A 57250-nucleotide genomic window follows, 5' to 3' on the forward strand; every position below is an offset into this window, starting at 1 on the left:
CGGTGAAGTCGAGGTCCGGCGGCAGCTGCAGCGGCGCGAAACCGAAGCAGCGAATTCCCAAGCGCGCGAATGCTTTCGCGTCGGTGCCGCCGGAGAGCATGTAGGGCACGGTTCGCCCGTTGGGGTCGTTGGCCAGCACCGCGTCGTTCATGGCGTCGACGAGGTGCCCGTCGAAGGTGGTTTCGTAGGAGTCGAGTTTGGTGATCCACTCGCGTTCCACGTCGGGGCCGATCAGTTCGTCGACCTCGCGTTCGAACGCGGCCTGACGTCCCGGCACCACCCGGCAGTCGACCACGGCCTCGGCGGTCTGCGGGATCACGTTGGCCTTGTAGCCGGCCGAGAGCATGGTCGGGTTGGCGGTGTCGCGCAGCGTGGCACCGATGATGCGGGAGATGGTGCCGAGCTTGGCGAGCTGACCTTCGATGTCGGGACTGCTCGGGTCGAACTGCAGGCCGGTTTCCTCGGTGACGGCGGCCAGGAATTCGGCCACCGAGTCCGAGAGCACCACGGGGAAGGTGTGTTTCCCGAGCCGGGCCACCGCGTCGGCCAGGATGGTGACCGCGTTGTCCTCGTGCAGGAACGACCCGTGCCCGGCACGGGCCTTGGCCCGCAACCGCATCCAGCCCAGGCCCTTCTCGGCGGTCTCCACCAGGTACAGCCTGCGTTCGGTACCGTCCGGGCGCGGGACGGTCAGCGAGAACCCGCCGACCTCACCCACGGCTTCGGTGACGCCTTCGAACAGGTCGGGCCGGTTGTCGACCAGCCACTGCGAGCCCCATTTGCCGCCGTTCTCCTCGTCGGCGAGGAACGCGAACACCAGGTCTCGCGGCGGCACGGTGCCCTCGGCCTTGAACTGACGCGCCAGCGCCAGGGTCATCCCGACCATGTCCTTCATGTCGATCGCGCCGCGCCCCCACACGTATCCGTCCTGCACGGCCCCCGAGAACGGGTGCACACTCCAGTCGGCCGCTTCGGCGGGAACCACGTCGAGGTGCCCGTGGATCATCAGCGCACCCCGGCTCTGGTCCGCCCCGCGCAGGCGGGCGAACACATTGCCGCGCCCCGGCGCCCCCGATTCGACGTACTCGGTCTCGTACCCCACCTCCTGCAGTTGCGCCGCGACCCAGTCGGCACACTCTCGTTCGCCCTTGGTGGTCGCGAGCTCACCGGTATTGGAGGTGTCGAACCGGATCAGCGTACTGACCAGCCCCACCACCTCGTCTTCCGCGCGAGACCGTCGATCGACTCCAGAACTTTCGCCAGATGCCACCACGCCCCTTTCCTACCACTGTTCGTCGTCTCGACGCGCCCCGCGTAGGCATCACCCCCATGTTTAGATGCTGACTTAATTAAATCTGTGCTTAAATAAGGGGTGCACGCTTTGGACATCCTCGGGGATCCGGTTCGTCGCCGGATTCTGGAACTGCTCGCCGCCGGTGAATGCGGTGCGGGCGCGATCAGTGACGCTGTGCGACAGGAATACCCGATCTCCCACCCCGCCGTGTCACATCACCTGCGGGTACTGCGGGAGAACGGGTTCGCGACAGTCCGCGCGGAAGGTACGCGGCGCCTCTACGCGGTCGACAGCGCCGGTATGCGTCAGGCCGACGAATGGCTCGACCGGTTCCGCCACCTGTGGCAGACCCGGCTCGACGCCCTCGACACCGAGATCGCCCGCGGCAAACGCGAGCGACGCAGCTGAAGGAGACGGCAATGCTCGACCTCATCGCTCAGATCAACCGCACCATGACCGACCTCGGGCCGTCGAAACAGGTGAGACTCGCACGAACCTACGACACGACCACCGAGGACCTGTGGAACGCGTGCACCGACCCGCAGCGGCTGTCACGGTGGTTCGAGCCGGTCAGTGGTGAGCTGCGGGAGGGTGGCCGCTACCGGCTCGACGGCAGCGGAACGACCGGCATCATCGAAGAGTGCGTCGCGCCGACACGGCTGCGCATCACTTGGGAGTACGGCGACGACACGAGCGTGGTCGAGGTGACGATCACCGGCGCCGAGGGTGGGGCGACGCTCGAACTCACCCATACCGTGCCGGACAACGAACACTGGCGAACCTACGGCCCCGGCGCTACCGGCGTCGGCTGGGAAACCTCGTTCCTCGCGGTGGGTTTGTTCCTGTCCGGCGACCACAGGGCAACCCCGGCGGAGCTGGAAAAGCTGCTGTCCACACCGGAAGGCGCCGAGTACATCCGGCGCGCCGCCAGCACCTGGGGCGACGCGCACGCCACTGCCGGGACCGATCCGGCGACTGCCCGCACGGTCGCCGACCGCGTGGCCGGCTTCTACACCAGCGCCGAGTAGCGACGAGCCGGAAATAGCCCTCAGGAGTCTCGCACAGCCACGGCCAGCGCCTCGTCTGCGAGCGCTTTCGCCGCCTCTCGCGGTGCGTGGTGGGCGAGGGCGATGACGAGATCGCGGATTCCTTGCCGCATGCCCGGTGCGAGGCGGGCGTGCCGTGCCACGTCGAGCTCGTTGGCGATCGTGAGGACGGCGAAGGCATGCAGGTCGGTGCCGGTGATCGTGAGCGATCCACCGGTGAAGCGGTCGGTGACCCGCAGTGACGGTTTCCCGAGTTCACGGTAGGTCGGCGTGCGCGCGCAGGCGCTGTAGAGGTAGACCAATTCCTCGGCAGGACAACCGATCACCTCGGCCGATCGGTGTCGCTGTGTGGTCGGCAAGAGTGCGGTGGCGAACCCGTCCGTGCCGTAGGTGGCGTGACAGATCGCGGCGAGCCGGGTGCGTCGTGGGGCGTTCCACTCGGCGGTGATGGCATGCACGCGCCGCAGATGATCGAGCAGGTTCCCGCCCGGGTGCTCGATGCGTTCGGCGCCGAGTGCTCGCTGGAACTCGAATGCCTCGCGCACGGTGTCTTCGTCCAGACTGGTATCGACGTGCACCGCGATGAGATCCGCGAGTTCTTCCGGTGTGTCACGGGCAACCAGGTGGCCCGCTTCGGCGATCACGGCGGTGGTGACGCGCCGGTTCGCCCGGCGCAGACGGTGCACGTCGTCGTCTGCGAGGAAGGAGCGGCCGCCGCGCACGAGCAGGATCGGCAGGTCAACTGTGCTGATGGTGGTGAGCAATGCGGGCCCGGATCCGAGGATGTCGTCGGTGAGGTCCTCGAGGCTCGCACCGAACCCCTGGTCGCGCAACCAGGTTCGTGTCGGCTCCGGGTCCGGATCGGGAACGACGTCCACGAGGATCAGCCCGGCGACCCTGGACCGGACGGCAGGTTCGGCCAGCGCCGCCATGGCGGCGAAGCCGCCGAGGGAGGCTCCGGCGACCACCACGGGTCCGGACTCACGGCCGATCAGCGCGGCCACGTCGTCGGCGAGCGGCCGAAGCGTGGTGACCTGCCCGGAACTCTCGCCGTGGCCGCGCAGGTCGACCGCAACGGTGCGGTAGCCACGCGCCCCGAGCAGTGCCGCGATCGGCGACCACACGCCGCGGCGCTCTCCCCCGGCGTGCAGCAGCAGGACCGTGGGTCCGTGGCCGCTGATCGTGGCGCGCAGTGTGGCGTCGCCGAGGACGATATCGGTGTGGATCATCGCAGGCCCCAAACCTTGACGTGTCCAGGTAACGGTATGCCGTGCCACCTTGGCCAGTCAAGGTAGGGTGACGAGGTGAGCATGCCGCGAGTGCGAAGGCGCCCCGAGGAGGCGCGTCAGGCGATCCTCGACGCCGCAGCGACACTCCTGGCCGAGGGCGGACCCGCGGCCGTGCAGGTCCGTGCGGTCGCCGCCCGCGTCGGCATGACCGACGCCGGCGTCACCCATCACTTCCGGAACCGGCAGACCCTGCTCACCGAGCTCCTGCGGCACGGCGGCCGCCGGCTCCGGGCGGGCCTCGCGAACATCGTCGCGACCTGGCTGGACGACAACGCCGACCTGCCCGCACTCATCACCGCACTCCACGACTTCTATCGCGGTGGCTACGCCGATCTCGCCGTCGCCCTGCACGCCGCGGGTTGGCGCGACCGGGGCAGCGGCATGCTCGACCCCGTCGTCGAGGCCCTGCACCGTGCCCGCCCACCGGGCAGTTGCCTCGACGACACCCGCCACGCCGTCGCGGCTCTGCATCAGGCCGTGGCGCTGGATGTCCGCTACGGCAACGCTTTCCGGCGCAGCGCCGGGCTCACCGACGCCGCCGCGACCTTCGACGCGCACGCACAGTGGTGGGCCCGCCATCTCGAAACCACCCTCGGCCTGTCCGCGCCCGGCCGGGTTCAGGGTTCGAGCACGTAACGACCGCGCGCCCCACTTTCGGCCATGGCCCGGTGGGCGTCGGCGGCCCGGTCCAGCGGCAGGACCGCGTGCACCCGCGTGGGCAGTCGTCCTGCTGCGGCGAGGGCGAGCAGCTGGCTCAGGCGTGATGCGTCCGATCGCACCATCAAGACGTTCACGGTGATCCCCCGTTCCACCGCGGGCACGATATTGGGCCGGACCCCGACGAATATCCCACCGTCACGGACCGGTTTCAGGCCCCACGTCTGCTGCGGGGTGGCGTCGACGACCGCGTCCCACCCGGGCTCGACCGCGGTGACGAAGTCGGCGCCGAGTCCACGCACGAACTGTTCGTCGGCCGCTCTGGCCAGACCGGTGACCCGCCACCCCCGGTCGGGTGCGAGCGCGGCGACACCGGCCCCGATGGCGCCGGCGGCGCCGATCACCAGCAGCCGGTCGCCATCGGCGGGTGCGTCGCCGAGCATGTCGACGATCTGTGCGGCGCTCAGACCGCTGAGCGGCACCGTGGCCGCCGGGACCAGGTCGAGCCCGTCGGGTACGACCGCGAGGTCGGTGGCGGGCACGACGAGTTGTTCGGCGTAGGTGCCGAAGTCGCGGTCGAAGCCGAGCACGACACCTGCGACGCGGGTCCCGATGGCCAGGTCGACGCCGGGTCCGGTGGCCAGGACGGTGCCGGCGAAGTCCCAGCCCAGTCCGGTGTGTTCGGGTTGGTCGATCATCCCGAGATCATGGAAGAACCCGCTGACGACACCGAGGTCGGTGGGGTTGACGGGTGCGGCCGCGACGGCCACCCGCACCTCACCCGGTCCGGGCTCGACGACGGGGACGTCGATGATCTCGATCGAGTCGGGCCCTGCGGGTGTGCGGACGACGGCGGCCCGGAAAGTGCCGGCTGTGTTCATGATTCGCTCCTCCATCAGTGCTGATGGGTTCCAGCCTGCTCGCCCGACTTGGAGGGGAGTTGGAGCCGAATTGGAGGTCGCCGTGCCCTGGTCGGTCAGCTGCGGATCGCCGCGGCGGCGCGCGCCCTGGCTACGGTGGACCAGTGCGGGGCGTTCCACCGGTCGGCGATGTCGGCCGCCTGAGCGAAATGCGCGGCCGCTTCCTCGCCACGACCGAGGAACACGGCGAGTTCGCCCAGTACGTGCGCGACCGGGCGCACGGCGAGCGACACACTCTCCGCGCCCGCGGGAGGACCGTCGCGGTGCGGCAGCAGGTCCGTGTAGACCCGCTCGGCACCGTCGCGGTCGTTCACGGCGATCAGGGCCAGCGCCCGCAGGCTCGTCAGAAAGGTGAAGAAGAAATCGGCCCGGATCGGGGCCGGTGGTGTTGACTCCACTTCGTTGCCACGACCCGCCGCGTGCAGGGCCAGTGTCAGCAGGTCGGCGACCATCGGGCCGAGCGCTTCGTGGAAGGCGCGGACCTCGTCCAGGTGGGCGCCGAGGGTACCGTCGTTGATCCAGATCGCCGCGCGTGCGATGCGCAGGAACCCGGCGGCGTGCACGGACCCGGCGCGTTCCATGCGCTGGGTGGCTGTGATGTAGCGGCGTTCGGCGTCGGCGAACCGTCCCTCGATCAGTACCAGTGTCGCCAGGGCGATCTCGGCTGCGCCGACCGCTTCGGGCATCCGGTAGGCGCGGGCCAGGTCGCGCGCCTGTTCGCTGACGCGACGCATGGTCGTCGGATCGTTGGCGGCCGCGGCACCGGCGGCCAGGTTGAGCAGGGCGGTGATGCGGTACACGGGCAGGTCGTGTTCGGTGCCGATCGCCAGGAGTTCCCGCGAGTACTCCTGGCGGCCCGAGGCGCGCGCCAGAACCAGCAGGGCGGCGGCGCGCAAACCCGGGGAGGTCGCCGACTCGAGTGCCTCCAGGGCGGCGGGCATGATCGTCGGATCGTCCTCGCCGACCAATTCGTGGGTGTAGGCGATGAGCAGATGGGCGCGCACCTCGCGGTCGAGATCGGTGCGGGTGAGCAACCGGGCGAGCCGTTCGACGATCGGGCGGTCGACCGTGCCGTACATCCGGGACTGCCACGGTGTCGGTTCGGTCCAGGCGGTGAACGCGGCGATCATCAGATCCTCACGTCCCAGCGACTCGGCGAACTCCACGGCCACCTCGCGGGTGCGCCTGGCCCCCGCGATGGACCCGGCCCTGACCTGTGCTCGCAGCAGTCTGCCGAGCAGCTCCACCCGTTCGTCCGGTTCACGGGCAGCGGCGACGGCGTCGGTGAGGAGCACGACCGCCACATCGTGGGCGTAGCGCGCCTCGGCCAGTTCCGCGGCTTGCACGCAGTACCCGACAGCTTTCGGCGATCCGGCCCGCGCCCAGTGGTGTGCCAGGGCGACGATGTCGCCGGAGCCTTCGAGGGCCGCCGCAATCCGCGCATGCATCCTCGTTGTGCGTGCCCGGCTGACACCGGTGACCAGGGTGTCCCTGACCAGGGCGTGCACGAACCGGACACGACCCGGCCCCGGTTCGTCGAGCAGCCCGGCGATGACGCCCGCGTCCACGGCGTCGAGCACGCCGTCCTCATCGGTGTCGGCGGCGCGCACGAGCACGTCGACCGGGCATTCCCGCCCGGCCACCGCCGCCAATCGCAGCACGGACACACCGCTGTCGGGTAACCGTGCGAGCCGTCGCCGCAGCACGTCGCGGACGCCTTCGGGGACCTCGGAGAGCGCGACCAGTGCACCTTCACCGTTGAGCAGGCGGGCGGTCTCGCGCACGTAGAAGGGGTTGCCGCCGGTTCTTTCGGCGATTCCGGCCACGGTCGAGTCGTCGGTGTCGCATTCGGCACGCACGAGTTCGGCGACGGCGTCGCGGTCGAGTCCGGGCAGATCGAGCCGCAGCGGGGCGGTGCGGGCCAGGGTGGCGAGTGTTTCGGTGAGGCGCTCGCTTTCGTCCGAACGGTAGGCGGCCACGATCAGAATCGGGGCCTTGGTGTCGATGCCGCCGGTGAGCAGTTCCAGGGTGGCGGCGTCGGCCCAGTGCAGGTCGTCCAGGACGACGGCGACCGGGCGGTCGGTGGCGGCCGCGGCGAGCCATGCCCACACGGCTCGGCGGAGCCGGAATCGTCCGGCAGCCGCGTCGCCGTGCGCGGGCGCGGAGTCGCCCAGCAGTGGAGCCAGATCGTCGGAGAACGGTTGTGGCGCCGCGCTTTCGGTGATGGATCGCAGCACTTCGACCCAGGCCCAGGCCGGTGGCGCGCTGTCGACGTCGGGGCAGCGCCCGACGGCAACGAGCCATCCGTCGCGGGTGAGTGTCGTGCCGAGGTGCTCGAGCAGGGTCGACTTGCCCTGTCCCGCTTCGCCGGTGATCAGGGCGGTTCTCGCGCCGTCGGTGATCGCTTGCTCGGCGGCTCTGGTCAGGGCTGCGAGTTCGTGGTCGCGTCCGACAAACGGGGTGGGCGACCGGCCGTTATCGAATGCCGTTGCCGCTGAGTGTGATCCGACGCTCCCGGAGTAATCCTCCCCCGGGCCGACCGCACCTGATCCGGCCGCGCCGGGGCGGACTTCGCCGGAGTCAACCGCGCCGGGGCCGACTTTGCCCACCTCTACCTCACGGCCGCCGCCCGCAGGATCTTCGCGCGCATTCCGGCTCCTGGGCAACGCTGTCCGCTGCGAGGACGCCACCGGAACCGCCGCACGCAGGAAGTCCGTGCGCTGAGCCAGGATCGCCTCTTCCAGTTCCACCAGGTCCGGGCCCGGGTCGAGGCCGAGTTCGTCGGCGAACAGCGTGCGGGCACGCCGCAGCGCGGTCAGCGCATCGGCCTGACGCCCACTACCCCACAGCGCGAGCGCATGCAGCCGCCACCCTTCCTCACGCAGGGGTTCGTCGCGGGTGAGGGTCTCGGTGTCGGGAACGACCGTCGCGGCTCGGCCCAGGCGCAGACCTGCCCCGATGTGCAGTTCGCGCGCGACCAGACGCAACTCGTGCAGCCGTGCTGTTTCGGCGGCCACCCACGGCTCGTCGGCGACCTCGGCGAACGCGGGACCGCGCCACAGCGCCAATGCCTCGTCCAGCCGGGCGCGCGTGCCCTCGGGATCGGTGAGTGTGCGGGCTTGTTCGAGTAGCTCCTCGAAACGCCAGGCGTCCACCGCGTGCTTGGGCAGGTGTAGCGCGTAACCGGGTGCGGCGCTCACCAGCAGACGGGCCGGTGCCCGTGGTGGCCGGTCCGGTTCCAGCAGGCGGCGCAGGTTCGACACGTACGCCTGCAACGACGCCAACGCCCGCGACGGTGCTTCCCCACGCCAGAGGTCTTCGACCAGGCGGTCCACCGGCACTACCTGCCCGCGCGCGGCCACCAGCAGCGCGAGCACACCGCGTTGACGCGGCCCACCGAGGGGAAGCGGTTCGCCGCCGACCTCGGCCGCGAACGAGCCCAACACCCGGATCAAGACCATGACCAGCCACATCGTACGCGCGCGGGCCCGCACGGTTCCAAGTCGGCTCCAACTGCCTTCCAAACCTCGGCGAGCAGTCTCGTTCACATCGAAACCCGTTGAAAGGCAGGACAGTATGAGCATCACCACCCAGGGCATGCGGATCGGCACAGTGGGACGAAAGGTGGTCGCGAGGTATCGGGTCACCACCGTGATGGCCGTGATCTGCGCGGCGGCGCCGTTGTATTTCGGGCTGAGTTTCCTGCTCGCTCCCGAGAGTTCGCCCGCCGGTTTCGGTATCGCGCCGTGGCCCACCGGCAATGCCGACGGCTATTTCGTCGTCAAGGGCGTGCGCGACATCTCGACCGCCGCGGTGGCGTTCCTCGTGCTCGCCCTCGGCCACCGTCGCGTCCTCGGCTGGATCGTGCTGATCAATGCGGCGATCCCGTTCGGCGACGCACTGGCCGTGGTGACACACGGCGGAACGGTGACGACAGCGCTGACCGTGCATATCTCGGCCATGCTGTTCGTCGTGCTGACGGCCGCTCTGCTGCTCACCGAGCGACCTGCGCGCCCCTGACGGCAACCGGAGCAGGTCGGTGTGGTCGTCTCGATCACACCGGCCTGTCAGCCATTTTGCGCCCCCACGGAACGAACCGGGCCACCAGCGCCCGCGCCGCCAGACCGAAGACGGTCCGGCCCCCGTCGGCGGGCGCGTCCTTGTGTGACGCGCACCAGATCTGAAAGGTCTTGGGACTCATCGGAATCGAAATGTGCTCGTGCGTGATCACCCATCGGCCTTCCACTCGCCGAAGGCAGACGGTCTCGCGCACCCAGATCGACAATTCGATGCCGCCCTTGTGCTTCCCGGAATCCAGATGGAGCATATTGGCGAAGGCCACGTCCCCGTCGACGGCGATCGACAGCTCATGCGTTTCCAGATCGATCGGGCCGTCATACCCGTCGAACCACCGCAGAAAGTTCGCCCGCACCTCTTCGGTTCCTGAAAACCGCAGCGGCGCAACAGCATCGTAGTAGACGATGTCCTCCGAGTAGAACGACATCGCCGCGTCGATATCCTTCGATTCGTGCGCCCGGGTACGACTTTCCAAGAACTCCCTGATCTCGCTCTCACCTGACATCCCGCGTCTCCTTCCGCAACCTTCGGACCTTTTCGGTAGTCCGACGAGACAGCGACAACGAATGTGAGGTCCCCGCCGAGCGCACCCCGGAGTTCGGAAAGTCTCGTTGCACGTGTTTGGCTGGCGTGGTGAGCGCGCGGATTGTTCGGATCGGGGTCGGGGTGGTTGCCGGGGTGGCGACGCTGGCCGGAATCGCCGGTGTGGCGTTGCATTTTTCGCGGTGGGATGTGGAGCCGGTCGTGTTGGCGGCGTCGGCGGCACCGTATCTGATGTGCGGTGCGGTGGTGGGGGCCGCTGGTTTCGTGGGCATCAAGCAGTGGGTGGTTGCCGGGGTGGCAGGGATCGTGGTCGCCGCCGGTCTGGCGACCCAGGCACCGCTCTACTTCGCCGATGGTGGTGGCGAGGGGCCGGCGATCATGGCGATGCAGGCCAATCTGCTGTTCGACGGCGCCGATCCGGTGGTGCTCGTGAACGAGGTGCGTGCGCGGGATATCGCCGTGCTCACCGTCAACGAGCTCACCCGCCCTGCGGTCGACGACCTGGGTCGTGCGGGTCTGGATGCCCTTCTTCCGTACCGCTACCTGGCCCCCGGCCAGACGGCGAGCGGGACCGGGATCTGGAGTCGGTACCCGTTGTCCGACACCGTCGAATACGACGGGTACGTCCTCAACCAGATCTCGGCGACCGCCACCGTTCCCGAGGTCGGGCCGGTCTCGGTGTATGCCTTCCACCCGGTGCCCCCGATCTACGACACGCGTGTCTGGGCCGATGAACTGTCCCGGCTCCGGCAGGTGCTGGACGGTGCGCCCGCCGATCGTCCGGTGCTCGTCGGCGGCGATTTCAATGCCACCCACGACCATGCCCGGTTCCGCGCTATGGCCTCGGGTCGTTACGCCGATGCGGGCGCCCAGGCGGGCGCGGGCCATCTGGTCACCTATCCGACGGACAAATCGATACCCCCGTTGGTCGGCATCGACCATTTCCTGCTCGCCGACGCACACGCAACGAAGGTGGAAACCGTCGATCTGCCCGGCGCCGACCATCGGGCCCTGGTGGCGCGCATCGTTTTTCCGTTGCGGTAAGAACTACGACTCGGCCCGAGCCAGCACCGACTCGACCCGTGCCCGCATCGCATTCCCGGCCGCCAGCAGCGGTTCGGCCGAGCGCAATGTCCGCCCGAGCACGAACGCCCCTTCCAATGCGGACAGAACCGCCAGCACAAGATCGCGCGCCTCGTCCTCGACCAGTCCACGACGCACGAAGTATGTGGTGCCCTGGGTGATCCAGTCGGTGACGACCTCGGCCACCACCTGGCGCAGTTCCGGTTCGGAGTCGGCGATCTCGCCCGCCACGGTGCCGACGGGACACATATTGATCCACCCGGATTCCTCGAGCGTGCGGGCGGCATCGGCGAACGCGGACGACATCGCGTCCACGAGATCCTCGTGCGGGTCCATCAACAGCGGCAGCAACTGGATGTAGGCGGCACCGGAATCGCGCAGGGCCACGGCGGCGATCTGCGGTTTGCCCTGCGGGAAGTGGTGGTAGAGCGAGCCCATCGGCGCGTCGGCGACGGCGGTGATCTGCTTGACCGTGATCGCGCTGTACCCGTGCGTGCGCATCAGTTCGGCGACAGCGGTGACCAGGCGTTCCCGAGTAGGCGTTGACATCTTCTCCCTCACGACTCCAGACTAGAGCAAACGCGCTAGAGTGTTCGCTCTAACTGGAGGTTCTCATGCCGTCCGTCGAACTGCCCGTCGGCCGCGTCCACTACACAGAGCGTGGGGAGGGACCGCCGGTCGTGCTGTTGCACGGCCTGCTGATGAACCACCGGGTCTGGGATTCGGTCATCGATCTGCTGCCCGCCGGGTTCCGCTATGTGCTGCCGGATCTACCGTTGGGCGCGCACCCCGAGCCGTTGCGACCGGGCACCGACCTGAGCATGCGCGGACTCAATCAGCTGATCGCGGACTTCCTTGCTGCTCTGGACCTGCACGACGTCACCCTGGTGCACTCGGACTGGGGTGGTGGACTGTTCTTGACCGCCTACGGTCTCGACGAGCGGGTGGGTCGGCTGATCGTCTTCCCCAGCGAGGCGTTCGACAATTTCCCGCCCGGCTTGCCCGGCAAATCCGCGACCCTCGCCTCCTACCTGCCCGGCGGTATCACCCTTGCCCTGCGTCAGTTGCGCGTGCGCTGGTTGCGCGAGACTCCACCGCTGTTCGGCTGGATGGCGAAATTCCCGCTGTCCGACGAGCTCGTGCGCGCCTGGACCGATCCCGGGCTGCGCGATGCCGGCATCCGCCGCGACCTGCTCGCCTACACCCGTTCCGGTTTCGACAAGGCCGAACTGATCGCCGCAACCGAAGCACTGCGACACTTCCGGGGTGAGGCATTGATCCTGTGGTCGTCGGCGGGCAAGGTGATGCCCCGCGAGCACGGTCGTCGCCTCGCCGACCTGATCCCCCGCGCCCGCCTGGTCGAGATCGACGATGCCTATGTGTTGTCGATGCTCGACCAGCCGAACGCGGTCGCCGCCGCAGTCACCGAGTTCCTCACCAGCACGGCGGTTCGCCCGACGGAAAGGTGAATCAGCCGACCTCGAGGGTGGTGTTCACCGGTGTGGCTCCGGTGGTCGAGTCGAGCACGGGGCAGTGTGCGTCGACGGCTTCCTGTAGTTCGGCGTAGCGCTGCGGTGTCTCGGGGCCGTTGATCCGCACGGCGACCCGCACCGCCTGGAACCCCGCACGCACCGTGTCGTCGATGCCGAAGAACCCGCGCACATCCAGGTCGCCTTCGGCGGTGCTCTCGAGGTCGTCGATGCTGATCCCGAGTCGCTCGGCCCAGAATCGGTAGGTCACCACCTGGCAGGAAACGAGTGCCGCCAGATACACCTCCACCGGATTGGCGGCGGTGTCGGCGCCGCCGAGCGCGGGCGGTTCGTCGACGCGCACGGTGTGGGTGCGTGCGGTGACCACGCTGCCCACCGTGCCCTCGGGCGTCGCCGCCGCACGGAACACCACGTGCGCGTTGGCCGTATCGAGGGCCACCGCTTTCGCTGTCGCTTCGGAAATGCTGTTCAAGGCCGCGAGGTGACTGGTCATGCCCGCACGCTATCGACGCGGATATCCGCGGCCAACCGATGACTTCCGCGTGATTTCAACCCCTGCTCAACGGGCGACACCCAGCGACAATGCGGCGAAGGCCTTCGGGGCGCCGGGTTGGTAGAACCGGTCGAGTTCCACTATTTCGAATCCGGCGCCGGCGATCAGCGCGGGGATGTCGCGCGCCAGATGGCATCCACCGGCGATCCGCTGCTGGATCGGGTCGAGCCGGTGCTGCCACACCCGAACCGATTCGTCCGGCGCCAACCCGTGCTCGACGAAATGCAAGGTGCCACCAGGCTCGAGCACGCGCTGGATCTCGGCGAGCGCCGCCGCGACGTCGGGAATCGTGCACAGCGTGAACGTCGACAACGCGGTGTCGAAACTGTCGTCCCCGAACGGCAGCGCCTGCCCGTCCAGGCCCGCCCGTTCGATCGGAACCGGGCTGGCCGCAACCCTTTTCGCCGCGATCTTCCACCCCACATCAGCAGGCTCCACCCCGCTGACCCGCTCCACGGTCTCGGGATAGAACCCCACATTGTTCCCCGACCCGAACCCCACCTCCACGACATTCCCCCGCAACCCGGAACACACCCGCCGCCGCAGCGAGTCGTTCACCCGCGCCCCACACACCTTGTCGGTGAGATGCGGAAGAATCCGATCGGTATAGAAGCCCATCCCCCGATCATCCTCGCCGACCAGCCGCCGGGAAAGCCCCCGGTACTGCGTCAGCGCGAAGCCGAGGCCGAGTCGGTTCAGGCGAGGCGGCGGTCGAAGACCTGGGTGCCCGAGCCGGTGGCCGGGTCGACGGTGACGACGCGGGCGCGCATCGAGTCCGGGTGCAGGTCCAAGACCATGAAGCCCAGTTCATGATGGGTTTGGTAGAGGGCGTTGTGGCGGCCGGTCGGTTCGCCGGGCTGGCCGGTGGAGGTTTTGGCCGAGGCGCCGGAGATGATCTGGCGGGTGCCTTTGGTGGCGGCGGTGGGTTCGAGGATCTGCATGGTGTGGTCGTGGCCGGACAGCAGCAGCGAGACCTTGCCAAGAACGTGGTCTTCGAAGAAACGTTTGGCGTGGACGCCGTTGAGCGGTTCGATCGGCAGGCCCTCGTAGTTGCCCGCGTCGCCGTGGGAGCCGTTGCTCAGGTAGGGGTGGTGGGTGCAGGCGATCTTCCACTGCGCGGTCGACTCGGCCAGTGCGCGGTCGAGCCAGGCCCGCTGTTCGTTCATGTAGGGGCCGTCGACCGCCCAGTACGGGTCGAACACGGGCGGGATGTAGGCAGCCAGCGGGTTCACGTCGAGAACGAAGAACTCCACGACGGGGTTTTCCTCGGGCACGCGCAGCGAGTAGTAGCGGCTGGGCATCCACCAGCGCGGCGAATTCGCGTGATAGGCCACCTCGTGGTTGCCGCGCGGCAACCAGCCGCCGTCGCCGGGAAACACCGAGCTGGTGTCGTGGTTACCGAGCACCATCGCCCAGGGGAAGTCCAGGCCGGTGTTGGGGTCCTCGAATTTCGTCGCGAACTGGATGTCGTCGGGTCCGTTCGGACCGGAGTCGTAGATATTGTCGCCGAGCCCGACAGCCAGCGAAAACGGTTCGCGCACATGGAATTCCCGCGCCGCGTCGGCCACCGCCCACTGCGTACGCGTCCCGGTCCCGGCATCACCGGTGACCAGCACCCGCACCCCGCGCCCCGCCGTGGGCGAGAATTTCGCCACCTCGGCGGGCACCGCACCAGCCGGGGTGAGCCCGACCAACGTCAGACCCGCGACGACACCGGCCGCGCCCGCGAGAACCTCGCGCCTGCCCAGACCGTTCGACCGCACGTTGAGCTGCTCGTCCATGCTCACCTTCCCGAGTTCACCCGTCGACCGCTCGATCGAAGCACAACACCCCGGCCGCTACGGCACCGCATCCAGCGCGTTTCGATGAACAATAGAACAACATGGACGATCGCCCAGTTAGCGTCGTGGAATTTGCCTCTAACAGCGGGTCGCGCCATCTCTCGCTCGACGACACATCAGCATCTGACCGGCCCCGACCTGGAATTCGTAGTCGACGTCGACAACCCGGCAGTCGACACCGTCATCGGCCAGTTCGGAAATCAACGCACGCAGTTGTGGGTACGGGGTGCACGAACCGATCGGAACAAGCGGAAAAACTCTGAGCTCGGTACCGATCCGCAGCAGTTCGACGATCGCTCGACGATGGAATTCGGGATCGAGATCGTCGGCGTAGCTGAAGAGAAGGTGCGAACTCAGCACGAGGTCGACACTGTTGTCCGCGAACGGCAGCGTGGGCAACTGTCCCGGAACGTAGCGTTGCGGATGCGAACTGCTGTGGGCGGCGAACTGCCGGGCCGATTCACACCGTGCCCGGCGATGCGCGTCGGGATCGGCGAAGAACTCCCACCGGTAGTCCTGCGCGTGTGCTCGAACAAAGTCGTTGCCGCGTTCGGCCTCGGCAACAGCGGTCGCCGCCACGTTCGCCAACCCGTCACCGAAATAGGCGACATCGCATGCGGTAACGTCCCCACCCCGAGCGCACACTTCGGCGGTGAAACCCGCTGCGCCACCGGGACAATCGAGGATCCGGTGCCGCAGGTCCTGCTCGGTGAGCGCGAACATCGCCCGATATTCGTCCAGCGAACGAGAACTGACCAGAATCTCCCCGAACCCACCGGTTCCCGAAGCTGAAGTGCTGTCGCTCATCTGCTGACCTCCCAATCCAGGGCCGCCGCCCGGACCCAACCAGATGTCGTCACGACAAGCACCCGACCGCCCGCGAGGCGGCCACGCAACAAACGCCGACCGCTACTGAACCGACCACCACTGCTGCGCACACATCAACACAGCCCGAGTACATCAGCCGCTCCCCTCCGCGCGCAACCACATTCGGCGCACCGCCCGATCACTCACCGGCAAGCGGGCTGCTCATTCTGCGAGCTGCCCGCCGGCAGGAGGAGGAGTGCGCCGCAGGGCCTCGTCATTGCTGATCCGGGTGGGCTGGCATCGCGCCGCTTCTGTTTCACTCGAGGTCGGCGATCGTCTTTCACATGGTTCCAGGCGGACGGGATCGCACTACCCGATCGGGTTGTGTCCCAGCAGGACGCGCCCCGTGAAGCGGGTTTGTTTGGGCCTGGGCAGGGGATGGAATTGGCAGCCGAGGATGTCGCGGTAGAGGCGTTCGAGGTCGCAGGTGCGGGAGTAGCCGGCGCCGCCGGTGGTTTCGATGGCCAGGCGCACAGTGGTGATGAGGGCTTCGGCGGCGACTGTTTTGCGGCTGAGGGCTCGGGCGGCATAGGCGTCGGTGTTGGGGAAGGTGAGGTCGGCGGCGTCGGTGAACATGGCGGTGACGAGGTCGTCGGCGGTGGTGTGGGCGTTGAGCATCTCGCCCGCTGTTTGCAGGGTGTGGTCGTCGGCGCGCCCGCGCAGCAGGTGGGCGGTGAGGGCGACCGCTGTGTCGGCGATGCCGAGGTAGGCGGCCAGGATCAGGGGAAGAGCGGCGCCCATCACGACATTCAGCACGGTGGGCCACGCACCGGCGGGCCGGATCAGTGACACGGCCGCCTCGGGCACGAATACGTCGTCGAGCACCACGGTGTGCGATCCGCTGGCCCGCAAACCCAAAGTGTCCCAGGTTTTCTCGATCCGAACACCGGCTGCCGACATGGGGATCGCACAGTGCAGCACCTGATTCCCTTCGAGGCGGACACTGGTGACGAGCACGTCACCCACCTCGCATCCGCTCGCGGGCGCTTTGCGCGCACTCACCCGGTATCCGCCGTCCACCGGCACGGCCATTCCGTTGGAATCCACCCAGTCCGAGGCGCCGGTGCTGATGAGAATCGCCCCACCGACGACCTTCGTGAACACCCCGGAGGCGTCGATACCGTGCTTGTGCCGCCACACCTGGGCGGCGACCAGATGCGAATGCATCGCGAACGCCACCGCCGTCGACGGATCGTGGGCGCCGAGCTCACGCAGCACGGCCCCCATTTCGGTATGTGTGGCCCCGCCGCCCCCGAATTCGGTCGGCACGAGCGCGGCCGAGAGCCCGGAGGAGCGCAGCAGGTCGAAGGCGGCGACGGAGATCTCGCCGGTGCGGTCGCGCTCGGCGACCTCGGTGCGCAGGGTTTCACCGATCGTGCGGGCCAGGGCGACCCGGTCGGTTGCGGAAGTAATCGTGGAAGTCATGTTTCGAAAGGTAGGGACGGGCGCGATAACCGGATAGTCCAGGAAGTGGACTCCCCCGATCCAGTATCTGGACCCCGTCGGCGAGGTGATGATGACGAGCACAACCCCCAGCTACGCCCAGTACTGCCCCATTTCGCGTGCCCTCGACGTGCTCGGTGAACGCTGGTCGCTGCTCATCGCCCGCGACCTGTTCCTGGGCACCACCCGATTCAACGATCTGGCCCGCGGCTTGCCCGGCCTGTCGCGCAGCCTGCTGGCCAAACGGCTGCGCCAGTTCGAACGCGCGGGTCTGGTCGACAAGCTCGGCACCGAGTACGTGCTTACCGAGGCGGGTCGGGATCTGGAACCGATCCTGTTCGGCCTCGGCGAGTGGGGTGCGCGCTGGACCTTCGGCGAACCGCGCCACGGCGAGCGCGACGCGGCCCTGCTCGTGTGGTGGATGCACAACCGTCTCGACACCACGCAGCTGCCGGGTCGCCGTCAGGTGCTCGCGGTCCGGTTCACCGACGATCCGCGCCGGTTCTGGATCGTGGTCGAGGGCGGTGCGGCGTCGGTGTGCGAGACGGATCCGGGGTACCCGGTCGATGTCACAATCAGCGCCGACGTGGCGGGTTTGTACGAGGTGTGGCTCGGTCGGTTGCCGCTGGCACACGCCCAGCACACCGGACGGGTGCGGTTCATCGGCCCGCACGCGGTAACCCGACGGATGCCCGATGTACTGCGATTGAGCCCGGTCGCCGGGTACGTGCGCGCGACCGCCCAGCAGGCCCGAGCCTCCTGAAACCGGACTTATTACGCAAATCCGAACAAAACGTGTCTGTTATCACTCCGTGGCCCATCGTGTTGGCAACGGCCGTGACCACAACGTTATTGTTCGAGTCATGGTACGTACCGGAGCAGAGCAGACAGAACCGGACGAACCGAATGTTCCTCTCCCCCAGCAGCATCCGGCACGTCTCGAACTAGTCGGCGATACCGACACCCCCGAACCCGCGGCATCGGCGGACGACGGGTTCCCTCGCCTCGGCGACACCAGCTTCCTCACCGGCGCGGCCAAGCACCGCCTCGCCGCGTTCATCCACACCAAGCTCGCCGAACTCGAGGAACTGCCCTGACCCGGATTAAGCTGGGCGCGCCGTAGATCAGCGGCGACCACGCGGGCGAGGAGGGCTGCGGTGAGCGAGGCGGTCGTGCTACCCGAACGGGTCCGCACCGAACTACGCCGCGGCGTACGCAGCGTCCTGATCGACACCGCCGCACTGCGGCTCGTCGGTGAACGTTTCGACGACGACCAAGCGGGCGCGCTACGCCGTTATCTCGAGGCGTCGCAGTCGGCCAACACCTTGCGCGCGTACCGCACCGACTGGATCGCGTGGGCGGGCTGGTGCGCCGGCGAACACCGTCAGGCGCTGCCCGCCGACCCCCTGGACGTGGCGGTGTATCTGGCCGCGGCCGCCGACGCCCGCCGCGACAACGGCACGTGGGCGTTCAGCCCCGCCACCCTCGACCGCAAATCCGCCGCTATCGCCGCCGTGCACGCGGCCAACGGGTTACCGTCCCCGACCAGGTCCGACGTCGTGCGCCTCACCCTGCGTGGCATCCGGCGCACCCGCCGCACCCCACCGACCCGCAAACGCCCGGTCCTGCTGCACACCCTCGAACAGCTCCTCGCCGAACTCCCCGCCCCCGGCTGGCCGACCGAACCGGCCCGCCGCCGCGACGCCCTCGCCCTGCTGGTGGGTTTCGCCGGTGCCCTGCGGCGCAGCGAACTGGCCGCCCTGCGCATCGGCGATGTTCAGGTACGCACCGATCACCACACCGGTGAACCACTGCTGATCGTGCACCTGCCGACCACCAAAACCGACCCGACCGGCGCGAGCGAACAGCGTGTCGCCCTGCCACGCGGCAAACACCCGCACACCTGCCCCGTCTGCGCCTTCGCCGACTGGGTACAGCTCCTCGAAAACCATTCCAGCACAGCAGCTCTCCGTGCTTGGGTCACCGCGAACCCGATCACCGACACCACCATCCACCGCTGCCACGGCTTCACCGGAACCACCCTGAGCAGCGACCCCCACCGCCCCTTGTTCCCCACTGTCAACCGGCACGGCACCATCTCCCCCACCGCCCTGTCCGGCCGTGCCGTCGCCGAACTGGTCAAACGCTACGCCGCCCGCGCCGGCCTCGACCCCGACCTGTTCTCCGGCCACTCCCTACGCGCCGGTTTCGCCACCCAAGCCGCCCTCGGCGGCGCCAGCGACCGCGAAATCATGCGCCAGGGCCGCTGGTCCAACCCCCGCACCGTCCACGGCTACATCCGCACCGCCAACCCCCTCGAAGACAACGCGGTCACCAAACTCGGCCTCTGACACGCGGCGGTACCGGATTCACGGGTCGTGTTCTCCTCGATCGTGCCGTGGTGCCCGCCGTCGGGTACTTCGGTTCGCGTGACGCATCGGAGCCGCTCACGACAACGGCGGGGTCTTCGTCATCGTGCGGCGGTGGCACCCGCGGCGAGTATGGCAAGGAGATCGGCAGGGATCGGCATGGGTGTGAAGGGACCGACATCGGACCTACCGTTGTTGCCGAGCGGCGCGCGGCCGGTCGCGGACGCGATGCCGCCGAACGCGAGTCGGAGCACCTGGCCGACGACTTCATGACGGTCGCGGCAGCGGATGGCGAGTCGGAGCATCTCCCAATGTGCGCGAGTGTGCGGCCACGCCCACTCCTGCGAAAGGATGTGTGCCCGTTCGAGCGCGTGCCACATCTCGTCGACATCATTGGTCAGGCGGGCGCGGTCCAGTTCGGCTTCGAACGCGGATCGGACGCCGGCGGGCATGGGGGACATGGGACCTCCTGGGTTGTCGTGTCTCCCCACAGCGTTGCAGGGGATGCCGGTGCCCGCTTGAACAAAGCTGCTACGGGCAACCGAGCTCGTCGACCAACCGCAGCTGCCCGTATTGGGTCGGGGCCGCGCCGAACATGCTGTGACAGACGCGGTTCAGATGGGCGCTGTCGGCGAAGCCTGCACCGTGTGCCGCCTCGGTGAGGGTCCGTCCCGCGGCGAAGAGCCGCATCGCGTGCTGCATCCGAAGCCAACGCACGTACGCCCGGAACGGAAGGCCCACCTCCGCCGAGAACAGGTGTGCCAGTCGGCTCTCCGACAACCCCACCCGCTGGGCGAGATCACCGAGCCGAATAGGGCCGTCGGCGAGCAGCGCGGGCAAGTCGGCCAAGGAATGGCGAACTGCCGGGTGCCAGGCGCTCCGGTCGGGCTCGACCGCGCCGGCGACAAGGGCCGCCATACCCATCGGGCCGGAGCTGAACATCGCCCCGTGACGCACCCAGACATCGACCGTATCCCCGGGTTCAGGGCACAGCATGGTCGCCACCGCCGCTTCGGGCGCCAGATGGATCAAGGTGGCCGAGGCAGTGCCCTCGACCACTCGGTGACTGGTGTTCGGGGGAATCACCGCCGCCCGGCAGCTCGCCGTAGCTCCCTGTGCGTCACCGATACAGAACGCGGAGTCGCTCTTCATGATCTGAATCGTGTGGTGCGCATGAAGCGCCGTGGTTCCGAACTCGCCCGTCAGTACCATCAGCCCGGGCCGCAGCAGCATTGTCCCGGTCCAACCGGTCGCGCCGGTCACGTGTTCTGCCCGGGAGCGGCCCGCCGGGCTGGGCCACCGACCGCGCGGTGCGTCGAAGACTGCATGGTTGAAGTATCGCAATGCCGCCCACCCGGCGGTCCCGAGTGCGCCCCGTCGTGGCCGACGAGCACCACCCTGTCCAACCCCATCGCCTCGAGCCAGGCGACCAGGTATCGCGCATGGTCGTCGAAGCTGTAGTCGATCGCCGGCTTCCCCGACTCGCCCATGCCGATCAGGTCCGGGGCGAGCAGCCGCCCTGCCCCGACTCACCCAGAACGGTGGGCAAACCCCTCAACGCCTGGTATGCAACGAGAAGTACTCCGACTGCCGCGGTGGCTGGGCGGCGGTGGCCAGGATTCGTGCCACGTCGTCGATGCCGTCGCGCAATGGCGCCACGGTCACGCGCACCGCCTGCGGCTGACCCGCCTCCTCACCCACCATGAACGGACCACCCGGCGCCACCCGAATACCGTTGGCCGCCAGGTGAACCAGCGCGGAGCGTTCATCTGCCACCGGCACCCAGGCGTTGAGCCCGTCCCCCTCGGCGACCGCCACTCCGTGCTTGCTCAGAGCGTCCGTGAGCGCGCGTCGCCGATCGGTGTAATCCGTCCGCGCTTGCGACACAGTGCGATTCGCGGTGTCGTCACGCAGGAGTTCGTACAGCAGACGTTGCAGGATGCGCGGTGTCCAGCCGGGGCCGAGCATGCGGGTGGCGACGATGCGGTCGATCACCTCCTCGGGGCCCGAGAGGGCGGCGATGCGCAGGTCGGGGCCGTGGGATTTGGAGAAGCTCCGCACGTGCAGCACCTGGTCGGGCAACCAGCGGCCGAGGCTGATGTCGGGGGCGGCGACGATCGCACCGGAATGGTCGTCCTCGACGACCATGCACCGATGCTCGCTGCGACCCAGAATCTTGGCGAGTGCCTCGGCGCGCTCGGCGGTCATGGACGCACCGGTCGGATTCTGGGCGCGTGGCTGCAGGACGGCGGCGGCGGGTGCGAGGGCGAGGGCACGTGCCAATTCGTCCGGCAGCACACCGTTTTCATCCATCGCCACCGGGACGGCCCGCACACCGATGGTGTCGAGGTAGTCGAGGAAATGCGGGAAGGTCGGGTTCTCGACGATCACCCGATCACCGAAGCGCACCACCGCGGCCAGGCTGCGCGCCACCGCATCCATCGCCCCGTCGACGACAGTCAACCCACCCGACCCCGTCGGCCAGTCGGCCTGCAGCAGCCGACCGAGCTCGGGAACCACCGGTGGCTGGTGATAGTCGGTGCTCTCCGCACGCGAAGCAACCTGTGCGAGAAGCGATCCGATCTCGGGGAGCAGGGCCGGATCGGGCGTGCCGAGCGAGAGGTCCAGGCGCGCGGACTCGGCCCCACCGGTCATCCCACCCGCCCGCGTCGGGGCAGCGCGCGGCACCCCGGTGACGAAGGTTCCGCTGCGCCCCTTGGAAACAACCAGCCCGGCCTGAGCCAGCGCCCGCCACCCGTGGCTCACGGTCGCCGGACTCACTCCTAGCTGCGCGGACAGTTCGCGCACCGTGGGGAGCCGATCACCCGGTCGCAGCTCGCCACTGGTGATGAGCCGGGCGATCGCCCCGGCGATCCCGGCGGGCGTCGGATCATCGATCCGGATCTTCTTGTCCACTTTTCCCTCGCCGTCGGCCCCTCGAGATTTACACTTCCCGGCATTGGGTGAAACATTCAAGAAATGTTTAGTGCTGACGATAACATAACCCAAATCCTAGGCAGGAGATCGACCGGTGACGATCATCAAAGCAGCCATCACACAGGCCACCTGGACCGGCGACAAAGAATCGATGCTCGCCAAACATGAGAAGTTCGTCGAGCAGGCAGCCGCCGAAGGCGTTCAGGTGATCTGCTTCCAGGAACTGTTCTACGGGCCGTATTTCGGCAATGTGCAGGACAAGAAGTACTACGAATACGCCGAATCGGTACCGGGCCCCACCACCGAACGGTTCGCCGCCCTGGCACGCGAACACAACATCGTGATCGTGCTGCCGGTATACGAGGAAGACCAGCCCGGTGTCCTCTACAACACCGCCGCTGTCATCGACGCCGACGGCACCTACCTGGGTAAATACCGCAAGCACCACATCCCCCACCTGCCAAGCTTCTGGGAGAAGTTCTACTTCCGCCCCGGAAACCTCGGCTACCCGGTGTTCGACACCGCCGTCGGCAAGATCGGCGTCTACATCTGCTACGACCGCCACTTCCCCGAAGGCTGGCGCGCCCTGGGCCTGGCAGGCGCCGAACTCGTCTTCAACCCCTCGGCGACCAAACCCGGCCTGTCCAACCGGCTCTGGGAACTCGAACAGCCGGCCGCGGCGGCCGCCAATCAGTACTTCATCGCCGCCAACAACCGGATCGGCACCGAGAGCGACGAATTCGGCGATGACGCGGTGACCTTCTACGGCAGCTCCTACTTCGTCGACCCGCGCGGCAATTTCGTCGGCGAGGTCGCTTCCACCGGCACCGAGGAACTGGTGATCCGCGAGATCGACCTCGACGTGGTGCGCGAGGTGCGTGGCGACTGGCAGTTCTACCGCGACCGCCGCCCCGACTCCTACTCCTCGATCGTGGCGCCCTGAGCCGGAAAGGATCACCGTGGCAACAACATTGATCATCGGCGGCACCGTCGTCTCGGCGACCGGGCGTGGTGCGGCCGATGTGCTCATCGACGGTGAACGCATCGTCGCCCTGCTCGAACCCGGCAGCACCGTCCTCGGCGCGAATCTGACGGAAACGGTCGACCGCGTGATCGACGCGACCGGCAAGTACGTCATCCCCGGCGGCATCGACGCCCACACGCACATGTCGATGCCCTTCGGCGGTACCACCGCCGCCGACACCTTCGAAACCGGCACCCGCGCCGCCGCCTGGGGCGGGACGACCACCATCATCGACTTCGCCGTCCAGAAATTCGGGGAGCGAGTCCAGGACAGCCTGCAGACCTGGCACGACATGGCCGCGGGCGAATGCGCGATCGACTACTCGTTCCATCAGATCATCGGCGACGTCAACGACGAATCCCTGCGCGCCATGCGCGAACTCCCCGGCGAGGGCATCAGCAGCTTCAAACTGTTCATGGCCTACCCCGGCGTGTTCTACAGCGACGACGCCCAGATCCTGCGCGCCATGCAGACCGGCGCCGATACCGGCCTGCTCACCATGATGCACGCCGAGAACGGGCCGGCGATCGACGTACTCGTCGGCCAGCTGCTCGCCCAGGGCAAGACCGACCCCTACTACCACGGCATCGCCCGCGCCTGGGAACTCGAGGAAGAAGCCACTCACCGGGCGATCATGCTCGCCAAACTCACCGGCGCGCCGCTGTACGTGGTGCACGTGTCGGCCAAGCAAGCCGTCGCCCAGCTCGCCGCCGCCCGCGATCGCGGTCAGAACGTCTTCGGTGAAACCTGCCCGCAGTACCTGTACCTGTCGTTGGAGGACCAGCTGGGCGCGCCGGGTTTCGAGGGCGCCAAATGGGTGTGCTCCACGCCGCTGCGTTCCAAGCACGACCACCACCAGGACGAAGCGTGGCAGGCGTTGCGCACCAACGACCTGCAGATGGTGTCCACCGACCACTGCCCCTTCTGCATGAAGGGGCAGAAGGACATGGGCATCGGTGATTTCTCCAAGATCCCCAACGGCATCGGCTCTGTCGAACACCGCATGGACCTCATGTACCAGGGTGTGGTCGACGGCAAGATCAGCCTCGAACGCTGGGTGGAGATCACCGCGACCACCCCCGCGCGGATGTTCGGTCTCTACGGCCGTAAGGGCGTCCTGGCCCCCGGCGCCGACGCCGACGTGGTGATCTACGACCCCAACGGCCACACCTCCATCGGCGTCGACGCCACCCACCACATGAATATGGACCACTCCGCCTGGGAGGGCTACGAGATCGACGGCCACGTCGACACCGTGCTCTCGCGAGGCAAGGTCGTCGTCGACGACAACACCTACCTCGGCCGCAAAGGCGACGGACGTTTCGTCCGCCGCGACCCCTGTCAATACCTCATCTAGGGAGCCACCATGCAATTCGGAGCGGTCCTGCAGTGCGACCCGCCTGCGGCGCGCACGGTGCACCTGGCCAAACTCGCCGAAGCACACGGCTTCAGCCACCTGTGGACCTTCGACTCCCACATCCTGTGGCAGGAACCGTACGTGCTCTACAGCCAGATCCTCAACGAGACCAAACGCATCACCGTCGGCCCGATGGTCACCAACCCCGCCACCCGCGATTGGACAGTCACCGCCTCCACCTACGCCACCCTCAACGAGGCCTACGGCAACCGCACCATCTGCGGCATCGGCCGCGGCGACTCGGCGGTCCGGGTCGGCGGCGGCAAACCGACCACCCTGGCGACCCTGCGCGAATCCATCCGCGTCGTCAAGGAACTCGCCAACTCCCGCCCGGTCGAGGTCGACGGACGCGTGCTGCAATTCCCGTGGAGCACGGGCTCGACCCTCGACGTGTGGGTCGCGGCCTACGGGCCCAAAGCTCTCCAGCTCACCGGTGAGGTAGCCGACGGGTTCATCCTCCAGCTCGCCGACCTCGACATCGCCGAATGGATGATCCGCACCGTCAAGGACGCGGCCGCCGCCGCGGGGCGCGACCCCGACGCGGTCAAGATCTGTGTCGCCGCACCCATGTACATCGGCACCGACTGGACGCACATGCGTGACCAATGCCGCTGGTTCGGCGGCATGGTCGGCAACCACGTCGCCGACATCGTCACCCGCTACGGCGAATCCGGTTCCGTCCCACCGGCATTGACCGACTACATCGCCGGTCGCGAAGGCTACGACTACAACCAGCACGGCCGCGCGGGCAACACCCACGCCGCCTTCGTCACCGACGACATCGTCGACCGGTTCTGTGTCCTGGGCACACCCGAGGACCACCTGAAGAAGCTGCAGCGCCTCGCCGAACTCGGTGTCGACCAGTTCGCGGGCTATCTCCAACACGACAACAAGGAGGAGACCATGCGCGTCTACGGCGAAACCGTCATCCCCGGCATGACCAAACACATCACCGCGATGAAGGCGGCATCATGACCGCCGCCGACACCGCGACCGACCTCGACGCCCTGGCCTACCGGCTCGACCGCGACCACGTCTTCCACTCCTGGTCCGCCCAGGCCGCGCTGCAACCACTCGTCATCGCGGGCGGACGCGGCTGCACGCTCTGGGACCACGCCGGCCGCGAATACCTCGACTTGTCCAGCCAGCTCGTCAATGTCAACATCGGCCACCAGCACCCGGCCGTCACCCGAGCGATCGCCGAGCAGGCAGCCCAACTCGCCACCATCTCCCCCGCCACCGCCAACCTCGCCAGAGGACAAGCGGCACAGCGCATCTCAGCGCTCGCACCGGACGGCTTCGACAAGGTGTTCTTCACCAACGGCGGCGCCGACGCCATCGAGAACGCCATCCGGATGGCCCGCCTGCACACCGGCCGCGACAAGGTGCTCTCCACCTACCGCTCCTACCACGGCAACACCGGCGCCGCCGTCGTCGCCACCGGCGACTGGCGGCGCGTACCCAACGAATTCGCCCGCGGGCACGTCCACTTCTTCGGCCCCTACCTGTACCGCAGCGAATTCTGGTCCGCGACAGCCGAACAGGAATGCGAACGCGCACTGCACCACCTGGAACGGGTGATCCAGTGCGAAGGCCCCGCCTCCATCGCGGCCATTCTGCTAGAGAGCGTCCCCGGTACCGCCGGTGTGCTCATCCCACCACCGGGCTACCTCGCTGGTGTGCGTGAGCTCGCCGACCGCTACGGCATCCTGCTCATCCTCGACGAAGTGATGGCAGGCTTCGGCCGCACCGGCGCCTGGTTCGCGTTCTCCCGCCACGATGTCGTCCCCGATCTCATCACCTTCGCCAAGGGCGTGAACTCCGGTTACGTCCCCGTCGGCGGCGTCATCATCTCCGACCCCGTGGCACGCACCTTCGACGACACCGTGTTCCCCGGCGGCCTCACCTACAGCGGTCACCCGCTGGCCGCCGCCTCCATCGTCGCCGCACTCGACGCCATGGAATCCGAAGGCATCGTCGCCAACGCCGAGCGCGTCGGACGCGAAACCCTCGGCCCCGCACTACGAGCCCTCGCCGACGACTTCCCCGTCATCGGTGAGGTACGCGGTGAAGGCGTGTTCTGGGCACTCGAACTCGTCACCGACCCACACACCCGAACCCCCGTCCCCGCCGCGACCATGGGCAAGCTCAAAACCGGTCTGCTCGAACGCGGCGTGCTCCCGTTCATCGCCGACAACCGCCTGCACGTGGTGCCGCCCTGCGTCATCACCGACGCCGAGGCCACGGCGGGCGTCGCCGCGATTCGTGACGTACTCGCCGGACTCTGAAGACAAGGAAACGACCATGACACAGATTCTCGAGCACTGGATCGACGGCAAGGCCTGGCCGGGCGAATCCACCCGCACCGCACCGGTTTTCGACCCCGCCCTCGGCACACCCCAACGTGAGGTGCGCATGGCGACCGCCACCGACGTCGGCACCGCCGTCGCCGCGGCCGCCGCCGCCCTGCCCCAGTGGCGCGACAGTTCGATCGCCACCCGCAGCAGGTTCCTGCTCACCTTCCGGGAACTGCTCAACGCCCGCAAAGACGACCTCGCCCAGATCCTCACCGCCGAACACGGCAAAGTCCTCAGCGACGCGGGCGGGGAGATCGCCCGGGGACTCGAAGTCGTCGAATTCGCCCTCGCCATGCCACAACTGCTCAAAGGCGAGTTCAGCCAGAACGTCTCTACCGACGTCGACGTGTACTCGGTGCGCGAACCGGTCGGGGTGGTCGGGATCATCAGCCCGTTCAACTTCCCCGCCATGGTTCCGCTCTGGTTCTTCCCGATCGCCATCGCCGCGGGCAACACCGTCGTCCTCAAACCGAGCGAGAAGGACCCCTCGGCCGCCAACTGGCTCGCCGAACTCGCCGCCGAAGCGGGCCTGCCCGCGGGCGTCCTCAACGTGGTCCACGGCGACAAGGAAGCCGTCGACGCCCTGCTCGTCCACCCGGACGTCGCCGCGATCTCCTTCGTCGGCTCCACCCCGATCGCGCGCTACGTCTATCAGACCGCCGCCGCCAACGACAAACGGGTACAGGCACTCGGCGGGGCCAAGAACCACATGCTCGTGCTGCCCGACGCCGACCTCGACCTCGCCGCGGACGCCGCCGTCAACGCGGGCTTCGGCTCGGCGGGCGAACGCTGCATGGCGGTGAGCGCGCTGCTCGCCGTCGACAGCATCGCCGACGAACTCGTCGCCAAGATCGCCGAACGCATGGGCAAACTACGCACCGGCGACGGCCGCCGAGGCTGCGACATGGGACCGCTCATCACCCGGGAACACCGCGACAAGGTGGCCGGCTACCTCGACGTGGCCGCCACCGACGGCGCCACCATCGTCGTCGACGGCCGCGAAACCAGCATCGACGGTGCGGCCGAAGGGTTCTGGCTCGGCCCGACCCTGATCGACAACGTCCCGACCAGCTCCGCCGTGTACCAGGACGAGATCTTCGGGCCTGTCCTCTCCGTCGTCCGGGTGAACGGTTTCGAGGAGGGCATCGAACTCATCAACAGCTCCCCCTACGGCAACGGGGTCGCGATCTTCACCAACGACGGTGGGGCCGCACGGCAATTCCAGCGCCGGGTCACCGTCGGCATGATCGGCATCAACGTCCCCATCCCGGTGCCCGTCGCCTACCACAGCTTCGGCGGCCACAAAGCGTCGATCTTCGGTGACGCGAAAGCCTACGGACCGCAGGGCTTCTCGTTCTTCACCCAGGAGAAGGCGATCACGTCGCGCTGGCTCGATCCGAGCCACGGCGGCATCAACCTCGGGTTCCCCCAGCACAGTTAGCAGTAGAAGTAGAGAGATAATGCGATGACAGAAACACAGGTCCACGCGCCCGAGGGCGCGGGACGACACTCGCAGCTGGTCAACGACGACTTGGCGCCCACTACCAAGGAGACGGCGACCTGGCGCACCTGGGACCTGTTCTGTCTCTGGATGACCTCGGCCCACAGCATCGCCAGCTACGGCTTCGCCGTCGGCATGCTCGCCCTCGGCATGACCGGCTGGCAGACCATGCTCGCCCTGTTCGCCGGTGTGCTGATGCTGTGGCTCGGGAGCAACCTCGTCGGTGTCGCGGGTCAGAAGGTCGGGGTCCCGTTCCCGGTCTTCGCCCGCGCCACCTTCGGCGTGTTCGGCGCCAACATCCCCGCCCTGCTCCGCGCGCTCGTCGCGATCTTCTGGTACGGCATCCAGACCTATCTGGCCTCCACCGCGGTGATCGTGCTGATCCTGCGGGTGTCGCCAGGTCTCGAGTCGTGGACGAAACCCAGCTTCCTCGGACTGTCCGCGCTCGGCTGGATCGCGTTCCTCGTGCTGTGGACCGTGCAGCTCATGATCATCAGCTACGGCATGGAGATCGTGCGTAAGGCCTCCGACTTCGCCGGACCGGTCGTGTGGATCGGCATGATCGCCCTCGCCGTGTGGATCATGAGCGAAGCCGACTGGAGCATCGACCTCAATGCCCGTGCGGGTGAAGCACTCTCGAGCGGACAGACGGTGTCGGCGTTCATCGGGGTCGCGTTCCTGATGGTCGCGTTCATGGCCGGACCGCTGGTGAACTACGCCGACTTCGCCCGATTCTCACCCAGTCAGAAGGCCATCCGGCGCGGCAACGCCTGGGGCATACCCTTCAACGAGACCGCGTTCGTCGTCATCTCGATCATCATTTCGCTCGCCACTCTGAAGGTGTACGGGGAAGTTCTGTCCGACCCGGTCGAGCTCGTCGCCCACATCGACAACGATGCGATCGTCATCATCTCGGCCGTGCTGTTCGCCATCGCGACCGTCGGCATCAACGTGGTGCTGAACTTCGTCTCCCCCGCCTACGACATCTCCAATGCCGCACCGAAGTACATCTCGTTCCGCACCGGCGGCATCATCACCGCCGTCCTGTCGATCGTCGTACTGCCCTGGAAGCTGTGGGCCAACCAGGACTTCATCGTCTACTTCCTCGGCGGTGTCGGTGCTCTGATGGGGCCGGTGTTCGGCATCCTGGTCGTCGACTACTACCTGGTTCGCAAACAGCGCACCGACGTGCCCGAGCTCTATTCCGGCGCGACCGACGGCACCTACTTCTACACCCGCGGATTCAACCCGCGAGCGCTCGTCGCACTGCTTATCGCGGGTGCGGTCAGCGTCGTCGTGGCTCTTGTCCCCGATTCCGCCTCGCTCACGGCGTTGTCGTGGCCCGTCGGCGCGGCACTCGGTGCGGCCGTCATGTACGGCCTGAGCCGCAAACCTGCGCAGGTCTGAACCCGCGACTGTGCCCCGGCGACAACGACTGTCGCCGGGGCACAGTCGTCAGACGATCCGGTCGAGCCGGAAGATCCGGAACTCACGCCCGCCGGCGAGCTGATATTCCATCTCGTAACCAGGCCAGAACTCCACGACCTGATCCCACACCCGCTTTCGTTCCATCCCGGTGATCTCCGTGACCGACACCGGAAACGCCGTACTGCCGTTGAACCGCACCGATGCCGTGCGCGCGGCACGCAGGTTCGCCGACCAGGCCGGATGTTCGGGCTTGCCCCAGTTGGAACCGACGAGGAAGAAGCCGTCGCCGTCGGGCACACACAGCAGCGAGGTCGTGCGCGGCACACCGGACTTGCGGCCGACCACGGTCACCTCGATCGACGGCAGGCCGGCCAGATCGAGGACACCCCAACGCCCACCGGAGAACCGGCGAAGCAACCGTTCGGCGGGCAACACGACACTCGCCCCCCGCATCACCCAGGCTTGTGCTCCGAACACGCGCGCCACACGGGGCAAGGGATTCCACACCATCCCCGAATCCTGGCTCGAGCGCGCTGGATTAACGAACCCACAGGGGTGTGCTTGAGAGGCATTTCACTCCCCCGTCCTTGCTAGTGGTTTGTTCGTGGGCACATGTATCGGAGGTGAGTTGTGGGTTGGAAAGACTGGGCTGACATAGTTAGATGCGCATATCTGCGTAACCGAATGTAATAAATGGACGTTCGCCTTACTGCCGCAATTCCCGGACTACCGCTCGTCGATGCCGCACACTGGACTCTCCTCCCCCTCCCATTCCAGCCGCCAGGAGTGCCATGCCCTCCCCCAGTCGCCGCAGGATCCTCGCCACGATCGCCGTTGTCTTCGCCGCGCTCGCGGGAAGCACCTCCCCCACTACCGCCCGACCACCGGCATCCACCCAGTTGGCACCGATGAGCCCCGACTTCCTCTGGGGTGTAGCCGCTTCCGGGTTCCAGGCCGAAGGCGACGCACCGGACAGCAACTGGCGCCGCTACGCGGAGTCCGGCAGCACCGAGCATCCGTACCTGAACTCGGTCGACTTCCGCCAGCGGTTCCGATCGGACATCGCGCTCGCGGCCGACCTCGGCGTGCGCGTGTACCGCATCGGCGTCGAGTGGGCGCGGGTACAGCCTCGCCCCGGCGTCTGGGACGAGGCAGGTCTCGGGTTCTACGACGAGGTCGTCGGCGCGATCGCCGCGGCGGGCATGCGACCGATGCTCACCCTCGATCACTGGGTCTATCCCGGCTGGGTAGCGGATCGTGGCGGCTGGCGCGACCCGCACATCGTGGCCGACTGGCTGACCAATGCGCGAAGCATCGTCGACCGCTTCGCCCACACGGACCCGCTGTGGGTGACGTTCAACGAGCCGATGGTGTATCTGGCCAACGAACTACGCCACGGCGGGCTCTCCCCCGCCGACGCACCGACTATGGTCGACCGAATCGCACAGGCCCACAACAGCATCCACGAGTACATCCACGCCGTGCAGCCGGGTGCCATGGTCACCAGCAATGTCGCCCACCTGCCGGCCGTCGACGACGCGGTCAACGGCCCGCTGCTGGATCGCATCTCGGCGCGCCTGGACTACATCGGAATCGACTACTACTACAGCTTCTCCCCCGCCGAACCGCGCATCCCCGACCCCGGCAAACTCTGGACCATGCCCCTGCACCCCGAGGGCATCTACTACGTTCTCGAGCACTACGCCCGCAAGTTCCCCGGCCGCCCGCTCTACATCGTCGAGAACGGGATGCCCACCGAGAACGGGCTGCCACGCCCCGACGGCTACACCCGCGCCGATTCGCTGCGCGACACCGTGTACTGGCTGCAGCGCGCCGTGGCCGACGGCATCCCGCTGCTCGGCTACAACTACTGGAGCCTCACCGACAATTACGAATGGGGTTCCTACACACCACGATTCGGCCTTTACACCGTCGATGTGCTGACCGACCCCACACTCACCCGCAAGCCGACCGACGCTGTCGCGGCCTACCGGGAGATCACCGCCGCGGGCGGCGTCGGCGACGACTATCGGCCCACGCGAGCGCCTGCGCCCTGTTCGGTGGTGAACGGGGTGGCCAGTTGCACCGATCCGGTGACAGTCCCTCGGTAACAGTTCGATACCGGATCGTGTGCTTTACACTCAGGCGGTGTCGAGCGCAACGTCACGACCAGCCCGCGCCGTGAGCGGCAGACAAGCCCGGTGGCAGCCGCACAACGACAGCCGCCGGGAACGGATCGTGCAGGCGGCGATCGAATTGATCGAACAGGCGCCGCCGGGTGTCGAGGTGCCGATCGTCCAGATCGCCGAACACGCCGGGCTCGCGAAATCCGTTGTGTACCGGCAGTTCGCGGGCCGCGACGAACTCGACCGGCGCATCCGCAGCGATATCACCGACCGGTTCGTCGGCGATATCGAAGACGCGCTCGACATCGGCGACGGTTCCATCCACCAGATCCTCGTTCGCACGGTCGATGCCGTCGTCACGTGGGTCACCGAGCATCCACGACTGCACGAATTCCTGCGCACCGGGCCGTCGGAGGCCGATCCGGACGTCGACGCCATGAGTTCACTCATCGCGACACTCGCCGCCTCGACCCGCGCGCTGGTCACCGGCCTTGCCGGGGTGGTCGGCGTGGCCGACGACGGCTCGGCCGACGCAATGACCTTCGCGATCGTCTCGATGACCGAGGCGACGGTCACCCGCTGGGCCAACGACCCCGCCCCGGTCCTGTCGAGACAGCAGCTGATCGAGGAGGTCGCCTCCTATGCCTGGCACGTGGTCGACGGCGTCGCCCGGCGCCACGGGCTCACCCTCGACGCCGAACAACCCCTCACCACGGTCATCACCCAGCTGATGACCAACGGCGACTGAGGGCGGCTCACGCAGCCCTGCGGGCACTCCGCTCCGGCTCGCTGCGGTACCGCGACAGCGGCCCGTCGATGCCGAGCGCCTTCCACACCTGCTTGGCGATCGGGTTCATCATGCCCAGATCGTCGGCCAGCTTCCGTACGTCGGCGAAGTAGCCCGCCAGGACGTGCTGCGAGTGCTCGGACTTCCAGAACGCCTCCCGGATGACCTCACGCGGGATGTCGAACTGCGTGGCGAACGAACGGGGCGGAGCCATGATCTCCCCGGCCAGCCAGCGCATCGCGATCGGGAACGCCACCGAACACACACCACGGTTGAACTTGCCCATCCGCCCGATGTGCGCGGCGAGGAAGTCATGGGCGAAGGAGATGTGGCGCGCTTCCTCGGCGATGTGGATCTCCATGGTGCGCACCACCATCGGCGGCAGGTTCGCGCCCGCCCGCAGCATGGCCTTCTGATAGTGGTCGATCGGTTCCTCGCCGCCGAGGATGCCGATGAACAGGATCGTGTGCGCGTAGCCGCCCGCCACGCCGATGAACGGCGAGAGTGCCTTGAACAAGGGCCGCATGCCCGGCACATCCACACCGATGCGGTTCACCAGTTCCTGGAACATCTGGATGTGGTTGCACTCTTCGGTCATCTCGTGCAAGCAGTACCGGAACTCGGGAGAGCCGTTCGGCAGCTTCATGATGTACTGCATCATCCCGCGGATCAGGATGCTCTCGAATGCGGCGCCGACCCTGATCGCGTTCGCGGTGCGCCACTTGCCGATCTCGATCTGCCGCTCCAGCGGCTGCTCGCGATACCACTGCGTGGCACCGAGCGGATCGTATTCGGACGACAACACCCAGCGCGGGTCGTTCGGGTCGAGAGCCAGCTCAGGCGAATCCCAGTCGATATCGAGGTAGGGATCGAAATGCCGGTCGACGGACCCTTGAGACAGGGTCGCCAGGGCATCGCGGTATTCCTCGCTGATGAGTCCGCCACGGCTCGATTCGGTCAGCGTCATCGGTGCCTCCTCGGTTCGCGTCGATGCGCACGGCAGTGTCAACCGTCACATCGTCGAACTCAGAGTAACTGAGACTTAAGGTCCCACACAACCCCCGTGTGCGGCGCGTCCGAATCGAGAGCGATGACTATTCGACCAGCAGAACAACCAGTTGACGGGCCAGTTCCGCATCTGCGGGGCCGCCGCGCCAGATCAGCGGGCGACGGGGATCGAGGCGGTCCAGCGCATCGGGCAGGGAGCTGAACACGCGCTCGGCGCGGACCACGCACACCTGGGGCATGTCCTCCGACACGGCGGGTCCGCCGTCCACCTCCAGGGCGAGCGAACCGGTCGAGGCATCTCCGGCGACAGCATCGCGGACCACCGCGTCGCCGCTGCTCGCCGCACCGGATCCGTGCACCACGGCATGCCCGGGCGCACCGGCCCAATGGTCGAGCCACGCCGGACCCGGCTCGACGGCGGCGAGTACGGTGCGCACGCTCATTCCGTAGAGCACAGCGGCCACGGCGGTGGGCAGGCCCGTGGTGTCGACCAGCCGCACCAGCGAACCCTGCTCGCGCAGCCGTTCGACGAAGCGGGCGAGTACGGCGGCGCGTTCGGCCGGGTCGGCGTCGGCCGGGCGACCCGCCGAGCGACGAACCGTCACCCGTCGCGCGTCGTCGGGTAGGTCCAGCAGCCCGTCGCGGACGCGGCGCAAGATCTCCTCGCGAGAATTCACTCGGGCACTCCCCGTTCGGCGGCGGTACCGGTGGGCCCGCCGTTCACACATCTCTCACCCCACATACCGCAGGAATCACCTCCTTCGCTACCGTACCGACCGGTCCCTCTGGAGTAGCGATGGCGCCACGTGGGGAAAGTCATGCCGATCAGCCGACCGGGGGTGAGCCCGCCGTCTCGCGGCGCGCCTCGGCTGCCTCCTCGGCGGCCCGGTTCACCTCGGCGGCCAGCGTGGTGCCACCGACCTCCCAGGCCATGGCGAGCAGGCGTTCCCGGAAGCGGGTCAGGTCGACGCCGAGGTCCTCGCCGGCGTAGCCGCCCGACGCGTCGCGGACCGCGCCGACCACCTCGTCGGCGAGCGCGGCCATGCGTGAGCGGATCATGGTGCGCAGTTCGCCGCTGAGCGGGATGTCGATACCTACGTCGTAGAGCACGAGGGCGCCCTTGAGCATCGGGCGATCCGGCACGTACCACCGCTCACCGCGGCGCTCCAGATAACCGACGGCGATCAGTTCGGTCAGCACGTCCGAGCCGCGGTCGCCGAGCAGGGCGGCGAGTTCGGCGTCGTCGATCTCCGCGCTGCGTTGCGCGGCCTGGGCCGAACGCGGGTCGAACAGCGTGCGCCAATCGCCGCTGGTCGGTTCGGCGTCGAAGACCTCACGGATGGCGTCGAGCCGCAGCCCGCGGCCCTGCATGGCGACGATGTCGCGCAATCGGTCCAGATGCTCGTCGGAATACACCACTTCCTTGCCTGCGCGCCCGGGCTTGGGTAGGACGCCGAGCGAGTGGTAATAGCGGATCGTGCGCGCCGCGACGCCGCTGGCGTCGGCGAGTTCCGCGCGGGTGTATCGAGGCACGCGACCAGCATAGGGGCCGAGCCCCGGGCGGACTTTGACAGTGCTGGCTGTCGGCGTTAGCGTTACCGGCGTCACTGTCGACACCATCGAGGAGCTCTTCTATGTCCGAGCGAACCACCGACTTCGACGTCTTGATCGTCGGTTCCGGATTCGGCGGCAGTGTCACCGCGCTGCGACTGGTGGAGAAGGGCTACAAGGTCGGCGTGCTGGAGGCGGGCCGCCGCTTCGCCGACGACGAACTGCCGAAAACCAGCTGGGACCTGCGTAAATTCGTGTGGGCACCCAAGCTCGGTTGCTATGGCATCCAGCGCATCCACCCGCTGCGCGACGTGCTCATCCTCGGCGGTGCCGGTGTCGGCGGTGGTTCGCTGAACTACGCCAATACCCTCTACGTTCCGCCGGAGCCGTTCTTCCAGGACGCGCAGTGGCGCGACATCACCGACTGGCGAGCCGAGCTCACTCCGTACTACGAGCGCGCCAAGAAGATGCTCGGCGTGGTGCAGAACCCGCACATGACGCCCGCCGACGAGATCTTCAAGGCCGTCGCCGAGGACATGGGCGTGGGTGACACCTTCGTCCAGACGCCGGTCGGTGTCTTCTTCGGTGAGCCGGGCAAGACCGTCGCCGATCCGTACTTCGGCGGGGCAGGCCCCGAGCGCACCGGCTGCATCGAATGCGGTGACTGCATGGTGGGCTGCAAGTTCGGCGCCAAGAACACGCTGGTGAAGAACTACCTCTACCTCGCGGAAAAGGCGGGCGCGCAGGTCATCCCGATGACCACCGTGTCGGCACTGCGTCCGCTGCCCGACGGCACGTGGGACGTGGCCACCGAGCGCACCGGCGCCTGGGTGCGCAAGAACCCCAAGACCTACACCGCCAAGCAGGTGGTGCTCGCCGCGGGCACGCTCGGCACCCAGAAGCTGCTGCACGCGATGCGCGACGAGGGCGCGCTGCCCAAGATCTCCGATCGGCTCGGCCTGCTCACCCGCACCAACTCCGAGTCCATCGTCGGCGCGGCCACCAAGACGCTCGCGCCCGGCCAGGACTTCACCAAGGGTGTCGCGATCACGTCCTCGATCCACCCCACTCCCGACACCCATGTCGAACCGGTCCGCTACGGCAAGGGCTCCAACTCGATGGGCATGCTGCAGACCCTGATGGTCGACGGCGGCGGGCGCGTGCCGAGGTGGCTGCGGTTCCTGTGGCTGGTGATCACCCATCCGCTCACCTTCTTCGGGTTCATGAGCGTGCGGAACTGGAGCGAGCGCACCATCATCTCGCTGGTCATGCAGCACCTGGACAACTCCATCACCACCTACACCAAGCGCGGGCTGTTCGGGCGCAAGCTCACGTCCAAACAGGGCCACGGGCAACCGAATCCGACGTGGATCCCCGCGGGCAACGAGGTGACCCGCCGCGTGGCGGACAAGATCGGCGGCGTCGCCGGCGGCACCTGGGGCGATGTGTTCAATGTGCCGATGACGGCGCACTTCCTGGGTGGTGCGGCGATCGGGGCCGACCCGCAGCACGGCGTGATCGACGCCTACCACCGTGTGTTCGGCTACCCGACGCTCAGCGTTGTCGACGGTGCGGCCGTCTCGGCCAATCTCGGGGTGAACCCGTCGCTGACGATCACCGCGCAGGCCGAGCGCGCGGCCGCCTACTGGCCCAACAAGGGTGAGGTCGACACCCGGCCCGAGCAGGACGCGGGATACCGACGGATCGAACCGGTCGCACCGAAGCAGCCGGTGGTCCCCGCGGGCGCGCCCGCCGCGCTGGTCTTGCCGATCGTCGAGATCCGCAACCCGGAGAAGACCGCGGGCTGACGACCGGAACATGGCCCCGGACAAGCGGTTTCGCACCGCAGGTCCGGGGTCTTGTTCGTTCAGAGGGCGTTGATGCGCGCCAACGCCTCGAACGCCAGATCGGCCGCCTGCCACAGCGCGGCGACCTCAGTCCGGATCGTGGGCGCCAGCGCGGGGTCCTGCAGGGCGAGTCCGTTGCTGAAGATCACCACGTTCGCACCGAGGTCGGCGGCGATGAGCATCTGCTCGGTGGCCACGCCCGCGCCGAACAGCTGATCGAGGCCCTCCCCCACGAAATAGAACCGCCACAGCGGCCCGAGGTCGGCACCGTAGACGGCTTTGGTCCGTTCGACGATCACGTCGCCGACCGAGGCGATGCCTGCGACGATCTTGAAATAGTCCGGTGCGTGCTCGGGACGACTCCCGACGGCGGCCACCGAATACGTCAGGTCGACGGTCAGGTGCGCGTTGTATCCGGCCATCGCCGTGCGTGCCCGCGAGGCGCCGCAGTCCTTGGCCAGGGCGAAATAGTGTGCCCACTGCGGTTCGACGACGCCGCCGGAGAATTCGGCGTGCAGATTGTCGAGGAAGCGACGCAGCAGTTCGAGACTGATCGAGTGCGCGTATTCGCGGTCGAGGAAGGCCGCCGGATCACGTTGCATCGGCATCACGGCGGTGGATTCCACGCCGTCGAGGCCGATCGCGAACAGCCCACGCAGGTCCCGGTGCTCGACAAGGATCTCGGTGATTCGGTGGTGCCGGTCGACGGCGTCCTCCAGCCGGGCCAGGGTATCGCCGCCTGCGATCTCGGAAGTGTCCGAGAGCCGGGCGATCTCGCCGATATCGGCCGGCGAGAGGGTTGATCCGCACGCGGTGTCGGTTACCGCGCCGGCCGGTCCCGCGACCAACCCGGGCAGAGCCATGATCCCGACCGCGACAGCCGCGACTATTCCACTCCCGATACGCATCCTGCGATTCCACCACCTCCCGCCCCGATCCGCTGTGCGACGCACCCGGATCGACAGGCTCGCCGAGGCGGGCAGGTGCCAAGGAGATCCGAGCGGAACCGGCTGAACAGCAGGCCGTTCGGTGGCGGGTTAGCTGCGGCAGCCCACGTGTTGGAGGGCCGTCAGATCAGGCGGATGCTCGCGATCATCTTCTTGGCGTCGTCGGCGGACAGTTCGCCGGTGGTGCCCCGGTCGACCAGGATCGCCATGACCATCGGCAGACCCGCCGCCTTCTCGAAGGCAAAGGTGTACACCGAGTACGTGGTCGTGGTGCAGCCCGGTCGCGCCGGTGTCCACGAACCCGAGCTCTCGACGAACTGTCCGGCCAAGCCGCTCTTGGTGGTGAGCGAAGTGGGGGCGGTGATCTTGCCACCTGTCGAATCGGAGTAGCCGCCCTCGGCCGCGATCCTGGCCGCGGTGGTCGCGGCCTCAGGCAGTGTGTTCTCCGTACTGAGGGCGATCCCCGCGAGTCCTCGATAGGCCGAACCGGGGCAGTAGTTCTCGCCTTCGTAGGCCTTTCCGGTACCCGCGAACATTCCGCTCAGACCGAGGATCACCACCGAGTCCGACTCCGAGGCGATCTGCCAACTCGGCGGGACGTCGTAAGCGATGCGCTCGTCAGCGAGCAGCACACCCTGCCAACCCGGCGTCACCGGTGCGGTGCTGGTGCCCGTGGGCGGCGCAGTCTGCGTGGTGGTCGTCGGCGCGGCAACCGCCGCCTCGTCGTCGCCACCGGTTCCGATCACCACCGCGGTCACGATCACCACGGCCAGCACCAGCACCACGGCCCCGATCCCGATCAGCAGACCGGCATTACCCTTGCGCGGCGGCTGCGGCGCATACCCATAGGTCTGTCCGTGATGCGGAAACGGCAGAGACATGCTCGGACCGAGCCCCTGTTGCGGAATTCCTTGCTGCGAGTCGGGAATTCCGTACCCACCCGGCTGCCCATAACCCTGTGGCGCCCCAGGGTAGCCGTCCAGCCCAGGCTGCGGGCCTGGCATTGCTCCGTAGAGCACAGGCTGCGGGAATGCCCCGGACCCCTGCTGTCCGGATGCCTGCGGGGAGGCCTCCGATCCCTGCGGCGTACCGGGCTGTGGAAACGCACCCGACCCCTGCGGCACACTCGATTGAGGGAAGACACCCAGGCCATGCGGTTGCTGAAACGGCACAGGCCCCTGTGGAGCGAGGATCGTCGGATCCCCGTGCGGTGGTTGCGGAATCGCGGGCTGAGAAGTAGACCCGGACGACGCCGGATCCTCGCCCGGCGCCCCAGCCGACTCCCACCAGCGATCGACGTTGTCTGCCACGTCCCAGTCCTTCCTCACACCCGCCTCGCCGATCTCCCTCGAGCAGGCGTCCCGCTCAGCGTAACGGCGCAACCCCGTAAACGAGAGCCGCGCGTGCCGCTGCAGGCACCTGCCATCCCATTCATGGACGGCCGATCACCACGCTCCTATGGCGCGAAATCTGCCGACGTCCCGTCCTGAGAGCGCGGGATCTTGGTCGAGGCGCATGCCCGTCCCAATGCGCGGGGAGGCAGGGTGGGCCGATCGGGCGACTAGCGCGTGGACGACGTGATCTGGTCGGCCGCGGCGGCGGTGGCGGCTCCGAGACCGGTGACCTGGGCGGCGGTGAGGCGGGAGTCGGGGCAGGTTACTACCGAGGCAATGACGGCGCCGGTGGTGTCGCGGATGGGGGCGGCGACGGTGAGGACGGCGTTGTCGGGGCCGAGTTCGCCGGGCAGGTAGTCGATGGTGATGAGTTCGGTGATGACAGAGCCGAGTTGGGCGCGCAGAGCGGCGGTGATCGGCGTGTCACGCAGGGCCGCAAGGGCTTCCAGCATCGGCGTCGAATCGTCGACCAGTCGCTCGACGGAATAGCCGCGGGCGCGGATCTCGGTGAGGACGTGTGCGAGGCGCTCACGGTGTGTGGGGTCGGCGCCGGTGAGCCAGGCGCGTTGTTCGGATTCCGGTGCCCAGGCGACGAATTCGCGGCAGACGGGTGGGGCGAGCGGCAGCCGCCGACCGGGCCGGATCCAGGTCGCCGACGGGTCGCCGACGAGTTCGGTGACCACGATGTTCGCCCCGTCGCGTTCGGCGAGGAAAACAGGTGCCGACACCTGGTCCGCCAGCGCGCGCAGGACAGGGGCGGCGGTGCGGCGCAGCGGGAACGCGGCTTCGGCGCGACGGGCGACGGTGAGCAGCCGCAGACCGATGCCGTAGCAGCCGTCGCCGTCGCGCACGGTCCACCCGTCGGCGGTGAGCTGGGTGAGCACGGCGTGGGCGGTGGCGCGGGAGATCCCGGCTTCGCGCACGATGCGGGCCAGCGTGAGCCGCTCGGTGGCGTGGCGCGAGAGCAGCTCGAGCACCTTCACCACCCGCTGGGTCGGGGCCGAGACGACGCTCGAATCCGGCTCGGCCGACGCCGGATCCGACGTCACCTCTTGACCGGCGCTCTCGGCCCGGCTTATCGTCGGTGTCACAATACCGAACGATAGCGTCGATTATTCGACAGCGCAACCCCGGGCGTGAGCCCGCCGGGAAGGTGGACAGTGCAGACGGGATACGAGTTGACCCACCTGGCGGCCCTGGAGGCCGAAGCGGTGCACATCCTGCGCGAGGTGGCGGCCACCTTCGAACGACCGGTGCTGCTGTTCTCCGGCGGGAAGGATTCAGCGGTGCTGCTGCATCTGGCGCGGCGCGCGTTCTGGCCCGCGCCACTGCCGTTCCCGCTGCTGCACGTGGACACCGGCCACAATTTCGACGAGGTGCTCGCCTTCCGCGACCGCACCGCCGACCGCACCGGCGCCCGCCTCCTCGTCGCGAAGGTCCAGGACGACATCGACGCGGGCCGCGTGGTCGAACGCCCCGGCGGCACCCGCAACCCTTTGCAGACCACCACCCTGCTGCGCGCTATCGGTGAGCACCGTTTCGACGCCGTGTTCGGAGGCGCACGCCGCGACGAGGAGAAGGCACGCGCCAAGGAACGGGTGTTCAGCTTCCGCAATCGTTTCGGCGAATGGGAGCCGCGCGCCCAGCGTCCCGAGGTCTGGAACCTCTACAACGGCAGGCATCAGCCGGGCGAGCACATCCGGGTGTTCCCGCTGTCGAACTGGACCGAGCTCGACGTGTGGGAATACATCGACCAGGCAGCCGTCGAACTGCCGTCGCTGTACTACGCGCACCGCAGGCGGGTGATCGAGCGCGACGGAATGCTGCTGTCCGCGACCCGTTTCGTCACCGAGGCACCCGGCGAGCGCGCCTTCGAGGCCACTGTGCGTTTCCGCACCGTCGGCGATGCCACGTGTACCGGATGCGTCGAGAGCACCGCCGCCACCCCGGCACAGGTGATCGCCGAGATCGCGGCCACCCGGCTCACCGAGCGCGGCGCCACCCGCGCCGACGACCGGATCTCCGAGACCGGGATGGAAGACCGCAAGCGAGAGGGCTATTTCTGATGCGCCGCAATCTGTTACGCCTGGCCACCGCCGGCAGCGTGGACGACGGGAAGTCCACCCTCATCGGTCGCCTGCTCTACGACTCGAAATCCCTCTTCGACGACCAGCTCGCCAACATCGAGCGCCTCAGCACCGAAAGGGGCAGTGCCACCACCGATCTCGCGCTGCTCACCGACGGTTTGCGAGCCGAACGCGAGCAGGGCATCACCATCGATGTCGCCTACCGCTATGTGACCACCCCGCGCCGCAAGTTCGTCATCGCCGACACACCCGGTCATGTGCAGTACACCCGCAATATGGTGACCGGCGCGTCCACCGCCGATCTCGCCCTGATCCTGGTCGACGCCCGCACCGGCGTCAGCGAGCAAACCCGCCGTCATGCCTTCCTCGCCACCCTGCTCGGCGTCCCGCACCTGGTGGTGTGCGTGAACAAGATGGACCTGGTCGACTGGTCGGAGGAACGTTTCACCGAGATCAGGGAGGAATTCTCCGCGTTCGCCGCGAAATTGACCGTCGGGGACCTCAGTTTCGTGCCCGTCTCGGCCCTGCACGGCGACAACGTGGTCGACAGCTCACCGCAGCTGGCCTGGTACCCGGGTCCGCCGCTGCTGCGCCACCTCGAGGACGTGCACATCGCCTCGGACCGCAACCTCATCGACGCACGGCTCCCGATCCAGTACGTGATCCGCGCCGAACAGGGGTCGGCGCAGCGCAGTTACGCAGGCACCGTGGCGGGCGGCATCTTCAAACCGGGCGACGAGGTGGTGGTTCTGCCCGCCGGTCACGCCTCGCATGTGCGGGAGATCTGGGGTCCGGGCGGCACGAAAGTCGAGGAGGCGTTCACGGGGATGGCGATCTCGCTGACCCTCGACGACGACATCGATATCGGCCGGGGCGACCTGCTGGCTCGCCCGGGCAACTCCCCACACCAGAGCACCGAACTCGACGCCATGCTGTGCTGGTTCTCCGAAACGACCCGACTGCGCGCCGGCGACAGCCTGCTCGTCCGCACGGCCGCACAGACCGCGCAGGCCGAGGTCGTCGCCATCGACTACCGGCTCGACGTGAACACCCTGCATCGGGTCTCGGAGGTGGAGGCGTTGTCGCTCAACGACATCGCCAGGGTCCGGCTGCGCGCCCGTCGCCCGCTGCTGTCGGATCCCTACCGGGAGAACCGGCGCACCGGCAGCTTCATCCTCATCGACCCGCGCACCGACGAGACGGTCGCGGCGGGGATGGTCACCGGTCGCGAAACGGTCGAGGTGTCGAGCACACGCACCGGTCCGGTGACGTGGCATCGCTCGGCGGTGACGCGTGCCGAGCGCACACACCTCGGGGCGACGATCTGGCTGACCGGCCTGTCGGGTTCGGGGAAGTCGACCGTCGCCGTGGAACTCGAGCGCCTGCTCGTCGAGGCCGGTCGCCCCGCCTACCTGCTCGACGGCGACAATCTGCGCCACGGCCTCAACGCAGGACTCGGCTTCTCCCCCGCCGACCGGGACGAGAACGTGCGCCGAGTCGCCGAGGTCGCCGCCCTGTTCGCCGACGCCGGAAACGTCGCCGTCGTGTCGGTCATCAGCCCGTTCGCCGCGCAACGCGACCACGCCCGCACCGTGCACTCCGACCGGGATCTCCCCTTCCACGAGGTGTTCGTCGACACCCCGCTGGCCGAATGCGAACGCCGCGACCCGAAGGGCCTCTACGCCAAGGCCCGTGCGGGTGAACTGCCCGGTTTCACCGGCATCGGCTCCCCCTACGAGCGGCCCGCACAACCCGACCTGGTCATCACCCCCGACCTCGGCTCCCCCGCCGAGAGCGCCGCCCATATCCTCCGAGAGCTAGGGGTCACAATCCGTTGAACCAACCGAGTACCACCACTGCCGACACGGGCGCACCGCCCGATTCGCTCACCGCCCCGTTTCTCGCCGCCGTCGCCCAGGCCGAAACACTCATCGCCGGTGCGGAATTCGTGCGCAGCGACACCGACCGCGCCGAAGGCTACGACTACCTCGCCGCCAGTATCGCCGCCTGCCTTCGCCTCTCGGGTGCCCACGGCACCTCGCACCCCTACTTCGTGTCTTCCACCGGCCCGTACGCCAAGATGGGCCTGGACAACCCGGACACCCTCTACTACCACGCGAATATCGAGCCGACCGCCGAGTATGTGGTGAGCGGGGTGCGTGGCAGCACCGTCGACCTGAGTTTTCAGGTACTCAAGGGTGACTACACGGCCACCGACGTGCCCGGCGGGGCCGATGCCTTCGACGACCGGCGGATCCCGATCGCCCCGGACGGCAGCTTCTCGATCCGGTTCGGTCCGGCGAAAGCCGGTGCGGGCGAGGACTATTTCCCGCTCGGCGAGGGCGCCTCGATGCTCGCGGTGCGCGAGGTCTACAGCGACTGGACCGAACGCAAGGGCTCGATCCGCATCGAACGGGTCGACACCGTCGGCACCGCACCGGACGAACCTGATCTGGCCCGGTTGCGCAAGCGCTATCGGGCGGCCGGGAACATGCTGCTCACCCGGGTGCACACCTGGTTCAACTTCCCCAAGTGGTTCTATCTCGACCTGCCGGTGAACACCCTCACCGCACCACGGCTCACCCCGGGCGGTCTCAGCACCCAGTACTCCTCGGTGGGACATTTCGACCTCGCCGACGATCAGGCCCTGGTGATCACCGTGCCGAAGTCCGACGCGCCCTACCAGGGGTTCCAGCTGGGCAGCCTCTGGTACATCTCACTGGACTACGTGAACCATCAGACGAGCCTCAATCATGCCCAGGCACAGGTGGATCCGGACGGCATGATCCGCATGGTGGTGAGCAACCGCGATCCCGGCATCACGAACTGGATCGAGACCACCGGCCGCACGCGAGGCATCCTGCAGTTCCGGTGGCAGCGCACCGACCGGCCCATGACCGAAGCCGACGGCCCGCGTGTGGAACTCGTCGACGTCGCCGATGTCCCCGCGCACCTGCCGTACCACGACCACAACCGGATCGACGCCGCCGCGTGGCGTGACCGGATCGCCGCCCGGCAGCGGGCTTTCGCCGAGAGGATGCTGGGATGAGCCTGCTGGACGGGAAAGTTGTCGTCGTCTCCGGTGTGGGGCCGGGGCTCGGCCGGTCGATCTGCACGGAAGCCGCGGCAGCGGGTGCGAAGGTGGTCCTCGCGGCTCGCACCGAATCGCGGCTGCAGGAGGTGGCCGCCGAGATCGACGGCGAAACACTCTGCGTCCCCACCGACATCACCGACGACGCCGCGGTGCGCGACCTCGTGTCGCGCACGGTCGAGAAGTTCGGCCGCGTCGACGCGCTGGTGAACAACGCGTTCTCGGTGCCATCGATGAAGCCGCTCGAACGCACCGATTACGACCAGATCCGCGACAGCCTCGATCTCACCGTGCTGGGCGGTCTGCGGATGACGCAGGCGTTCACGCCCGCCCTGTCGGAGTCCAACGGCGCCGTGGTGATGATCAATTCGGCGGTGGTACGCCACAGCGAACCCCGCTACGGCAGCTACAAGCTCACCAAAGCCGCGCTGCTGGCGATGTCGCAGACCCTCGCCACCGAGCTGGGTGGCAAGGGCATCCGGGTGAACAGTGTGCTGCCCGGCTACATCTGGAGCGACCAGTTGAAGTGGTACTTCGGCCAGATCGCCGAGAAGTACGGCATCACCGTCGAGCAGGTCTACGAACAGACGGCTGCCCGATCCGATCTGAAGCGGCTGCCCGAGCCGGCCGAGATCGCCCGTGCCGTGGTGTTCCTCGCCTCGGACTGGGCGAACGCGATCACCGGCCAGACCCTCGACGTCAACTGCGGCGAATACCACAACTGATCAGGAGTTTCCCTCGATGACTGTGCGCACCGATGTCGGCACCGTAGCCGACCTGCACGCCTCGGCAACCAAACTCACCGGCCTCACCGATTTCGGCCCCGACGACTACACCGAAGCCCTCGGCGTGCTGCTCGATTCCTATCGCGACGAGGCCGGTCTCACCGAACTCGGGTCCAAGATGTCGCGGTTCTTCCTGCGCGGCACCTTGATCGCTCGCGCCCTGAGCGAGGCCGCGTGGGCCGCGAACCCCGACTTTGCCGAAACACCGGTCACCCGGCCGATTTTCGTCACCGGGCTGCCACGCACCGGCACCACCGCACTGCACCGCCTGCTCGCGGCCGACCCCGCCAACCAGGGACTGGAGATGTGGCTGACGGACTTCCCGCAGCCCCGGCCGCCGCGGGAGAGCTGGGCGGACAATCCCGCCTATCAGCAGATCGACGCCGGGCTGCGCCAGCATCAGGTACAGAACCCGGAATTCATGGGCCTGCACTACATGAGCGCCGCCGATGTCGAGGAATGCTGGCAATTGCTCCGCCAGTCCGTGATGTCGCACTCCTACGAGTGTCTGGCGTACCTGCCGAGCTATTCGCAATGGCTCACCACCCAGGACTGGACGCCCGCCTACGCCCGGCACCGGCGCAACCTGCAGCTCATCGGGATGAACGACTCCCGCCGCTGGGTGCTCAAGAATCCCAGTCACCTGTTCTGTCTGGACGCCCTGCTCGCCGTCTACCCCGACGCCGTCGTCATCCAGACCCATCGCGACCCCGCGACCGTGATCCCCTCGGTCTGCAGCCTCAACGAGCACGCCACCCGTGGTTGGTCGACCGTCTTCACCCCGGAGGTGATCGGCCGCACCCAGCTCGACCTGTGGTCGCGCGGGTTGCGCGAGTTCACCGCCGCGCGCGCCCGCCACCCCGAGGCCCACTTCATCGATATCGACTTCGCCGAACTTCGCTCCGACCCGGTCGGCACCGTCGAGACGATTTACCGGTCCATCGGCACCGACCTCACCCCGCAGGCCCGCGCGGCCGTCCTCGCCCTGGACGCCGAAAGCCGCACGGGTGCACGCAAACCCACCCACCGCTACTCGCTCGCCGACTACGGGCTCACCGAGGACATGGTCGCCGAGCGCTTTTCCGGCTGATCGTGGGGGGGCGGCGGGTCTAGCGGGCGCTCCACCCGCCGTCCATCACATACGACGACCCGGTCACCATGCCCGCCGCGGCCGAGGACAGCCACGCCACCAGCTGGGCCACCTCCTCGGGCTCGATCAGGCGTTTGATCGCGCTCTCGGTGAGCAGCACCTGTTCGACCACCTGTTGTTCGGGGATGCCGTGGACGAGGGCCTGATCGGCGATCTGTTTGTCCACCAACGGTGTTCGCACATATCCGGGGTTCACGCAGTTGCAGGTGACGCCGTGCGGGCCGGCCTCGAGCGCCGTCACCTTCGACAGGCCCTCCAGCCCGTGCTTGGCCGTGACGTAGGCGACCTTGAACCGGGAGGCGCGCAGCCCGTGGACCGAGGAGATGTTGACGATGCGGCCGAATCCGTTGCGGTACATGTGCGGCAGTGCCGCGCGGATCAGCAGGAACGGTGCCTCCACCATCAGCGTTTGCATGGTCCGGAACCGTTCGGGCTCGAACTCCTCGATCGGGCTGACGGTTTGGATACCGGCGTTGTTGACGAGGATGTCGGTGTCCAGGCGCAGTTCGGCGAGCGCGTCGACCTCGCGCAGGTCGACACACCAGGCGTGGCCGCCGATCTCGTGGGCGACGGCTTTCGCGCCGTCACCGTCGAGATCGGCGACGGTGACCTCGGCGCCGCGGGCGGCGAGGACCCGCGCGCAGGCGGCGCCGATCCCGCTCGCGGCACCGGTGACCAGCGCGGTGCGGCCGGTGAGGTCACTCATGCCGCAAGCCGTTTCGGCGCGTTGGTGTCCGCCAGATCAACGGTCTCGAGGTCGATCCCGCGCGTCTCCCGCGCACACAGCACCGCGATCACCGTGACCGTCGCCGCCACCGCGAGGTAGACCGCGATCGGCACCGACGAACCATAGGAGTCGAGCAGGCGCACCGCGATGATCGGCGCCAGCGAACCGGCCACGATCGAGGTCACCTGATATCCCAATGACACACCGGAATACCGCATCCGGGTGGGGAACATCTCGGCCATCATGGCGGGCTGGCCGGCGTACATGAACCCGTGGAAGACGAGACCGACGATGATGGCGGACAGAATCACTACGCTGTGCCCGCTGTCCATCATCGGGAACGCGAAGAACCCCCAGGTTCCGCCTGCGACGGCACCGGCCAGGTACACCGGCCGACGCCCGACCCGGTCACCGAGGTATCCGGCGAGCGGGATCACCGCGATGTGCACGGCGTGGGCGATGAGCAACCACCACAGGATCGTGGTCGTATCGGCGTGTACCTGCACCTTGAGGTAGGTGATCGAGAAAGTGACCACCAGGTAGTACATGATGTTCTCGCCGAAGCGCAGCCCCATGGCGGTGAAAACCCCACGCGGGTAACGGCGCAACACCTCGAACGGGCTGAACGAGGTGGCCTTGGTGTGCTCGAGCGCCTGCTGGGCTGCCAGGAAGATCGGCGCGTCGGTCACCTTCGTCCGAACGTAGTAGCCGACGAGCACCACCACCGCCGACAACCAGAACGCGACCCGCCAGCCCCAGCTCAGGAACGCCGCGTCCGACAGCGTCGAGGTGAGCACCAGCAGCACGATGGTGGCGAGCAGGTTGCCCGCGGGCACTCCCGCCTGCGGCCAGCTCGACCAGAAGGCGCGGCTGCGGCTGGGGCTGTGCTCGGCGACCAGCAGCACCGCACCACCCCATTCACCACCGACCGCGAAGCCCTGAACGAAGCGCAGTGTCACGAGCAGCGCCGGTGCCCAGTAACCGATTTGGGCGAACGTGGGCAGACAGCCCATCAGGAACGTCGCCGCGCCGACGAGCACGAGACTCGTCTGCAGCAGCTTCTTGCGCCCGTAGCGGTCACCGAAATAGCCGAAGACGATGCCGCCGAGCGGGCGCGCCGCGAAACCGACCGCGTAGGTGACGAACGCGGCGAGGATCGCGTCCAGGTCGCTGGTCCCCTTCGCGAAGAACACCTTGCTGAACACCAGGGTGGCGGCGGTGCCGTAGAGGAAGAATTCATACCACTCGACGACGGTGCCCGCCATCGAGGCGGTCACCACCCGCCGTAGCCCGGACGGTGTCTCCTCCGGTGTGTCACCGGTGGGCCGGGTCGCGCTGCTGACGCTCATCGCACTACTCCTTCACGCGCTGTGAGCTGACTCACATTCCATGCGAGGAGTATTCGTGCAGAAGTCTTTCGGTCGCAATGCCCAGTTTCGCAGCGGCTATCTGCGAATATGCAGATATGAGCCGTTCCGTCGCGTCGTCCGGGCGCAGGCCTAGTGCCGATGATTTGCTCGTACTGCTCGCCGTCGGCCGGTCGGGGCGGTTCGTCACGGCCGCAGCCGAACTCGGGATCAACCACACCACCATTTCCCGGCGCATCGCCGCACTCGAGGCGGCGGTGGGCGGGCGGGTACTCACGAAAGTGGCAGGTGGTTGGGAGCTCACCGACCTCGGTCGCGAGGCTCTCGTAGCTGCCGAGACGGTCGAAGCCGCGGTGCGCTCACTCGGTTCCCCGGGCGGGGAACGCACTCTCGAAGGGGTGGTGCGGCTCTCGGCGACCGACGGGTTCAGCGCCTATCTGGCCGCGCCCTCGGCGGCGCGGGTGCAGCGCCGCCACCCCGGCATCGCGGTGGAGATCGTCGCCGCCACCCGCCGCGCATCCACCCAGCGAACCGGCCTCGATCTCGAGGTGGTCGTCGGCAGACCCCAGGTACACCGGGCCGAGGCCATCGAACTCGGCGACTACTGTCTCGGCCTCTACGCCGCCCAGGACTACCTCGACGCCCACGGCGCCCCCACGACCATCGACGACCTCGCCGGCTATCCGCTGGTCTATTTCATCGAGTCGATCCTGCAGGTCGACGACCTCGACGTGGCCACCAGCTTCGCGCCGACCATGCGCCAATCCGTCTCCTCCACCAACGTTTTCGTCCATGTGGAAGCCACCCGCGCGGCCGCCGGCATCGGCCTGCTCCCCTGCTTCATGGCCGACCGCCACCCCGACCTCGTCCGGGTCCTGGCCGACGAAGTCCGGGTCCAGCTCACCTATTGGCTGGTCACCCGACCCGAGACCCTGCGCCGCCCCGAAGTCGCCGCCGTCGTCGACGCCCTGCGCACCACCGTCCGCGAATGCCGCGCCACCCTCCTCGGCATCCCCGAAGCGTGATGGTCCCGCTACCGACCGGCGGCCCAGTTTCTGGATGATGTAGCGCAGGTTCGCGGCCACAACACTTTCCGGAATCCGCCCACAGTTCCGTCAGACGAAGAGGCAGGCGATCAAGAATGCTGCGACGGCTGTCCAGAGGAGGTAGCCGAGGTGGGTCCGTGAGTTCCGGATGGCATCGTCGATGGTGTGGGCTGCTGTGAGGCGGCCGGTGAAATCCGGTGGTGCCGCGTCGAGCGCCTCGTCGAAGCCGTCGGCGGCGACGATCACGCGCAGCGAACGCCTCTGCGCGGCAAGCAGTTTGCCGCGATAGCCGCCGACCGCGGTCAATTGGTCACCCGCCAACCCGGCGGTGATCGCGCAGGACGGGTCGATCCGGCGGCGCACCACACGCCCTCGTGACATCAGATAGTCGAGGGCGACGGCGAACGCCGCACCCGAGGACGCGCCGCTGATGTCGTTGACCGGGGCGCCACCTTCGAGCGTGAGCGACCACAACACGCTCGCCTCGGTGCCCGCGATCCTGCTGACCTGCCAGGCGTCGACCAGCGCGTCGCAGAATTCCGCGTCGGCCTGCAGGAAGCTCATGCGGGCCGGGTCCGGATGCAAACCGCTCGGACCACCGTCGACCTGCGCCAATTCCAGGACGGCGACGTGTCCCTGACCGTAGGCGTCGACGAACAGGACGCGTATCGCACTGGTGTGCAGGGTGACCGGCCTGCGGCCTGCCAGTTCGAGGGCGGCGAGCGTCGCGAATCCGTGCGCGGGATGGTCACGGTGTTCGGCGAGATGTCCGAGCACGGACGCGAGCTCGTTCTGCCCGGCGCCGATCGGGACGTCAGCAGTGGTGGAGGAAGGTGTCGAGCACAAGGTCGCGCGATCGGCATGCGTGAGAAGACGCTGGACGGCGCTACCGGTATCGGTCACACCGGCCAGTGCGCATGCCAGCGCACCCAGGGCCCGCGCGGCCGAGAGTTCGGCGGTGTCGCGCCTGCTGTGGTCGCCGGGCGACTCCGCTTCCTCGGCAAGCAACTCGTCCTCGTCGAGGCTTTTCCAGCGTGCCAGCGATGCACGCGCCAGCACCTCGGTTTCCCGCCGGGGTGCCAGCAGCTCCCGAGCTGTCGTACCACCCGCGAGGACGGCGGCTCGACAACATCGCAACCAGTGCTGTCGCGCTCCGACCAGCATGTCGAGCACGACATGGTCGGGAAGGTAGCTCAGGTCGTCCGCCGCGCCGGTGGATCCGTGCGTGACGTGCGACGGGCCTGGGGGACCGACGGCATCTGTCGAAAGTCCGAGCATGGGTGCGCTCCTTACCGAGCCGGGCGGAGAATCCCGCGAGCGGGAGAACTCAGTGTCGCGCCGCAACAGGACCTGTCCACAGTCCGTCGGTGCCAAGGCCCTGACATACAGTGCCAACCCGTTGTCACCCTGTGGGACAGGGGTTTACGAAAGTACGGCCGGGGAGGGTGTTCGACCACTCCTGTGGGGTGATGGGTGCGGTGCCGGTGGCGCAGATGCGGGCCGCTTCGGTGGTGGCGTCGGTGCGCCAACGACGCAGGGTGCCGTCGGTGGCGGATTCGACGAGGACGGTTCCACCGGCCGCGAACGCGAGCATTGTTTTCTGCCAGTGCCTTTCGCCGTGGTGCAGGGCGGCGTAGACGGTGGGCGCGGCGGGGTCGGTGTAGTCCCAGATTTCGATGCGGTCCCGGGCGAGATCGTCGACGGCGAGGCGGGTACCGGTGTGGTCGAAGGCGACCGAACCCACGGAGCCACGTGCGGCGACGGGAATCGGCAGGGGCCGGGGGCCGCCTGGTTCGCCGAGGCGATAGACGAAGGCTCCGGCGCGGGTGCCGACGGCGAGGATGTTGTCTGTTGTGACGGCCAGCGACATATCCTGACCAGCCGTTGGCAGGCCGGACAGTTCCGCCACGGGTCGGGCGTCGGGCCCGCCGCTCAGGTCGTAGACCGTGACATGCCCGGTGCGGTGACTGCCGACGGCCAGCCTCGATCCGTCGGGACTCACGGTGAGTGCGGTCGGATAGCCGTGCCCGAATCGCAGTGTGGACCGGAGCTCGGGACCGCCGGGCCGGGTCAGGTCCCACTGTTCCACCGATGACGTCAGACCCCGCCCCACGGCCAGGGTGCCGTCCGGGCCGAAGACGACACCTCGCGTGTCGACCAGGCCGTTGTCGATCGGCCGTCCCAACGGCTTCGGGGTGGGCTCGGTGATGTCCCAGACCTGGATGGCGCGTTCGTTGAGGGTGGCCACTCGTGTCCCATCAGGGCTGAGCACCACGGTGTCGAAAAGGCCCGAGGGGTCGCCGTCCACGGAGTCTCGTCCCGTGGCCGCGGGGGTTCTCGACAGTGCGCGCAAGCGCGGCAGCAACGCGTCGGGCAACACACCGGGAGCCGGCGCGGATACGTCTTGGGGAAGCCTGAACAGCGTCCGCGGTCCGAGTTCGGCGGCCTGGCCCGCGAGGTCGAAAACGTGGACGGCGCGGTCGAATCCGGAGGTCACCAGTGCGCGCCCGCCGCGGAACACCTCAACCCGCGCCACGGATCCTCCGGGGAATCGGGCGAGCACCGCACCGGTGTCGAGATCGAGGAGACGAGCACGGGAATCGCCGCCGACCACCACGGCCGTGCGGCCGTCCCCGGTCGGCGCCACGTCGAAGTACTCGTTGGCGCCTCGCGACATCGCGCGCAGCGGTTCGGGCCGGGCGATGTCGGCGCCCAGACGCCACCTGGCGATCTCGCCGGGGTTGAGCCCCACCGAGAGCACGTCACCGTCGACATCGACCGACCTGATCTCGGCGCCGTGCGATCGGTCGGCCGACATCTCGAAAGCGGGACGGACCGGATCCAGAGCTGTTGCGTCCCAGCCCCGTACGGTCGTGGTCCACGTTGTGTTGACGATCCGGGAACCGGCCGCGACGAGGACCCGGTCGTCGGCCGCGACGAACGCGTGGTTACCGGGAACAGTCAGCGCGGGTTGCGGCACAGGGTGCGCGGGATCGGCACCGAATCGCCAGGACAGCACCGTTCCACCGTGGGTGCCGATCGCCAGCAGATCGTTGCCGGGACCGAAGGCCAGTGACCAGGGCAGATGATCCGCCAACGCGAATTCGGTTGTCCGCCGGGGGTTCTCCGCAATGCTCCACAAGACCGCCGAGCGTTCACCAGCCACCGCAAGCCAACGCTGGTCCGCGCTGATGGCCAGTGCCCGCACCGGACCGGCCACCGCCGCGAACGCCGGCATTCGAGTCACCCCGGAATCATCGACCCGGACGAGCTGCACGGTGCCGTCGCCGTTGCCGATCGCGATCATGTCGCCACCGACGCTGGTCGCCAGCCGTGGCGGGTCGATACCGGCCGAGGCTCCGTCACCGGTTACCCCGGGCAGGATCCGGATCGGCGTGCCGAGAGCCGAGAACTCCAGCAGGGCCGATCGGGCATCTGTCGTGGCGCTCGTACGCACCGCCGCGAGGGCGACGAGTTGCGACAGCGCGGGGTCGAACTCGGCACCACCCCGGGCCACGCCCGCGAACAGCCGGGAATTCGATTCGGCTCTGGCAGCGGCATTATCGGCCCGGACCCGGGCCAGACCGGTCACCGAGAGCACCGCGAGCAGGACGGCCAGCACACCGGCGACAGAGACCAGCCACAGCGCCATATTCGGTCTGCTGCGCGTGCGCGCCACAGCTTCGGTGACCGTCGCGGCCGCCGCGATGCGGTCGAGGAAGTTCTCCGGCGCCTGCCGCCGCGCCTCTTCGTACCCGGCGGCGGCAACCACCACCCGAAGCGAAGCGCGCTGCGCGGCAGCGAGTTTGCCCGCATATCCGCCGACCGGGGTCAGTTCCGTTTCCGACAGGCCCGCCGTCACCGCGCAGGCCGAGTCGAGCCGGCGCACCCGCAGCCACCGGACCAGCTGGTGGCGTGGGGCCAGGTCGTCGAGCGCGACAGCCATCGCCGCGGCCATCGACGCACCGTTGATGTCGTTCTCGGGCGCGCGGCCCGCCCCGGTCACCGACCACAGCACGCAGGCGCCGGTCGCGGCCGGTCGGCTCACCTCCCACGCCCGCGTGAGACTGTCGGCGAACTCGCGATCCGCCTGCAGGAACGACATGGCGGCCGGATCCGGGTGCAACCCGCTCGGCCCTTCGCGCACCTGCTCCAATCGCAGCACGCCGACTCGTCCGGCTCCCCCGATGTCGACGAACAGCACACTGACCCGTGTGGTCCGCACCGTCGGTGGGCGCCGACCGGCCAGTTCCAGCGCGGTGACGATGCCGTAGCCGCGTGAGGGCCTGCCACCCTGGCCGAGCAGGTGCAGCACCACCTCGGCCAGCGGGTCGTCGCCACCGGTGATCGGGCCGGCGGGGAGCAATTGGGTACCGGCCGAATGCAATCCGGCCCGTTCGGTGTGCCGCAGGAAGACCGCACACGCCTCGGCGATGTCGCGCGCGCCGGTCAGGGCCTGGGCGAGGGCGGCGACCGCGTGGGCCGCCGACACATCGGCGGTGACCCGATCACCCTCGAGATCGGGGTTCTCCGATTCCTCTTCCAGCGGGTCGTCGCCTGCCTCGAGGTGTTTCCACCGCGCCAGCGAATGCCGTGCCAGCACACCGGTTTCGCGGCGCAGGTCGAGCAGCGCCAAAGCCGCCTCGGGGCCCTCGGCGACCGCTTCCCTGCACAGTGCCAACCACCGCTGCGGCGCTCCGGTGAGCTCGGACAACAGCGCGTCGTCGCGCTGGAACTCCGACTGTCCGGTCATCGTCGGCCCTCGACCGCAGCGGGGCGGGTCGCGTTCACCACGGCCGGATAAGCTCGACAGCGATGCGCATCAACGACCTTCCCGGGGGAACCATCTTGTCGAGAACACTCCTTGTCGGTGCTGCGCTGTCCGGTGCGGCGATCACCGCCCTGCTCGGCACCGGTTGCTCCACCGGGGACAGTTCGGCCATGCCCGTGGCCGGTGCCAACACTCCCACATCGACACCGCCGCCACCACTGCTGTCGGCCGACGACGTCGAGCAGCTGTTCGCGCGCATGCTCGACCCACGGGTCCCGAACTCCGAAAAGCTCGGTCATGTGCAGGGCATCGCCGACGATCCGGGTCTGCCCAACCGCATCGCCGAAGCACCGGGCCGGAACAACGCGACCGTCACCGTTACCATCGCCGGAACCAGACTAGGTGCGCCGGGCATGCTGGCCGAGGGCACCGGGACGATGAATACCGCGACCAGCCCGTTGATCGTGCCGTTCGTCGCCGAGGACGGGAAGTGGAAGATCGAGAAGGCCTGGTATTGCCAGATCGCGTTCTCGATGATGGTGTCCTCCCCCACCTGCCCGTCCTAGCTCACATTCGTCGTGCGAACCGGTCGGGCGGGCAACGGCATCTGTGTAGGAGCCCGTTTCCCCTCAGCAGGAGGCTCCCGCTGTGACCCGTGTCGTCCGGTCGTTTCCTGGTCCGCCGACCGGCGCGCGGGCGATACGACACCAGGCCGGTTCGGCATCGAGCTGCCCGGTCCAGACCGTCCGCTACGCGAATTCTCATCGGGCACTGCGGCATTCGGCACTGTCGCCGACGAAGTGGGGGCACGGGTTGACTTCTGACTCCTTGGATACCTGGCTCGGCGCCACCTGGAGCGCCGTCCCCGCACCGCTGCGCCTCGCGGTGGTGGAACACATCTTCGGCGCCGATCTGGTCACCATGTCGACCTATGCGGCGGCCAAGGCGCGGTATGTCGTCGAGCGGGTCGACCCCGACATGCGTTCGGACTTCGAGGACGTCGCCCAGGACACCATGGTCGCGTTGACGGCAACCTTGCCCACCGAACGTATCCGGCACTGGAAGACCCATGTCCTGCAGCAACTCCAGTGGCAGGTGCTGCAGAACAGAAGGCGCCGCACAGCGGAGAAACGTCATCCGGGACGCCGGGTCGACTACGAATCCACCGCGCTCGTCGTCGAAGACCACACACTTGTCGGCGGCGAGGACCGGCTGGCCGACCGCGCCGTCCTGCGGGACGCGCTCGACGCGATCCCGCACTCCGAGACCGCCGCCGTGCTGCGCGCGACCTTCGTACTCGCACCCGACGGCACCTACACCGACGTGCAGACGACCAAAGAGGTCGCCGAGGACCTGAACTTCAGTCAGGAGAAGGTCAAACGGCTGCGCGCGGCGGGAACGAAGATGCTGCGCGAAGCCCTGCGCGCCCAGCTCGACGCCCGCGACCAGGACTCCGAGGAGGCATCGTGACGACGCGCGATCATCGACCCGCACGGCTGGACCTGCCCGTCGACATCGACGTGCTGCTCGCGCTCGCCGACGACTCCGAACCCGATGCCGAGGCAGCCGCCGCGGGCACCCGCATCGCGGACCGCCTCCTGGCGGCAGACAACGCGACACCGGAACCACCTTCCCTGGCCGCCCGACGCGCCGTGATGCGGGTGCCCGGGTGGACGGTGCGGCCGCTGGCTGCCTCCTCCCGGGACGGAGCACCATCGAGCCGGGTCGTCCAGAAACAGATCGACCAGGAGCTCGGCATCGAATTCACCCGTACCCCCGCCGGTACCGAGCAGACACGGATCTCGGTGCAATCGTTCGGTCCCGACACCGCGGCAGGCGATGTGGTCCGCGTGGCGGTGCATGCGGGCGAGGAACGAACCGAAGTCCTCGTCGTCCTGTATACGGATGCCGACGGGTCGCTCACCGGTCAGATCGTCACCCGCGCACTGACTTTGGCCGAGCACCTGGAGATCTCCATCGTGCCGGGCACGGCGCTGGGCCACACGCATACGGCGGCGATCACCGACGCCGTGCGGTGTTCGTTGACGGCCGGACGCAACGCGTGGCGGCGGGTCGCCAAGGGGCTGCCGGTCGGCGACCCGGTTCGGTCGGCGATCGTCGCCGGATTGAGCTGAGTGCCAGGAACGGCCCCGGCGCGGCGGACAGGTCGTGGGTGAGGAGACCCCCCAGCGATCTCCTCACCCACGACACGAGACGCGTCGGGGGCAGTGCCGACGACTGGTCTCGTCATCAGTGATGCGATACGGCCCCCGATCGGTTCGCTGTCGGGTGGAGTTCGGCAAAACGCCTATTCGCAGTCTTCGCATGGCGTGGTGTCGCGGGCGGTCCATCGTCGGAGTTGCGACGAACCGATCGCGCCGTAGTCCGCATCGATAGCGGTGGCAGGGGGAAGAATCCGGGGGTACGTGA

The 57250-nt window shown here is 68.1% G+C and carries 54 protein-coding genes (2 of these 54 only partly in view); 28 read left to right on the forward strand and 26 right to left on the reverse strand.

Annotated features, from left to right (window positions below; all coding sequences use genetic code 11):
* Positions 1-1273, reverse strand: the 5' portion of a protein-coding gene (locus HYG95_RS00270; protein WP_181695985.1) for a M20/M25/M40 family metallo-hydrolase. 89 nt of this gene lie to the left of the window's left edge; only the first 1273 of its 1362 coding nucleotides appear in the window; it begins with the start codon at positions 1271-1273; the stop codon falls past the left edge of the window.
* Between the two features lie 99 nt (positions 1274-1372).
* Here HYG95_RS00270 and HYG95_RS00275 point away from each other — a divergent pair, with 99 nt between their 5' ends.
* On the forward strand, positions 1373-1702 hold the full coding sequence (locus HYG95_RS00275) for a metalloregulator ArsR/SmtB family transcription factor (RefSeq protein WP_181695986.1): 330 nt from the start codon (positions 1373-1375) through the stop codon (positions 1700-1702).
* Between the two features lie 11 nt (positions 1703-1713).
* Positions 1714-2322, forward strand: a complete 609-nt coding sequence (locus tag HYG95_RS00280) for an SRPBCC family protein (protein ID WP_181695987.1) — start codon at positions 1714-1716, stop codon at positions 2320-2322.
* 20 nt (positions 2323-2342) lie between these two features.
* Here HYG95_RS00280 and HYG95_RS00285 read toward each other — a convergent pair whose 3' ends face one another.
* Entirely contained in the window at positions 2343-3569 is a 1227-nt protein-coding gene (locus HYG95_RS00285) for an alpha/beta fold hydrolase (RefSeq protein ID WP_181695988.1), read from the reverse strand.
* An 81-nt stretch (positions 3570-3650) separates the two neighbouring features.
* Between HYG95_RS00285 and HYG95_RS00290 the strand changes: the two genes are divergently transcribed.
* A complete protein-coding gene (locus HYG95_RS00290; protein WP_255494937.1) occupies positions 3651-4265 on the forward strand; it encodes a TetR/AcrR family transcriptional regulator in 615 nt (204 codons plus the stop codon).
* Here the strand turns inward: HYG95_RS00290 and HYG95_RS00295 are convergent.
* Both HYG95_RS00295 and HYG95_RS00300 read right to left on the reverse strand, forming a co-directional pair.
* The gene (locus HYG95_RS00295) at positions 4247-5167 is read right to left on the reverse strand and encodes a zinc-binding dehydrogenase (RefSeq protein ID WP_181695989.1); all 921 of its coding nucleotides are present in this window, start codon (positions 5165-5167) and stop codon (positions 4247-4249) included. The two genes, HYG95_RS00290 and HYG95_RS00295, sit on opposite strands and share 19 nt — an antisense overlap.
* A gap of 95 nt (positions 5168-5262) precedes the next feature.
* On the reverse strand, positions 5263-8667 hold the full coding sequence (locus HYG95_RS00300; protein ID WP_181695990.1) for a BTAD domain-containing putative transcriptional regulator: 3405 nt from the start codon (positions 8665-8667) through the stop codon (positions 5263-5265).
* A gap of 115 nt (positions 8668-8782) precedes the next feature.
* On the opposite strand from HYG95_RS00300, the gene HYG95_RS00305 reads away from it, so the two are divergent.
* Complete coding sequence (locus tag HYG95_RS00305; protein ID WP_220138903.1) at positions 8783-9226, forward strand: DUF4267 domain-containing protein; 444 nt, start codon at positions 8783-8785, stop codon at positions 9224-9226.
* A 34-nt stretch (positions 9227-9260) separates the two neighbouring features.
* Here the strand turns inward: HYG95_RS00305 and HYG95_RS00310 are convergent, their stop codons facing one another.
* Positions 9261-9788 (reverse strand): nuclear transport factor 2 family protein, encoded by a 528-nt coding sequence (locus HYG95_RS00310; protein WP_181695991.1) that lies wholly within the window; start codon positions 9786-9788, stop codon positions 9261-9263.
* 128 nt (positions 9789-9916) lie between these two features.
* Here HYG95_RS00310 and HYG95_RS00315 point away from each other — a divergent pair, with 128 nt between their 5' ends.
* Complete coding sequence (locus HYG95_RS00315; RefSeq protein ID WP_370465626.1) at positions 9917-10870, forward strand: endonuclease/exonuclease/phosphatase family protein; 954 nt, start codon at positions 9917-9919, stop codon at positions 10868-10870.
* A 3-nt stretch (positions 10871-10873) separates the two neighbouring features.
* Here HYG95_RS00315 and HYG95_RS00320 read toward each other — a convergent pair whose 3' ends face one another.
* A complete protein-coding gene (locus HYG95_RS00320; protein WP_181695993.1) occupies positions 10874-11458 on the reverse strand; it encodes a TetR/AcrR family transcriptional regulator in 585 nt (194 codons plus the stop codon).
* Positions 11459-11523: 65 nt separating this feature from the next.
* On the opposite strand from HYG95_RS00320, the gene HYG95_RS00325 reads away from it, so the two are divergent.
* The gene (locus tag HYG95_RS00325; RefSeq protein ID WP_181695994.1) at positions 11524-12378 is read left to right on the forward strand and encodes an alpha/beta fold hydrolase; all 855 of its coding nucleotides are present in this window, start codon (positions 11524-11526) and stop codon (positions 12376-12378) included.
* 1 nt (position 12379) lies between these two features.
* On the opposite strand, the gene HYG95_RS00330 is transcribed toward HYG95_RS00325, so the two are convergent.
* From HYG95_RS00330 to HYG95_RS00350, 5 genes are all read right to left on the reverse strand, one after another.
* Positions 12380-12892, reverse strand: coding sequence for an OsmC family protein (locus tag HYG95_RS00330; protein ID WP_181695995.1), 513 nt, complete (start codon positions 12890-12892; stop codon positions 12380-12382).
* Between the two features lie 66 nt (positions 12893-12958).
* A complete protein-coding gene (locus tag HYG95_RS00335; protein WP_181695996.1) occupies positions 12959-13570 on the reverse strand; it encodes a class I SAM-dependent methyltransferase in 612 nt (203 codons plus the stop codon).
* Positions 13571-13647: 77 nt separating this feature from the next.
* Entirely contained in the window at positions 13648-14733 is a 1086-nt protein-coding gene (locus HYG95_RS00340; protein ID WP_181695997.1) for a metallophosphoesterase, read from the reverse strand.
* Between the two features lie 138 nt (positions 14734-14871).
* Positions 14872-15600 (reverse strand): methyltransferase domain-containing protein, encoded by a 729-nt coding sequence (locus HYG95_RS00345; RefSeq protein WP_181695998.1) that lies wholly within the window; start codon positions 15598-15600, stop codon positions 14872-14874.
* 369 nt (positions 15601-15969) lie between these two features.
* Entirely contained in the window at positions 15970-17085 is a 1116-nt protein-coding gene (locus tag HYG95_RS00350; protein ID WP_181695999.1) for an acyl-CoA dehydrogenase family protein, read from the reverse strand.
* A 91-nt stretch (positions 17086-17176) separates the two neighbouring features.
* Between HYG95_RS00350 and HYG95_RS00355 the strand changes: the two genes are divergently transcribed.
* From HYG95_RS00355 to HYG95_RS00365, 3 genes are all read left to right on the forward strand, one after another.
* A complete protein-coding gene (locus HYG95_RS00355) occupies positions 17177-17866 on the forward strand; it encodes a winged helix-turn-helix transcriptional regulator (RefSeq protein ID WP_181696000.1) in 690 nt (229 codons plus the stop codon).
* Positions 17867-17966: 100 nt separating this feature from the next.
* Entirely contained in the window at positions 17967-18200 is a 234-nt protein-coding gene (locus HYG95_RS00360; RefSeq protein WP_067638311.1) for a hypothetical protein, read from the forward strand.
* A gap of 60 nt (positions 18201-18260) precedes the next feature.
* Positions 18261-19454 (forward strand): site-specific integrase, encoded by a 1194-nt coding sequence (locus HYG95_RS00365; RefSeq protein ID WP_181696001.1) that lies wholly within the window; start codon positions 18261-18263, stop codon positions 19452-19454.
* Between the two features lie 119 nt (positions 19455-19573).
* Here the strand turns inward: HYG95_RS00365 and HYG95_RS00370 are convergent, their stop codons facing one another.
* The 4 genes from HYG95_RS00370 to HYG95_RS00380 all read right to left on the reverse strand — a co-directional run bounded on the left by HYG95_RS00370 (position 19574) and on the right by HYG95_RS00380 (position 22388).
* Positions 19574-19933, reverse strand: coding sequence for a DUF3703 domain-containing protein (locus tag HYG95_RS00370; protein ID WP_181696002.1), 360 nt, complete (start codon positions 19931-19933; stop codon positions 19574-19576).
* A gap of 70 nt (positions 19934-20003) precedes the next feature.
* Positions 20004-20624, reverse strand: coding sequence for a helix-turn-helix transcriptional regulator (locus tag HYG95_RS00375; protein ID WP_181696003.1), 621 nt, complete (start codon positions 20622-20624; stop codon positions 20004-20006).
* 107 nt (positions 20625-20731) lie between these two features.
* Positions 20732-20986 (reverse strand): alpha/beta fold hydrolase, encoded by a 255-nt coding sequence (locus HYG95_RS25065; RefSeq protein WP_370465659.1) that lies wholly within the window; start codon positions 20984-20986, stop codon positions 20732-20734.
* Between the two features lie 40 nt (positions 20987-21026).
* A complete protein-coding gene (locus HYG95_RS00380) occupies positions 21027-22388 on the reverse strand; it encodes an aminotransferase class I/II-fold pyridoxal phosphate-dependent enzyme (RefSeq protein WP_181696004.1) in 1362 nt (453 codons plus the stop codon).
* A 121-nt stretch (positions 22389-22509) separates the two neighbouring features.
* Here HYG95_RS00380 and HYG95_RS00385 point away from each other — a divergent pair, with 121 nt between their 5' ends.
* The 6 genes from HYG95_RS00385 to HYG95_RS00410 are packed head-to-tail and all read left to right on the forward strand — an operon-like array spanning position 22510 to position 30115.
* On the forward strand, positions 22510-23352 hold the full coding sequence (locus tag HYG95_RS00385; protein WP_174550327.1) for a nitrilase-related carbon-nitrogen hydrolase: 843 nt from the start codon (positions 22510-22512) through the stop codon (positions 23350-23352).
* A gap of 16 nt (positions 23353-23368) precedes the next feature.
* A complete protein-coding gene (gene hydA, locus HYG95_RS00390; protein ID WP_181696005.1) occupies positions 23369-24790 on the forward strand; it encodes a dihydropyrimidinase in 1422 nt (473 codons plus the stop codon).
* Positions 24791-24799: 9 nt separating this feature from the next.
* On the forward strand, positions 24800-25825 hold the full coding sequence (locus HYG95_RS00395; protein ID WP_181696006.1) for a TIGR03842 family LLM class F420-dependent oxidoreductase: 1026 nt from the start codon (positions 24800-24802) through the stop codon (positions 25823-25825).
* Positions 25822-27138, forward strand: coding sequence for an aspartate aminotransferase family protein (locus HYG95_RS00400; protein WP_181696007.1), 1317 nt, complete (start codon positions 25822-25824; stop codon positions 27136-27138). Before HYG95_RS00395 ends, HYG95_RS00400 begins: the two co-directional genes overlap by 4 nt.
* Positions 27139-27154: 16 nt before the next feature.
* Entirely contained in the window at positions 27155-28648 is a 1494-nt protein-coding gene (locus HYG95_RS00405; protein ID WP_181696008.1) for a CoA-acylating methylmalonate-semialdehyde dehydrogenase, read from the forward strand.
* Positions 28649-28672: 24 nt separating this feature from the next.
* Complete coding sequence (locus HYG95_RS00410; RefSeq protein ID WP_181696009.1) at positions 28673-30115, forward strand: NCS1 family nucleobase:cation symporter-1; 1443 nt, start codon at positions 28673-28675, stop codon at positions 30113-30115.
* 48 nt (positions 30116-30163) lie between these two features.
* On the opposite strand, the gene HYG95_RS00415 is transcribed toward HYG95_RS00410, so the two are convergent.
* Complete coding sequence (locus tag HYG95_RS00415; RefSeq protein WP_255494915.1) at positions 30164-30646, reverse strand: nitroreductase family deazaflavin-dependent oxidoreductase; 483 nt, start codon at positions 30644-30646, stop codon at positions 30164-30166.
* A gap of 281 nt (positions 30647-30927) precedes the next feature.
* Between HYG95_RS00415 and HYG95_RS00420 the strand changes: the two genes are divergently transcribed.
* Both HYG95_RS00420 and HYG95_RS00425 read left to right on the forward strand, forming a co-directional pair.
* Complete coding sequence (locus tag HYG95_RS00420; RefSeq protein WP_181696010.1) at positions 30928-32247, forward strand: family 1 glycosylhydrolase; 1320 nt, start codon at positions 30928-30930, stop codon at positions 32245-32247.
* 37 nt (positions 32248-32284) lie between these two features.
* A complete protein-coding gene (locus tag HYG95_RS00425) occupies positions 32285-33010 on the forward strand; it encodes a TetR/AcrR family transcriptional regulator (protein WP_067638282.1) in 726 nt (241 codons plus the stop codon).
* A gap of 7 nt (positions 33011-33017) precedes the next feature.
* Here the strand turns inward: HYG95_RS00425 and HYG95_RS00430 are convergent, their stop codons facing one another.
* From HYG95_RS00430 to HYG95_RS00440, 3 genes are all read right to left on the reverse strand, one after another.
* Positions 33018-34016, reverse strand: coding sequence for a diiron oxygenase (locus tag HYG95_RS00430; protein WP_181696011.1), 999 nt, complete (start codon positions 34014-34016; stop codon positions 33018-33020).
* Between the two features lie 127 nt (positions 34017-34143).
* Positions 34144-34734, reverse strand: coding sequence for a hypothetical protein (locus HYG95_RS00435; protein ID WP_181696012.1), 591 nt, complete (start codon positions 34732-34734; stop codon positions 34144-34146).
* Positions 34735-34882: 148 nt separating this feature from the next.
* Positions 34883-35590 (reverse strand): MerR family transcriptional regulator, encoded by a 708-nt coding sequence (locus HYG95_RS00440; RefSeq protein ID WP_181696013.1) that lies wholly within the window; start codon positions 35588-35590, stop codon positions 34883-34885.
* A gap of 101 nt (positions 35591-35691) precedes the next feature.
* Here HYG95_RS00440 and HYG95_RS00445 point away from each other — a divergent pair, with 101 nt between their 5' ends.
* Positions 35692-37416, forward strand: coding sequence for a GMC oxidoreductase (locus HYG95_RS00445; RefSeq protein ID WP_181696014.1), 1725 nt, complete (start codon positions 35692-35694; stop codon positions 37414-37416).
* A gap of 59 nt (positions 37417-37475) precedes the next feature.
* On the opposite strand, the gene HYG95_RS00450 is transcribed toward HYG95_RS00445, so the two are convergent.
* The 3 genes from HYG95_RS00450 to HYG95_RS00460 all read right to left on the reverse strand — a co-directional run bounded on the left by HYG95_RS00450 (position 37476) and on the right by HYG95_RS00460 (position 40887).
* Positions 37476-38363 carry a DUF5995 family protein gene (locus HYG95_RS00450; RefSeq protein WP_181696015.1) on the reverse strand — a complete coding sequence of 296 codons (888 nt, stop codon included), beginning with the start codon at positions 38361-38363 and terminating at the stop codon, positions 37476-37478.
* A gap of 161 nt (positions 38364-38524) precedes the next feature.
* Positions 38525-39283, reverse strand: a complete 759-nt coding sequence (locus HYG95_RS00455) for a hypothetical protein (protein WP_181696016.1) — start codon at positions 39281-39283, stop codon at positions 38525-38527.
* Positions 39284-39963: 680 nt separating this feature from the next.
* Positions 39964-40887 (reverse strand): IclR family transcriptional regulator, encoded by a 924-nt coding sequence (locus HYG95_RS00460; protein ID WP_370465627.1) that lies wholly within the window; start codon positions 40885-40887, stop codon positions 39964-39966.
* Positions 40888-40956: 69 nt separating this feature from the next.
* On the opposite strand from HYG95_RS00460, the gene cysD reads away from it, so the two are divergent.
* From cysD to HYG95_RS00485, 5 genes are read left to right on the forward strand one after another with little or no spacing between them, the layout of a single operon-like run.
* Positions 40957-41862 carry a sulfate adenylyltransferase subunit CysD gene (cysD, locus tag HYG95_RS00465; protein WP_181696017.1) on the forward strand — a complete coding sequence of 302 codons (906 nt, stop codon included), beginning with the start codon at positions 40957-40959 and terminating at the stop codon, positions 41860-41862.
* A complete protein-coding gene (gene cysC / locus HYG95_RS00470; protein ID WP_181696018.1) occupies positions 41862-43721 on the forward strand; it encodes an adenylyl-sulfate kinase in 1860 nt (619 codons plus the stop codon). The genes cysD and cysC overlap by 1 nt, the downstream gene beginning before the upstream one ends.
* Complete coding sequence (locus HYG95_RS00475) at positions 43718-44932, forward strand: hypothetical protein (protein WP_181696019.1); 1215 nt, start codon at positions 43718-43720, stop codon at positions 44930-44932. Before cysC ends, HYG95_RS00475 begins: the two co-directional genes overlap by 4 nt.
* A complete protein-coding gene (locus tag HYG95_RS00480) occupies positions 44929-45699 on the forward strand; it encodes an SDR family oxidoreductase (RefSeq protein ID WP_181696020.1) in 771 nt (256 codons plus the stop codon). The genes HYG95_RS00475 and HYG95_RS00480 overlap by 4 nt, the downstream gene beginning before the upstream one ends.
* A gap of 16 nt (positions 45700-45715) precedes the next feature.
* Positions 45716-46849 carry a sulfotransferase gene (locus HYG95_RS00485; RefSeq protein ID WP_181696021.1) on the forward strand — a complete coding sequence of 378 codons (1134 nt, stop codon included), beginning with the start codon at positions 45716-45718 and terminating at the stop codon, positions 46847-46849.
* 19 nt (positions 46850-46868) lie between these two features.
* Here HYG95_RS00485 and HYG95_RS00490 read toward each other — a convergent pair whose 3' ends face one another.
* Positions 46869-47615 (reverse strand): 3-hydroxybutyrate dehydrogenase, encoded by a 747-nt coding sequence (locus HYG95_RS00490; protein WP_181696022.1) that lies wholly within the window; start codon positions 47613-47615, stop codon positions 46869-46871.
* Positions 47612-48985 carry an MFS transporter gene (locus tag HYG95_RS00495; protein ID WP_181696023.1) on the reverse strand — a complete coding sequence of 458 codons (1374 nt, stop codon included), beginning with the start codon at positions 48983-48985 and terminating at the stop codon, positions 47612-47614. The genes HYG95_RS00490 and HYG95_RS00495 overlap by 4 nt, the downstream gene beginning before the upstream one ends.
* Positions 48986-49101: 116 nt before the next feature.
* Between HYG95_RS00495 and HYG95_RS00500 the strand changes: the two genes are divergently transcribed.
* Positions 49102-50028, forward strand: coding sequence for a LysR family transcriptional regulator (locus HYG95_RS00500; RefSeq protein WP_255494916.1), 927 nt, complete (start codon positions 49102-49104; stop codon positions 50026-50028).
* A 90-nt stretch (positions 50029-50118) separates the two neighbouring features.
* On the opposite strand, the gene HYG95_RS00505 is transcribed toward HYG95_RS00500, so the two are convergent.
* Positions 50119-51327 (reverse strand): hypothetical protein, encoded by a 1209-nt coding sequence (locus HYG95_RS00505; protein ID WP_181696025.1) that lies wholly within the window; start codon positions 51325-51327, stop codon positions 50119-50121.
* 124 nt (positions 51328-51451) lie between these two features.
* The gene (locus tag HYG95_RS00510) at positions 51452-54802 is read right to left on the reverse strand and encodes a WD40 repeat domain-containing protein (protein ID WP_181696026.1); all 3351 of its coding nucleotides are present in this window, start codon (positions 54800-54802) and stop codon (positions 51452-51454) included.
* Positions 54803-54864: 62 nt separating this feature from the next.
* On the opposite strand from HYG95_RS00510, the gene HYG95_RS00515 reads away from it, so the two are divergent.
* The 4 genes from HYG95_RS00515 to HYG95_RS00530 form a co-directional block, all read left to right on the forward strand.
* Positions 54865-55386: a hypothetical protein gene (locus HYG95_RS00515; protein WP_181696027.1), complete on the forward strand. Its 522-nt coding sequence runs from the start codon at positions 54865-54867 to the stop codon at positions 55384-55386.
* A gap of 247 nt (positions 55387-55633) precedes the next feature.
* Positions 55634-56290 (forward strand): sigma-70 family RNA polymerase sigma factor, encoded by a 657-nt coding sequence (locus HYG95_RS00520; RefSeq protein WP_181696028.1) that lies wholly within the window; start codon positions 55634-55636, stop codon positions 56288-56290.
* A complete protein-coding gene (locus tag HYG95_RS00525) occupies positions 56287-56955 on the forward strand; it encodes a hypothetical protein (protein ID WP_181696029.1) in 669 nt (222 codons plus the stop codon). Before HYG95_RS00520 ends, HYG95_RS00525 begins: the two co-directional genes overlap by 4 nt.
* Before the next feature lie 294 nt (positions 56956-57249).
* On the forward strand, position 57250 holds a 1-nt sliver of the coding sequence (locus HYG95_RS00530; RefSeq protein WP_181696030.1) for a hypothetical protein. Its footprint extends 530 nt past the window's final position; a 1-nt sliver of its 531-nt coding sequence is all that appears in the window; only part of the start codon is in view: it crosses the right edge, with 1 base visible at position 57250; its stop codon lies beyond the right edge, outside the window.

It is taken from the genome of Nocardia sp. GTS18 (genome assembly GCF_013839555.1).
GTDB classification, from domain to species: Bacteria; Actinomycetota; Actinomycetes; order Mycobacteriales; family Mycobacteriaceae; genus Nocardia; species Nocardia rosealba.

What these genes read in the sequence shown, in the direction of transcription:
- HYG95_RS00420 (WP_181696010.1), top strand. Translation starts at nt 30,928, where the DNA reads ATGCCCTCCCCCAGTCGCCGCAGGATCCTCGCCACGATCGCCGTTGTC.
- HYG95_RS00505 (WP_181696025.1), bottom strand. Translation starts at nt 51,327, where the DNA reads ATGCTCGGACTTTCGACAGATGCCGTCGGTCCCCCAGGCCCGTCGCAC.
- HYG95_RS00310 (WP_181695991.1), bottom strand. Translation starts at nt 9,788, where the DNA reads ATGTCAGGTGAGAGCGAGATCAGGGAGTTCTTGGAAAGTCGTACCCGG.
- HYG95_RS00480 (WP_181696020.1), top strand. Translation starts at nt 44,929, where the DNA reads ATGAGCCTGCTGGACGGGAAAGTTGTCGTCGTCTCCGGTGTGGGGCCG.
- HYG95_RS00320 (WP_181695993.1), bottom strand. Translation starts at nt 11,458, where the DNA reads ATGTCAACGCCTACTCGGGAACGCCTGGTCACCGCTGTCGCCGAACTG.
- HYG95_RS00360 (WP_067638311.1), top strand. Translation starts at nt 17,967, where the DNA reads ATGGTACGTACCGGAGCAGAGCAGACAGAACCGGACGAACCGAATGTT.
- HYG95_RS00495 (WP_181696023.1), bottom strand. Translation starts at nt 48,985, where the DNA reads ATGAGCGTCAGCAGCGCGACCCGGCCCACCGGTGACACACCGGAGGAG.
- HYG95_RS00430 (WP_181696011.1), bottom strand. Translation starts at nt 34,016, where the DNA reads ATGACGCTGACCGAATCGAGCCGTGGCGGACTCATCAGCGAGGAATAC.
- HYG95_RS00305 (WP_220138903.1), top strand. Translation starts at nt 8,783, where the DNA reads ATGAGCATCACCACCCAGGGCATGCGGATCGGCACAGTGGGACGAAAG.
- HYG95_RS00340 (WP_181695997.1), bottom strand. Translation starts at nt 14,733, where the DNA reads ATGGACGAGCAGCTCAACGTGCGGTCGAACGGTCTGGGCAGGCGCGAG.
- HYG95_RS00335 (WP_181695996.1), bottom strand. Translation starts at nt 13,570, where the DNA reads ATGGGCTTCTATACCGATCGGATTCTTCCGCATCTCACCGACAAGGTG.
- HYG95_RS00510 (WP_181696026.1), bottom strand. Translation starts at nt 54,802, where the DNA reads ATGACCGGACAGTCGGAGTTCCAGCGCGACGACGCGCTGTTGTCCGAG.
- HYG95_RS00405 (WP_181696008.1), top strand. Translation starts at nt 27,155, where the DNA reads ATGACACAGATTCTCGAGCACTGGATCGACGGCAAGGCCTGGCCGGGC.
- HYG95_RS00450 (WP_181696015.1), bottom strand. Translation starts at nt 38,363, where the DNA reads ATGCGTATCGGGAGTGGAATAGTCGCGGCTGTCGCGGTCGGGATCATG.
- HYG95_RS00490 (WP_181696022.1), bottom strand. Translation starts at nt 47,615, where the DNA reads ATGAGTGACCTCACCGGCCGCACCGCGCTGGTCACCGGTGCCGCGAGC.
- HYG95_RS00500 (WP_255494916.1), top strand. Translation starts at nt 49,102, where the DNA reads ATGAGCCGTTCCGTCGCGTCGTCCGGGCGCAGGCCTAGTGCCGATGAT.
- HYG95_RS00455 (WP_181696016.1), bottom strand. Translation starts at nt 39,283, where the DNA reads ATGTCTCTGCCGTTTCCGCATCACGGACAGACCTATGGGTATGCGCCG.
- HYG95_RS00280 (WP_181695987.1), top strand. Translation starts at nt 1,714, where the DNA reads ATGCTCGACCTCATCGCTCAGATCAACCGCACCATGACCGACCTCGGG.
- HYG95_RS00375 (WP_181696003.1), bottom strand. Translation starts at nt 20,624, where the DNA reads ATGAAGAGCGACTCCGCGTTCTGTATCGGTGACGCACAGGGAGCTACG.
- HYG95_RS00410 (WP_181696009.1), top strand. Translation starts at nt 28,673, where the DNA reads ATGACAGAAACACAGGTCCACGCGCCCGAGGGCGCGGGACGACACTCG.
- HYG95_RS00330 (WP_181695995.1), bottom strand. Translation starts at nt 12,892, where the DNA reads ATGACCAGTCACCTCGCGGCCTTGAACAGCATTTCCGAAGCGACAGCG.
- HYG95_RS00515 (WP_181696027.1), top strand. Translation starts at nt 54,865, where the DNA reads ATGCGCATCAACGACCTTCCCGGGGGAACCATCTTGTCGAGAACACTC.
- HYG95_RS00350 (WP_181695999.1), bottom strand. Translation starts at nt 17,085, where the DNA reads ATGACTTCCACGATTACTTCCGCAACCGACCGGGTCGCCCTGGCCCGC.
- HYG95_RS00485 (WP_181696021.1), top strand. Translation starts at nt 45,716, where the DNA reads ATGACTGTGCGCACCGATGTCGGCACCGTAGCCGACCTGCACGCCTCG.
- HYG95_RS00395 (WP_181696006.1), top strand. Translation starts at nt 24,800, where the DNA reads ATGCAATTCGGAGCGGTCCTGCAGTGCGACCCGCCTGCGGCGCGCACG.
- HYG95_RS00295 (WP_181695989.1), bottom strand. Translation starts at nt 5,167, where the DNA reads ATGAACACAGCCGGCACTTTCCGGGCCGCCGTCGTCCGCACACCCGCA.
- HYG95_RS00300 (WP_181695990.1), bottom strand. Translation starts at nt 8,667, where the DNA reads ATGGTCTTGATCCGGGTGTTGGGCTCGTTCGCGGCCGAGGTCGGCGGC.
- HYG95_RS00345 (WP_181695998.1), bottom strand. Translation starts at nt 15,600, where the DNA reads ATGAGCGACAGCACTTCAGCTTCGGGAACCGGTGGGTTCGGGGAGATT.
- cysC (WP_181696018.1), top strand. Translation starts at nt 41,862, where the DNA reads ATGCGCCGCAATCTGTTACGCCTGGCCACCGCCGGCAGCGTGGACGAC.
- HYG95_RS00325 (WP_181695994.1), top strand. Translation starts at nt 11,524, where the DNA reads ATGCCGTCCGTCGAACTGCCCGTCGGCCGCGTCCACTACACAGAGCGT.
- HYG95_RS00400 (WP_181696007.1), top strand. Translation starts at nt 25,822, where the DNA reads ATGACCGCCGCCGACACCGCGACCGACCTCGACGCCCTGGCCTACCGG.
- HYG95_RS00370 (WP_181696002.1), bottom strand. Translation starts at nt 19,933, where the DNA reads ATGTCCCCCATGCCCGCCGGCGTCCGATCCGCGTTCGAAGCCGAACTG.
- HYG95_RS00415 (WP_255494915.1), bottom strand. Translation starts at nt 30,646, where the DNA reads ATGGTGTGGAATCCCTTGCCCCGTGTGGCGCGCGTGTTCGGAGCACAA.
- HYG95_RS00445 (WP_181696014.1), top strand. Translation starts at nt 35,692, where the DNA reads ATGTCCGAGCGAACCACCGACTTCGACGTCTTGATCGTCGGTTCCGGA.
- HYG95_RS00285 (WP_181695988.1), bottom strand. Translation starts at nt 3,569, where the DNA reads ATGATCCACACCGATATCGTCCTCGGCGACGCCACACTGCGCGCCACG.
- HYG95_RS00290 (WP_255494937.1), top strand. Translation starts at nt 3,651, where the DNA reads ATGCCGCGAGTGCGAAGGCGCCCCGAGGAGGCGCGTCAGGCGATCCTC.
- HYG95_RS00355 (WP_181696000.1), top strand. Translation starts at nt 17,177, where the DNA reads ATGACGAGCACAACCCCCAGCTACGCCCAGTACTGCCCCATTTCGCGT.